Raw genomic sequence first — 55,045 nt, 5'->3', positions numbered from 1 at the left:
CAAGGTTAAGGTTGGCGACAAGGCTTACACCCCGCAGGAAATTTCAGCCATGATCCTGCAATACATCAAGAAGTTCTCAGAAGACTACCTTGGTGAACCAGTTACTGACGCGGTTATCACTGTTCCAGCCTACTTCAACGACGCTCAGCGGCAAGCAACTAAGGACGCCGGCAAGATCGCGGGCCTCAATGTGCAACGGATCATCAACGAACCAACTGCTTCAGCCCTGGCCTACGGCTTGGACAAGGATGAAGACGACGAAACTGTTCTGGTTTACGACCTTGGTGGTGGTACTTTCGACGTTTCCGTCCTGCAATTAGGTGACGGCGTCTTCCAAGTTCTGTCAACTAACGGTGACACTCACCTGGGTGGGGACGACTTTGACAACAAGATCATCGACTGGCTGGTTGACGGCTTCAAGAAAGAAAACGGCGTTGACTTATCCAAGGACAAGATGGCAATGCAACGTTTGAAGGACGCGGCTGAAAAGGCCAAGAAGGACTTGTCAGGCGTATCTTCAACCCATATCTCCCTTCCGTTCATCTCTGCTGGTGAAGCAGGTCCTCTGCACCTTGAAGCAGACCTGACCCGGGCTAAGTTCAACGAACTGACTGACGACTTAGTGCAAAGAACCAAGATCCCATTTGACAACGCCCTGCGTGACGCTGGCCTGTCAGTTGGCGACATCGACAAGGTTATCTTGAACGGTGGTTCAACCCGGATTCCAGCAGTTCAAGAAGCTGTAAAGCAATGGGCCGGCAAGGAACCAGACCACTCAATCAACCCAGACGAAGCCGTTGCTTTGGGTGCCGCAATCCAAGGCGGGGTTATCTCCGGTGACGTTAAGGACATCGTTTTGCTTGACGTTACTCCGCTTTCCCTGGGTATCGAAACCATGGGCGGGGTCTTCACCAAGCTGATCGACAGAAACACCACCATCCCAACTTCCAAGAGCCAAATCTTCTCAACTGCCGCTGACAACCAACCAGCTGTTGACATCCACGTTTTGCAAGGTGAACGGCCAATGGCAGCTGACAACAAGACTTTGGGCCGCTTCGAACTGACTGACATTCCAGCTGCTCCACGTGGCGTGCCGCAAATCCAAGTTACCTTCGACATCGACAAGAACGGTATCGTTAACGTTTCAGCCAAGGACATGGGGACTGGCAAGGAACAAAAGATCACCATCCAGTCAGCTTCCGGCCTGTCAGACGAAGAAATCGAAAGAATGAAGAAGGAAGCTGAAGAACACGCTGACGAAGACGCCAAGAAGAAGGAAGAAGTTGACCTCAGAAACGAAGTTGACAGCTTGATCTTCCAAACCGAAAAGACTTTGAAGGAAGTTGACGGCAAGCTCGCAGACAGCGACGTTCAACCAGTTAAGGATGCCCTGGAAGACCTGAAGAAGGCCCAAAAGGACAACAACCTGGACGAAATGAAGGAAAAGAAGGACGCTTTGAGCAAGGTTGCCCAAGACCTGGCTGTCAAGCTCTACCAGCAAAACGCCCAAAACCAGCAAGGCCAAGGCGGTCAAGCAGGCCCAACTGACGATGGTTCAAATGGCGCAAACGGCGACACGGTTGACGGCGACTTCACCAAGGTAGACCCAGACAAGTAAAGCGACTATAATTAAACAAAAGGAGAAGAACTGCTTGATGTAGTTCTTTTCTTTTGTTAGTAAAAGGAGCAATAATAAACAGATGGCAGCAAACCGTGACTATTATGACGTCTTAGGCGTGAGCCGGGATGCCAGTGACGCAGAAATCAGCAAGGCCTACCGGAAGTTGGCCAAGAAGTATCACCCGGACTTAAACCACGAAGCAGGGGCAGAAGAAAAGTACAAGGAAGTCAACGAAGCTTACGAAGTGCTTCATGACCCGCAAAAGCGGCAGCAGTATGACCAATTTGGCCAGGCTGGCATGAACGGCCAGGGCGGCTTTGGCGGCCAGTACGGGGGCCAGGGCTTTGGCGGAGCTGATTTTGGTGACTTTGGTGACATCTTTAGCAGCTTCTTTGGCGGCGGCGCCCGCCAGCAGGTAGACCCGACCGCTCCGCAGCGGGGGGCTGACCTGGACTACACCATGACGATCGACTTTATGGATGCCATCAAGGGCAAGACCAGTGAAATCAGCTACAGCCGGTCAACTACCTGTGAAGTCTGCAAGGGTTCCGGGGCTGAAAAGGGCACCCACCCGATCACCTGCGACAAGTGCGGGGGCAGCGGCATGATGACCATTACGCAAAGAAGCGTTTTGGGCATGATCCAGCGGCAGACGACCTGTGACAAGTGTGCCGGCAGCGGGGTCATCATCCAGCATCCATGCCAGAATTGCCACGGCAAGGGGGTCAAGACCCAGAAGCAGACCCTGCAGGTTAAGGTGCCAGCCGGCATCGACAACGGCCAGCAGATCCGCCTGGCCGGTCAAGGCGAAGCTGGCAAGAACGGTGGCCCATACGGGGACCTGTATATCGTCTTCCGGGTGCGGCCAAGCAAGGACTTCACCAGACGTGGCCAGACCATCTACACGACCGTGCCGATTTCCTTTGCCCAGGCAACCCTGGGTGACGAAATCAACGTCAAGACAGTTTACGGCGACACGAAACTGAAGATTCCGGCCGGCACCCAGCCAAACCAGAAGTTTACTTTAAAAGAAAAGGGTGTTCCGAGCCTGCGCGGCGGCAGCACTGGTGACCAGGTAACCACGGTTGAGATCGTGATTCCGAAGTCCATCAACGAGGCCCAGCGCAAGGCCCTGCTGGAATTCGTCAAGGCCAGCGGTGGCTCCATTGCCCCGCAGGAAAAAGGCTTCTTTGAACGCTTGAAGGAGAAGTTGAGCTAAAATTTTAAAGCAATCTAAGGAGGCAGTCTGCAAGGACTGCCTTTTTTGATGACTGGGAAAAGACAAATGCTTTGTTTTCGGGTATAATTGTTTAGTATATCCGGAAATGCCTTTATCACAGCGATTATAGACGTTAGAAAAGTGAAATAGCCCGAAAAAAGCCCGAAACAGACAAATTAAAGGTCAGTTTCGAGCTTTTTTACTTGCTCACGTATTCGGTTAACGCTGCCGTCAGTCTGGTGGGTGTAGGTGCCGATGGTCATATCGGCAGAAGAGTGTCCCATGATGAGCTGAACATCGGTAAGACTAGCACCAGACATGAGTGAAGCGAAAGTATGTCTAAAGCCATGGATTGTAATTCTCCGTAGCTGGCTATTCTTTCTGTAGATCCTGTCAATCCAGTGCTGTGGTTCAGTGATGCTGTAATGTGTGCCAATCCTGGTCGAGAAAACAGCATCTACGTCGGGCCGCTTCAACTCTTGAAGCAAATCATACATGGTCTTGTCAATTGGAACTATGCGGTTTGATCTTCTGGTTTTAGGCGTCTGCACTCCGACAGAGGTCAGCGTTTTGTTAACGGAAATGGCTTCTGGCGTCACATCACTCCAATTCAGTGCTAGCGCTTCTGATCGTCTTAGTCCAGTCAGTGCCAGCAGGCGGAAGTAGATATAGTACTTGTGAGATGCCTTGTCTGCGGCCTCCAGGAACTCTTCTAGCTCTTCTCGGCTATAGTAGTTGTCCATGCGCTTATCACGCCTTACAGAAGGAATTGACGCCACTAAAAACGGATTTTTAAGCTTGTCACAAGCACCTAGAGATACACCATAGTCATAGATCCGATTAAAAAGTGAAATTACAGACCTGTAAGCTACGTAATTTTTGGCTATCTCAACGACCCACTGCTGGTACTTGATTGGCTTTATTTTTGAAATGTCGGCATCGCCGAAGTAGGGCAAGATGTGAACTCTAGCCATATTTGTTTGATTTTTAATAGTCGACGGCTTTACCTGCAGCTTGTGTGCCTCCAGCCAGAGCTTGTATACTTCTCCGAACGTCTTCTTCTGGCTGACAGATCCGGTCACTCCAGCGGCTCTAGCCTTGTCATAGCTGACTTTAGCGTCGTTGTAGGATGTAAAGCCGGCTTTTCCAGCAAAGACACGCTTGCCGGTCAGCGGATCCAGGCCAAGATAGGTCTTGTAGCGGTAGTATGTCTTGCCGTCCTTCTTTTTATATGATTCGATGTGCTTGTCACGCTTCGGCATGGTGATCCTCCTATCAAAAAGACGCCACCATTAAGGCAACGCCAATTCTAGTAGTGTATTCTTTTTACGTAGTAGCCTTTTCCAGTTTCAAGAAGGTGCCCGTCCTAAGAACTTTTTAGTTCAAGGGGTGTACGCCTTTTTTATCCAAAGCTATCAGGTCGTCCAAGACTTGTCCAGGTGTCTTGTCTAAGGCTTGTGCAACGGCACTGATAACTTTTACGGTTTGGCCAGAAAGTGGCTTAGTATCTTTAACTGCGTTGGCCAGAGTTGTGTTAGCAATTCCGGTCTTTTTGGCTACTTGATACCGAGTTATTTTGTTTTGATCTAGATACTTCTGCAAGACGTTCATCTAATTTTTTACCTTCCCGTTTTAACTTAAGCTCGATTAACTTCAAAATTCCATAAACGACAGCACTTACTAAAAGAAAATATTTCATTTTGTGTATCCAATGTTGGTATAATAGAGGATGCAAAGGCAAGAAGCCTCTATGCAGAGTCTCCTTTGTCTTTGCTATCTTGCTCTTGCTTTATTTTGATCTTCTTAAGCTCGTTGTCTAAGTGCAGCCCAATTACACTTTCGACTTCTTTAGCAATTTCGGTTGAGATCAAAATGCTAGCAACAAGATAAGACAATAATTTCAACATTGGATTTACCTCCTTTCTAAACCTTACATTTATATATTACCATATGTGGAAATGTATTACAAGAGGTAAATCAAAGAAAAGCACGTTTTTAGGAACTTTACCTAGAAACGTGCTTTTATCTATGCTGCTTTATTAGTTAAAACTTTGGAAATTGTTTTGTTATCTGATCCAAGAATTGGAGTAATAGGAACAGAAGATTGGTTTAGAAATAAGTCATTTATTTCGTCCAAATTGTTTATTTTTTCCTTGTCATTTAAAATCGCATAAAACGTTGCTGTCGAGTCAATAGCATGGCTTAGCTGTGCATCAACCATGTAAAGCTTTGCATTGCTAATCTTGTTGGGTTGGGTTATGGCATTTACCAACTTTTTTGTGCCACCAATAACCGGGATTGAGAAATCAAAAGTGTAGGAATAACCGTTTTTGCCAGTTACTACATAAGGAGCGTCATAAGCCACCTCATTTTTAGTTAATGCATTAAAAAGGTCCTCCTTAAATGTATTAACTACATTAGTGTCATTGAGCAGAATTAAATCATAAATTTTCAATAACCCTTGTACCATTCTTTGTTTTGCAATTGGGAACTTTGAAATGTCACATTTTACAAAAATCTCTTCACTGTCAATAGACAGCCCATATGTCTTGATGGTGTTATAAAGAAGATTGTAGCGATGTGATCCCTTTCGAAAAGTAAACCCATGAGACTCAAGGTAGTCCATTGTCCACCCATCATCTGTGAGTTTGATGGTTTTATCCGAGTAAGTAATGGCATAAAGAACAATTTCGTCAAAGCTATTGTCCAGAAATGGTGTATTGATTCTAACTATTTGAGGGCTCAAATCAACATATGTCTCGTTGTTAGTGAGCCACTTTAAATATGCTTCTTTTAACGTAGTAGCATCCATTTTATGAGCCTCCTTTGTTCTTTATATTAGTATATTCCAAAAAGCTATCAAACGCCTCAACAATGTTGTTTACGTTAGGAAACTTAATTTGCGATAATGGAAATGCAATTTTATCATGTGGCACAATATCTGGGTTATAGATGTGAATGTGGTCTGAATTCCTTGTATCCGGATATCCATCAGGATTGTGATGACCTTGCCCAACATCGACTCTTACTATTTGTTCGTTATTGCTTTTAAGCCGTAAGTGAATGCTGTAGCGCTTCTGCAAATAGTAAGTGCTTGATACAAATACGTGAAGTATATATTCAATACCGTCTGATTCTCCAACTACAATCGAATTTTCTTTGATTCGTTCTAGATTTAAAGAAATCAGCTTATTTCGTATGTCATTGATGCTAAATGGCTTAGATGGGTGTTTTAATGACTCGATAAGGTATTTAACATCGCTTGATGTGAGATTATTAATATCCATAACATATCCTTCCAAGCCCGCAAGCGCGGGCTTTTTTCTATTACTAAAGTGCTGCCATATCTAGATCTTCTTGCCTAGGATTCGATGTGCTTGCCATGCTTCGGCTTGGTGATCCTCCTAGCTACTGTAATTGTTCTTTTGCTAAAAGTAGAGAATCTCTGTATTCATTGGCGTCAGGCACTTCATGGAAATCAAATGTTAACTCTTCATGTTGCTGGAGCACCTTTTTAATCTCATCGATTGTGATGTTGAAATATTCTTTGCGGCGATTTACTTTGTTAACTCTTTGTTTGTCAAAGTAGTTATGCAATTCCGTTTCGAGCTGGTAAGCATTCTCACTGAAGATCAATGCATGAACATCAAACTTGAAGGGGACAGAGGCGCTACCTAGCTCGTTTATTCTATCCATAGGATCTAAGCGGCGAGTAACACCAATTTTGAAGACATTTTCTCCGAAAGCTCCAATGTTGGAAATGATATAGACATAGCCAGCGGTCGGATTATCTGCTTTGTCCTCTAGTTTTTCCTTTTTCTCTTGAATATCTGCTAATTGACTCTTTAAGTGTTCCAATTCAGACTTAAGAGAAGCCAGCTCATCTTCATTGGTCGTGTTCTTGATCTTTTCTTCTACCAGGGCGCTAGCTTGCTTATAGTGAGTTTCTTCCTTCTCGTACTTCTTCCGTTCATTAGCAAGCTCACGGAGAAGCTTCCGTTCTTCTTGCTCTCGTTGTCTTTGCTCACGCAGAATGTCACGCTCTTCTTCTTTTTTCAGTGCATATTCTAAGGCAATTCTGGCTTCATCGATCTTACTATAAAGATATTCGGTTGTTAATCTAACGCCATTGGGTTCGTTGAGCTTGTTTAATTGCTCAAAAGAGCGATTGATTCTCTTTTCAATCGAACTAAAGTTAGATTTAGTTACTTTGCTGATAGCACCTTCACATTCACCATTAAATGTACGGAGCAGTTGCTTGATATTTTTCTTCTGCATGGATCTTCCCTTAGCAGCAGAATTATCCAACAGCATTTTTCTAAAGATTTTTGCAGCAGCTTCGTCCTTGATCATATTCTTCTGATCAGCTCTAACTTCCGCTAACTTCTTCTTATACGTACTGGAATTGGCGAAGTCATATTTCGGCTTGTAAAGGCCATACGATTCAAACATAATCGAATCTTTAACATCGATTAGTTGGTCGCTTAATTCATTAATTTCTTTGTCAAGTTCAGTAGCCTTATTTTCTTTGTTTTCAATAGTTGCGTTGAGATTATCAATGCTGAGATTCAATCTCTTGATAGTTTCTTCTCTCTCATCGATTTCTTTCTGCAGCTCAACTGGTTTCATTTGCTGAACAGATAATTTTAAATCTGATTCTCTTTTTAGTCGTTCATTTTCATCTTCTAATTTTTTGATGGTTTCCTTGAACTCTGTAGCTTTCAAGAAGTCGAAAAGTCCCATATTATGCTATTCCTTTCATCAAATTGATCACCACTCCAAACATCCGGGAAGGGATGCCAAAAGCTGCCATGAAGTTGTAGGCATTGTCATAGTCGACACCTAGCTGCTGGGAGTAGTTCCAGATCAGCTCAGCGGCAAAACGGTCGGCTTCGTGCTCTTGCTTGATCCTGGCAGCGGGAGAGACACAGCCCAGGTCTTGATGAGCCAACACGATATGCCCCAGCTCATGCAGGATAACAAAAGGCAGGTTGGCCTTGTCATTGGCGTTAGGATTAATGATCACTAGGTTATGCTGCACGACAGCACAGGACTGGAAGCTGCGGCGTTGGTATGTGATCTCGATGCCAACTCCATGATCCAGCACAGTGTTGAGCGCAAAATCGATTGCGTCGTTCATACTTATCAGCTCTAATCTTCGTGTCTCTCCAGTATTGCCTTGATGACTTCCATGTCCTCGGCAGACACCTTATGTCCGTTGTAAAGAAGAACTTCTGGATCTTTGGCCAAATCTATTTCATGCTTTTCAGGCGCTTTTCTGCCTAGCAAATAGTCGGCAGAAACATCATATAGGGAAGCGATTTTAGCGATCGTTTCCAAATCCGGTTCCCGGCTTCCATATTCATAGTTAGCATATTTTTGTAAGCTCATGCCTAGCGATTGTGCTACGCGCGTTTTGGTCCAACCTTGGCGTTCTCTTAGATAAGTCAGTCTAGTGCTAATTTCAGACATTTAGAGTCCCTCCTTCTTTAATACTTTTTAAGAACATTTTACGCCGAACTAAACAACATGAAAAGAAATCACAACAAAAAGTTTAGAAAAGGGGTTGACACTAAACAAAATGGATAGTACTATAGAAGCATCAAGTTAAACAAATCGTTTAGCTAATGAAAGGAGAGAAACAATTTGAGCTCAATCCTCAAGCCGGACGCGTTAGAGCTTCTCAATCGAGAAGTGGACAAATCTGGGCTTAAAAACAAATATATTGCCGAGAAATTAGGCATTTCAGAGCAGTATATGAGTCTAATCCGGGGCGGAAAGCGAAAGCTGACCGCAGACAAAGTAATTGCAATCTCGAGAGTTCTCGGGATCGACTACAGAATTTTTTTGAGTTAAAGTTCAACAAAGCGTTGAACTAGGAGGCGAAAATGGAACTTGAAATCAGAGTAGAAAATGACCAGCAACTTGTATCGGCGCGAGACCTGCACAAGGCGCTAAACTTAACTACCCGTTTTAGCAAATGGGTAGATCAAAATTTCAGAGACTTTGGCGAAGGAACAGACTTTACGTCCGTAACTGGAGTTACGGACATGCCAAACGGCGGTACCAAACAAATTCAGGACTATGCTGTCACGATCGACATGGCCAAGGAACTCTGCATGATGTCGAAGACGGCTAAAGGCAAAGAGATTCGGCAATATTTCATTCAAGTTGAAAAGAATTGGAATAGCCCAGAAATGATTATTCAACGGGCGCTGGAAATCTCTAATGCACGGGTTAAAGAGCTGCAAGCACAAAACAAAAACTTGACCTTGCAACTCGAAGAATCGAATAAGAAGGCAAACTACTTAGACATTATTTTGGGGACAACAGACCTGCTGGCGACCACTCAAATTGCGGCAGATTATGGCTATAGCGCAAGAGCGTTCAACCAGCTCCTTAAAGAAGTTGGAATTCAGCACAAAGTAAACGGCCAATGGATTTTGTACAAAGCATACATGGGCAAGGGCTATGTCGGGAGCAAGCCATTCACATTCAAGGATAAAGCAGGTAAAGATCACAGCCGCCTAAACACTTATTGGACGCAAAAGGGGCGGAAATTAATCTACGATGTGCTGAAAGAAAACGACACGCTCCCTTTGATCGAACGAGACGACATCGCATAAGGAGAGCAGAGCGAAGAGCACTTAGCGCCTCTTCAGAGAGGAGGGTAGGCAACCATGAACATCTTTGAAATCAATCAAGCGGCCCTAGAAGCTATGGTGAAACCGCTTGTTGAAAAAATAGTCCGGATGCTTGTTCCTAAAATCGTTGAACAGCGCTACGTGAATACGAAGAACGCTGCCAAGTACCTGGGAGTCAGCTTTCCCACATTCAAGAAGTGGGTGGCTGAGAAAGAAATCAGTCCTGTAGTGATCGGCGGAGCAGTCCGCTGGGACAAACAGGACTTCGATAAAGAAATAGAAAGAGAGAAAAAACAATAAGAAATTGAGAGGAGGGACAACGATGGCAACTTGGGAGGTCCTGTGTTGGATCGTAATTGGGTTCGTTGGTGGTCTGATCTGTGCGGATCCGAGCCGGTATTTCAAGTAAGAAGTCGATCTGAGAGGTGATCAAGATGGAACTGAACCATAAAAAAGAAACTCAGCCTTCTTATGCTGAGTTTCTGAAACGACAAGGGATGATCAAATGCACTAATTGCTTGCAATACACCAGCAAGGGCAATTATTGCGAACAATGTGGGTGCAGGTTAACCGCAGATGATCTGAGAGGAGGTGACCATCATGAGCGCAGAGACGATTAAGCGCCTGGTCAAGGCATCAAATGCCTTCACGACCGGGGCAGAAAAAAAGCCTAGCTCTTCAAAGAAGAACTAGGGAAAGTGGGGATGCATTTAGTTTGCAGATTGGGTGCATCCCCTAGAAAGGATTATACCATGGAGCGCTTGAAAAAAGTCTATCAGTCCCGATATACGGTGATTGACAACTCGGTACTCCAGGATGACCGTTTATCATTTGGAGCACGAGGGCTGTTCATCTACATGTGGTCCATGCCGGATGATTGGCAGTTTTACAAGCGAGTGCTGTACAAGCAGTCGACAGAGGGGCGAAAGAAAGTCGACTCTTATGTCAATGAGCTACAAGCTCTGGGCTACTTGGCACTTAAAAACAAACGCCAAACTCGTGGGAAATTTGGTGGCTATGACTGGGTGCTGCGCGACAGCCTTCCAGACAAAAGTTATCCACAGGATGCCCCCACCGTTGACCCTTTACCGTCAACGGTTGACCGACAACGGTCCACCGACAACGGTCGACCGACAGCGGTAAAGGAGCAACTACAAAGTAACCATCAACAAAATACCCATAAACAAAGTAAGAAATTTATTAATTCCCCTGAAAGGGAACCCAGGCGAAGCCTGGGAACCCCAGAGGGGGGAAAAAAAGAAAATAATTTATTATCTGATCCAAAAATAAAGGCTATCAGATCTCGGAACAGGGAAAACCACGATGCCATCTACATGTCTTATAAGCAGTTTCTCCAAGAGCATCCAGACGGTGGATCAGAGACTGATCAAGCCCAGTGGAAGAAGTCTATCTTCACTGTCTACGGGTGGTATGGCTGGGATGAAGAACGCAAGAGGGCAATCGATCAAGCACTAGCTGAAGGCAAGAGCTGGGAAGAGATTGACAGCCTCAGCATCCCCGGCATGCCAGATCAACAATAAAAAAGCCCACTAGCAGACGCTAGTGAGCCCAAAAAGTAAATTTACAAGGAGATTATACCATGCAAACTATAGAAAACTCAATGGAGAAGATAGCGCAAAAAGTTCAAGTTAATTACACCCCGGCCAAAGTTGATGTGGTCGGACTAGCTAACTTGAAGCAGGCGGTCGACCAAGTATGTAAGGCTTATTCCGGACTGGTGGTCACTGCTGACTCCTATAAGCAGGACAAGAAGACTGCGGCCGAATTAAACAAGCTTAAAAAGGCTTTGAATGACCGCAAAATTGAGATCAAGAAGCAGGCTACCAAAGAAGTTGATCAGTTTGCGGATGAAGTTAAGGCAATGACTAGCGAACTCGATGACGTGGTCTCGCAGATAAGAGCAGGTATCAATGCCTGCGATGAAAAAGCCAAAGCAGAGCGTACTGAGGCAGTTAAACGCAGAATCGCTGATCTGTGCAGTGAAGCACATGTGTCAGCTGATGACATCGAATGGGACCCTTCCTGGGCCAACAAGAGCGCTACCTGGCCCAAGACCGAACGCGAGGTCAAGGCACAAATCGCCGCGCTACAGGTCAAGTATCGCCAGTACGCGGAGTCAGTCAAAGCAGTTACCAACCGTGCTGCTGAGCTTGATCTCCCCGAAAGTCACTGGGTCGAAATGCTTAATTACAGCCCGCTGAGCGATGTTCTTAGCCAAATGGGGCACTACAAAGAAGACCTAGTACAGCAGAAACAGAGAGACGCTGAGAGACGACAGAGAGAATTGGACCAAACAGTTGTCAAAGGCAACAAGCGGGTGGTCAAGGAAACAGGTGAAGTGGTAGCACAGGTCTATCATGTCCGCCTGGAGCTGTGTGGTAGCAAAGAACAACTCGCAAAACTGCTCCAGTCTGCCAAGGACTTGGGACTGGAAATCAAGAGACTGTGAGGGTGGTTGAAATGGAAAACAGTAAAGAAAGTAAAGAAAGCCAAGTAGAGGCGGTTAAGCCTGCGCCGAAGAAGACGCTGCTTGAGTCGCTGATTGAAGTCAAGAGGCGCCTGAAGAACCCGACTCTGAATAAGAAAGTTGACGTTAAAACAAAATATGGCTCTGACTACAGTTACAGCTACACCACACTGGACAATTTGATTGATACGATCCAGCAAGCCATTGGCACAGCCGACTTGTCATGGATCCAAATACCAATTTCGAGTAACGGGCAGGTCGGAGTCCATACTTACCTGATCAGCTCAGATGACAAGATGGACTGTGGCGAATTCCTCTTGCCAGCAGGCAACGGCATCAAGGATAAAGGATCAGCGCTGACCTATGCCAGAAGGTACGCGCTGTCGTCGATTTTTGGCGTCAGCTCGGAGAGCGACAGTGACGGTCGGCAGTCTTCAGAAGTGGATGCTGGCCCAGCAGCCCATAAGCTGAGTCAGTCGGAGTTGGAGAACTACGTTATCACCTTCCGCGGTCAATCGGGATATTTGGTGGACCTATGGGCTGATGCACAAAATGGAGATCAAGACGCTGCCGATTGGTTCCGCACAGAGCTGACAAACGGCGATGCTCAAACGCGGATGGCTATCGAGCAGCTGATTCAGCGGCAGCGGAACTGGGCGAAGTCTGAAGCCAAGAAGCCAAAGCCAAGAAGAGTCGATACGCCACCGTCATCGGAAAGGGGCGATAAAGCATCAAGCCCAACTGATGAGCAGAATGACAATGACATCACAGACCTTTTCAACGAACTTGGAATTAACTAAATAAAGGAGATAAAAAATGGAAAAAACTAGCCATGAGCAGTATGGCTTTTGTGTTTCCAAAGGAAGCTATACATATCGCATAGTCAAGCCAGGGTTTGATCTTAGAATCAATCGCGACTATCTAAAGCAGGCCGATTATGCCGAAGCAAGAAGACTTGAGCTGATTCTGCACGACCTTCGAAAGGAGACAGCAAATGATTAACAACGTTGTACTTGTTGGCCGTTTAACACGTGACCCTGAATTGCGTACTACCGGGAGTGGCATCTCGGTTGCTACGCTCACTTTAGCCGTTGACCGGCAGTTTACTAATGCGTCAGGCCAAAGAAACGCTGATTTCATCAACTGTGTGATTTGGCGCAAGGCTGCGGAGAACTTCTGCAACTTCACCAGCAAGGGCAGCTTGGTAGGCATCCAGGGCTGGATCCAGACCAGAAGCTACGACAACAAAGACGGGCAGAGAGTCTATGTGACGGAAGTCGTTGTTGACAGCTTCTCACTGCTTGAATCGCGCCATGAGCGTGGCCAGCAACCGTCGGCTGGTGCGCTAGACAGCTATCAGCGACCAGCCGCCGAGACAAGCCAGGGGGCGTCGCCAGCTCAGAAAGCTAGCGACCCGTTTGGCGGTGGCTTTGACATCTCAAACAATTTGCCGTTTTAGGAAGCAAAAATGGAGCGAAGAGAGGAAAGAAACATGATTTTTAGAATTAGAAGAAAAGCACTTGAGCTAAACGACGACTCACTAAATATCGCAAAGCGGCTGATGATGGTGGCCACAGCTGAGTACTACGGCACGTACTTGGCGAAATCCGAGTATGGGTCAGCTTTCGACGACTTGATCAGATACCGCCTGGTCACCACAGATGATAGCGACACGTTTGTCCTGACCAAGCGAGGCGTCAAAGTGGCCAATCGCATCAGCACAGAGATTTATCACGCATTGTGTCATGCGTAGGGGGCGACAAAATGACAAAGAAAAGCGAAGAAATGAAGATCTACAGTCTATTCATCACACGTCAGCTGGGTGCTACCGCCCCTCTGCTGGTCAGAATCTCAACAGTTAGCGCCAAGTCGGCTGACGAGGCCAAGGCAGTCGGCGCGGAAATTTGCCGACGCGCTGAAGCAAAGGACAACGGTAGATATGTCTACAAGTGCAAAGTTTTACAGTGAGGGAACAACCATGGATGAATTCGTAACTCAAGATCTGCCGTCAATCAGCGCAGATCCAATTAACTACAAGATGTTTATTAAGATGTTCAACGGCATTTCTGCAGACTACAAGGCTGTCAAGTTTCCAGGGGGCGGCGTGGCCATCAAAGATGATGCAGAGGTAGTCGCTAATTTAGGTAGTCAGTCAATGGGCTGGCAGTTTAACAATGCCGCATTTAACTGGGATGAGCTGAAATTGATGGCCGACCTGGCAGCGACTATGCCGATCTACCGTGACAAGCCAGATGATGATATGGCAGCCTTGCGCCAAGCATTTGCCGAAGCAAGATGGTCCGAAATGAAAGGAGACGAGTAGGCATGGAAAACAAGCAGAACGCTTCAGTCGAAATCACTTTTGCAAATGGTATGCAACGGGAAGTGAAGGAAGAATATTCGGTGGTTCGAGACAGAATTGAATATGCCGAGTTCCGCAACCGTCTCTATAGAGATTGGATAGCTTTGGGGCGACAAGCAGGATATACAGGACCTAGAGCTGAATCTGGAGTTACCTTGACCGATAAAAGCACTGGTAACAAATTTACGTTTTTTATGAACGACGTTAGTGAAATTAATGTGACTACTGATAAGGTATTTGCCGATGAAGAAGACGAAGAAGATGCAGAAAGCACTAAAGTGACTCTGGTTGACGGCAGAGAGATTGAGGTGGAGGAAGACTTCGACACGGTCAATGTTCGCTGGAATGCAGCTTTTAATAAGTCCGATTGTGAGCCGCCAGTGCTTTCGCTGACGGAGAAGGATACAGGAAGTCGTCTGGCGATTCTGGCCCAAAACATTGAGATGCTGGAGGAGCTGTGATGAAGATCAGCTTTGATCTGGCCAGGAAAACAGGCAAGAACATCACGCTGAGAAGAGGAAACATGATGATCAGCGCCAACGACAGGATGCACTTCCAAGTTAAAGGCAAAATAACACAGTTTCTACGGGAGTTAGCATGCTATGAGTGTAAACGTGCCGGGCTAGTCCCAGAAACGCCATACAGCCCGTCTAGGCCTTGCACAGTGGCAGTTACGGTCAGGCCACCAACGGCCAGGAGAAACGATGCTCCTAATTGGTATCCGACAGTCAAGGCATTGATCGACGGTATGACGGATGCTGGTGTTTGGACAGACGATAATAACACAATAATCAAGGCGATGACGTTCATTGCTGGGAAAAAAAGCGGAACAGATCGGTACAGATTCGAATTGGAGGTAAGAGATGTTAGAAACGATAGCGATTTATCTTAGCTGGGGATGCTTGATCCTGTCGATCGGCGGACTGATGATCAAGCCGACATGGATGACGTTCTCCGCCTTCCTGGCCTTTATGGCGTGCGCCTACTGGTCAGTGATGATCGTCAACCAGTATTAGGAGGCGTATGGATGAGTGAGTTAGTGCTGGCAGAGCGATTGCTGGAAGGAGAAGATGATGAGACGACTGACTAAAGGATGCGTAGGCTACCAGATCATCAATCAGATCATAGCTGACTATGGCAGTCTGTCAGCAGCACCAGACGAAGCTTTCACTGTCTTGCATGACTGGCTGGGAGTTGGCTTGGTAGGTGATATCGAAGTCGAGGAGACAGACACGCCAGCAGTGCGCCTGGCCAAAAAGAAATCTGAAGGCCTCAGCATGAAGCTGGACACAATCAACGACTTGACGACGTTGAAGTGGCTTTTTGAGTACGGCTATAGCAATCCAGAGATTAATCGGTGGACAGGAATTGGAAAAGCCATTCTGGTTAATCGTCGTAGAGACCTAGGGATTGAGAGCCGAAAAGAGTTCGCTTATTTGGTTAAGAAGGGCAAGAGAGAGTACTACACCACTTCACCCACAGCGGCCGGAGCGCAATTAGGCATCCCTAACGGCGTCGCAGGTGTTTATGATCTGCTGAAAAAGAAGGGTTACGTGCTGGAAGAGTTACACCAGATCCGCTTTGGTGATCTGCCAGAAGGTGCGATTTATATCACCCACCATGGGATTTTTAAAAAGGGGGAGTCAAATAGTGACTATGAGTCTGCAGACAGCGCTGTTCCCAGAGATAGATGATCAAGAGACTGCTGCAAGAGTCAGAGCGTTTTTTGATCGGGACATACCAAGACTACTCAACCGGGCGGGAAGGCCGATTAGTGATCTGACCAGTCCGAAGTTGGACGCTACTGGGGGTGGCGGAAGTGGATACGGAAACGGCCAGGAGCGGAAACTGATCGACCATTTAGACGCTGTAGAGGTCTACAATGTGGTAGTTGACGCAGTGATTGAGACTGTCAGCTTGATGCGAGATGATGAAGCCTACTATTTCCACCGAACGCTGCTGGTTGACTGTTACATCAAGAGAGTTCATGAGAAGGTCGAAATGGTGAAGCTGGGGATGACAGACACCCCTATCCGACTGCATAAGAGAGCGGCTTGCGTAGAGTTCGCAGAGCTATTTGATAGTGTGAAGCACAAGAGAGGGATAGATGAGAAACTCCTGCCGTCGATGGTGGTGTACAAGTCTGATCCAGAAGCGGTCAGCTAGGCTCTGAACAGCATAACTACAGTATCCACAAGGCCTCCAGGTCGGTATATTATGATATTGTCGCAAGAACGAGGAACGGCGGACTTGCGATGCGTTCATAGTATGTGACTCATGTTATTTTTTCTTTTCTAGTCGGTGTTTTTTTCTAGCTTTTTTTACATCGATGATGCGCACATTAATACTCCTCCATATACTGATATCACCTTTCCAGAGCATGGCAGCATGTAGAGCGACACGGAGTGCAAGACTCCGGCCATGCCTAGCCTGGCTGCGCATTGCCAGGCACATTGAAAAACTCCTTTCGAAATAATCAACAACGTACTCATGGTCATTATTGATCCATTAGCTGAGGTCGGTCTCTTATGACGGTTCGACTCCGTCGCTCAGCATTGCCCTGGCGGAAAACAGGGCATTATGTTGTAGAAAGTTGTTACAAAAGTATTCCACAAACTACGTTTTTAGCATATTGACTATCTATTCAAAATTAACACTGCCTGGTGTAGGTTCAACTCCTGCATCAGGTATAAGCCCTACGTCATGACGTCACGGTTGACCGAGCGAGGGCACTGGGCAAGCAGGTAAGAGCTTGGCTTGTCCGTAGACATCAGCCTAGGTCGGTTCGATTCCTCTCCTAGGCCATAGCTTGCAGGGTGCGGAAAGTCATTATAGATCTCCGTTGACATGTTTATTTTGCGTAAGTGTGACGATTAATTCCTGCTCTGCAAGCACTTCTTACACGCTGGACTGTGACACAGCACCAGCAGGCTCTAGCGATGGAGACACAAGAGCAGCGGTTCGAGCCCGCTGTAGAGCCTTACAGTTAAACAGCAGATACCGACCAGTTAGGTCGGTTTTTCTTTTGCTTTGAAGGGGAGTGAGCGGCATTACTGGCAAGTTAACGCAGAAGCAGAAGCGATTCGTTGATGAGTACTTGATCTCCGGCAATGCGGCTCAGTCCGCAATCAAGGCAGGATACTCCAAGAAAACGGCTAGGAAGATCGGCCAAGAAAACCTAACAAAACCAGACATTAAGGCATATATAGATAAGCGCAATGCCGAGATTGCCTCATCAAAGATAGCATCGGCCAGAGAGGTCATGGAGTTTTACTCACGGGTCCTCAGAGGCGAAGAAACAGAAGAAGTCCCAATCGCTACGGCAGAAGACGTCGTTACTGTGACCAAGAAGCCAGCAATCAAGGACAAGATCGCTGTGTCCAAGGAAATCCTCAAGAGATACCCAGTCAACGATCCAGTAGAAAAGCAGAAGCTCAAGAAGCTGGCAGCAGACGCACGGATCTCTGAAGCTAAAGCCAAGTCTCTGGAAGACAACGGCCAAGACATTGAGCTGCTCCTGGACAAGATGCTGGATACTCTGGCGAAAGAAGATCTGAAGAATGGCGCTGAATGATGTACTGACGCCTAAGCAGGGGAAGGTGCTGCATACCTATTTGACGGTCCCTCACTCTATGATCATCCTCAATGGCGCAGTCAGAGCGGGGAAGACTCGGATTAACAACTTTATCTTCTTGTATGAGCTGAAACGAGTAGCTAAACAGGCTAAGGAAGGCGGAGACAGACACCCAATCTATATCCTGGCTGGTGCAAGTTCTGGGTCAATCTACAACAACGTGATAGCTGAGCTGTCCAGGCAGTTTGGGATTGATCTCAAGCCGGACAAGCACAATCACTACCACCTTTTTGGCGTTGATATCGTACCTGTATACACAAAGTCGATTGCTGGGCTGGCTGGTGCCCGTGGTTTTACTGCCTATGGAGCATACGTTAACGAAGCAACACTGGCCAACGAGGAAGTCTTCAACGAAATCCGCAACAGATGCTCAATGACAGGCAGTCACATCATTGTCGACACCAACCCAGATATTCCAACTCACTGGCTCAAGCGTGAGTTTATCGACAACGCTAACCCAGCAGCAGGGATTATCTCGTTCAACTTTACCATTGACGACAACACTTTTTTGGATCCACAGTACGTGGCCGCTCTCAAGGCATCTACGCCTAAAGGGATGTTCTACGACCGTGCGATTCGTGGTCTCTGGGTCACTGGTGACGGGATCGTCTACAAGGACTTTGACAAAGACAGGATGACTGTCACTCCGGACCAGATTCCAGACGATCTGTCTGTCTATGCCGGGGTCGACTGGGGCTTTGAGCACCTTAACTCGATCGGCGTGTTCGGGGAGGACGCAGACGGCAACGTCTACTTCCTGGAAGAGCACATAGGCAAGGGAAAGTATATCAGCCACTGGGTTGACGTGGCCAAGGACATCCAGAGCAGATATGGTGACATAGTTTTCGCCTGCGACTCAGCCCGGCCGGACAACGTCAACGAGTTTTTGGGCGCTGGCATCAATGCCGTCAACGCAAACAAGCAGGTCTTGCCAGGCATTGAATGCGTCAGCAAGTACATGACGAGCGGAAAGTTCTTCGTCAACGGCTCTGGAGTAGACCACTTCTTCGACGAGATTTACCAGTACATCTGGAACGAGAAGACAGGAGAGCCTGTCAAAGAGCATGACGACGTAATGGACATGATGCGCTATGCAATCTACACGAGACACGCCAAGGGGGGTTATATTCCATGGACTTAAAGACGATGCAGGAGCTGGTCAAGCAGAGTGCTTCCAGCAGAGCAGAGTTCCAGAACCGCTACGACGAAGCACTGCGCTACTACTCAGCCCGAAACGACATCGCCAGCAGAAACAACGGCAGGAGCCAGCTTAATCCAGACGGCAAGGGTGATCCGCTCAGACGAGCAGATAACCGTGTCAGCTCCAACTTCTACCAGCTAATGGTCGACCAGGAAGCAGGTTATTTAGCCACTACTGCTCCGACTATTGACGTTGGCAAGGACAGAGATAACAAGCTGATTGCCCAGGTCCTGGGTGATGATTTCGGGTTGACGCTGAGCAACACAGTCGTTGAGTCATCTAACGCTGGTCGTGCTTGGTGGCATTACTGGGTAGATAGAGACGGCAATTTCCGCTATGCACTCGTTCCAGCAGACCAGATCACGCCATTCTATGCTACGAATTTGGACAACAAGCTGCTGGGTGTTCTGCGGAGCTACAAGGAGCTTGACCCAGACACGGGCAAGTACTACGTAGTGCATGAGTACTGGAACGACCAGGAGGCTCAATTCTTCAAGCAGATTTCTACTAATCCGCTCAAGCTGGTGCCGTATGAGCACATCGCAATGTACGACGCAACAGCAGGCTTTGAGACCGGCCTAACTTCGACTATCAAGCATGGAATGGGCAGAGTTCCGTTTATCGAGTTCCCGAAGAACAAGCAGCGCCTTTCAGAGCTGCACAAGAGCAAGGGGCTGATTGATGCTTACGACGATATCTACAACGGCTTCCTCAATGACCTGGACGATGTTCAGCAGGTAGTGCTAGTGCTTAAGAATTTTGGCGGCACGAAGCTGGACACTTTCATGGAGGATCTCAAGAAGCACAAGGCTATCAAGTTCAATACTGCTGGAGCAGGCGACCAGTCTGGCGTCGATACGTTGCAGATCGACATTCCGACTGAAGCCCGGACAACGGCTCTGCAGACTACGAAGTCAAACATCTTTTTGTACGGCCAAGGGGTGGATCCAGCTAACTTCGAAAGCTCCAACGCTTCTGGCGTGGCTATTAAAATGCTCTACTCACATCTTGAGCTTAAAGCGAGCGTGACAGAAGCCAACTTCCGGCACTCAATCAGCGACTTGACTAGAGCGATCATGCGCTACCTGGGCATCTCAGGCGCTGACAGACGTCCAATCACTCAGACATGGACTAGAACGCGTGTGGAAGACGATCTGAGCCGTGCACAAGTGGTGGCCACTGTGGCCAATTTCACCTCTAAGAAGGCACTTGCTAAGGCTAATCCGATCGTCACTGACTGGCAACAGGAACTCAAGGACGAGGAAGAAGAGAAGCAGGCTGATCCATTCGCTGGAGGGGATGCTGATCCATTCCAGGAAGGCCAGGACAATCAAGAAGACAAAGAAGACGAGGAGTAGTCTAAATGGATACCGCTAGTTACTGGGCTAAGCGTGAGCTGCAGCTAAAGAAGAGGCAGATCAAGAATACCAGCAACTACGAGTACGCTCTTGAAAGCAGGCTGAAGGATCTCCAGCGTGAGATCAACAAGGAAGTCAAGTACTGGATGACCAAGTACGCTGACAACAACGAGATCAGCCAGCAGGAAGCGGAAAGAATTCTAAACGGCATCGACACCAAGCACTTCGAACTAACCCTAGAAGAGTTTGAGCGCAAGGCCAAGCAGGGCGGCAATGGCAAGCTGCTGAACAGCGAGTACTACAAAAGCAGAGTAGCCAGAGCGGAGCAGATCAAGAAGCAGTTAGAGCATCTAGGTGGTCAGTTCGCTGGCACTGAGTCAGACCAGCTTAGACGAGCGCTAGAAGCCCAGTACGCTGACACATACTACCATGAGACCTGGCTTAATCAGCAGGCCTACGGTGACCTCAGTATCGACTTCAACCACTTCGACGAAGATCAGCTTAGGGCAGTTGCCGGAAAGCCATGGCAAGGTTCTGATTTCTCCGAGCGTGTCTGGGGAGAGTATCGCAGAGAGCTACCTAGTCAACTGTCCGATGCTATTCTGCGTGGTATCTTGCTAGGCGAGTCCTATGCCAAGGTGTCCAAACGCATGGAAGACCGGATGGCAGACGTTAAAAAGAGCTCTGTTCATCGTCTGGTGTCCACAGAGATGGGCCACATTGCTGAGCAGGCAACTTATGACTTCTACAAAGACGAGGGGCTGGAAGAATACGAATATCTTGCTACTCTGGAGGCCAGGACCTGCAGTATCTGCGGCGGCCTTGATGGCAAACACTTCAAGGTGAGTGAAGCTAAACCAGGCGTCAACTACCCTCTGATTCATCCGTATTGCCGGTGCACCACAATACCTTACAGACCGGATCTACCACCTTTAGAGACACGCTGGGAGCGTGATCCAAAGACAGGCAAGGGCAGAATTGTCAACTACCAGACCTATGACCAGTGGGCAGGAAAGACGGGCGCTCCGAAGGCGTTCAATCCAACTAAAGTATCTACCTTCGCCAAGAAGTCAAGCACTGGTATTTCTACTGGATTTACGTCTAGTGGCTTTGTTTCATACGATGATAAGCAGCGCCAAATTGCTGAAAATGATACTGAAATTCGGGCACTAAAGCGGCATCCTTTTGAAGAAATTCTAGAGCAATCTTTTCCAAATGCTTCAGATCAAGCCAGAGAAAATATCAAAAAGCAGGTTCAAACAATTGCCGATATGACTAAACGTCCATCGGTTCAAGTTAGAGCTAGAGTTCCAATTGAGAAACTAAGAGATATTATCGAAGATGGATTAAAAAACCAGTTTGAGACTGGGACTAGCAAAGGGATGTTCAATCGTGAAGGAAGGATTAAGCTCGCAAAGCACATATACTCGTTGACTGATGAAGAAATAAAGTCGATGAAGCCAGAAGACTATGAAAAGTACGGCTATCTTTGGGACTCCGAGGACGAAGAGCCAAAATACACTGCTGTGAAGAAATATGGTAGTGCTACAGTAGTGTTTAAAGATGCTGTAAAAGAGCGGACAACATATTTTAGTACTGATAGTATGGGAACTGGCGAGAATTCCTGGGACAATAGCTGGAGAGCCGCTAAAGTGGGTGAGCTAAATCCATCATATATAAGAAAGATTGGTCACATGAAGGGAGAAAATGGCAAATCACTGCAAGAAAGAAACTTAGAAAAAGATCCGAGCCTTGCTATTGATACTCATAAGTATTCAAATATAAATAAGGTAACGAATACGCAGACTGATTATACTGAAGCACAGATACATGGCAATCTTTCCAAAGATGATATTGCTTATGTTAGAATTAAAGAGTCGGAGGCAACTAACAATTTGACGGAATTCCTTAGTGAACAAGGCGTCAAGTATGAGGTGATTAAGGATGAAGAACCAGGTAACAGTCCTGTGTGAAGACCATACTGATGAGTGCCCTATGATTGTATGGACATACAACTACTTTTTGTTCAAAGGACTTCGAGACTTATCAGCAATGCAAGATGTTGGCAGCATGATGCGCTGGGCCTATGAGTCCGATCGCTGGCATGTAGATTTTGGCAATCTAACCGATAGATTTACTGATGAGGAGCTGGCCAAGATGAAAGATATGTCAGAAAAATATATTAATGAGGAATTGTTGCCAGAATCTTATCCGTGGAAGAGCAACGGTCCAAGATCCGTCTATCAAGCGGCTTTGAAAGAAGTTAACAAAATATTGAACAGGCAAGTATTTTCTGACGAAATGATCAACATTTAAATTTGGAGTCTATCAATATGGCAAAAGATGACTTCTTCGTTATTGTATTCATGGTGCTCACTAAGGTCTATCAAGCAAATAAGCAGGGCCAACCCGTCACACAAGAAGACCTTGATTTGTGGGGCACTGAGTATAACGAAGGCTACTGGAATCACATTATTTTAGATATGCTAGACCAGGGATGGATTACTGGCGTCATATCAGTAAACCTACTCTCTGGGAAGAAATATAAGGCTAGTGAGGTCTACATTACACCAGCAGGTGTCGAGTATCTGGAAACTAATTCTATGATGCACAAGGCAAAAGAAGTATTGAAGAGCCTGCCAGAATGGGCTACTTTGATCAAGTCATTATTCTAAGCGATTAGCGAAAGCTGACCGCTTTTTGTTTGCCCTCAGCATGGCGTAAAAAGGCTCTGTAATCCTGTCGAGGTCGCACCTCGTAATATCAAGCGTTAGGAGACTGTAAACAATGAAGAGAGATCAACTAAAAGACTTGCAGCTGACCGATGAGCAAATCGAACAGATCATGAAGCTGAACGGCCATGACATTGAGAAGGCCAAGGGGAGCTTTGAAACCTTGCAGGCTGAGAACGAAGCCTTGAAGAAACAGACCGCTGACTATGAAGCATCCCTCAAGAGCTTCAAGAAGTCTGCCAAGGATAACGAAGAACTGACAGCCCAGATTGAAGAGCTGCAGAACCAAAGCAAGAAGCAGAAAGATGAGTTTGAAGCCACTGTGCACGGGCTGAAGCTTAACTCTGCTGTCAAGGATGCTCTGGCTAGTGCTCACGTTCGCAACGCCAAAGCGGTCAAGGGACTGCTGGACATGGACAAGGTCGACTTTGACAAGGAAGGCAATCTGACTGGTCTCGATGACCAATTAGCTGCTATCCGTGAAAGTGACGGCTACCTGTTTGACGAAGGCAACCGGCCTGGTTATGATCCAGCAAATGGCCAACCAGCTAAAGCAGACCCAGTGCAAGCCATGGTTGATGTGTTTAAAGGAGTGACTAATTAATAATGCCTACTGTAAACTACGCAGACGCTTATCAAAAGTCAATTGAAGAAGCGTACTACCCTACTGCACTGTACAGTGCTGACTTGTGGAACTCACCAAGCAATGGCCTGTACAGCTTTGATGGTGCCAAGCATATCAAGGTGCCAAAGCTGACTATTGAACATGGTCGGAAAGACCGTGCCCGCCGTACGATCACTACGCCACAAGCTAACTACTCCAACGACTGGATTAGCTACGAATTGACGCAAGAACGTTACTGGGACACGCTGGTAGACCCACTGGACATTGACGAAAGTAACTATGTTGTCTCTATTGCCAACATCACCAAGCAGTTCAACTTGGACCAGAAGATGCCAGAAATGGACAGATACATGTTCTCCAAGCTGTACAAGGACAAGGTAAAGCTTGACTCAGCTTACAAGGCTAACTCTGACGCAATTGACGAAAAGAACGCCTTGAAGCTGTTTGACGAAATGATGGCCAAGATGGACGACAAGCGGGTCGCAATGCAGAACCGTGTCCTCTACGTAACGCCAAAGATGAACTCAATCTTGAAGCGTGCGGACGCTGTTAACCGGACTGTTGTCTTGAGCAACTCAAAGAGCCTGGACCGCTCAGTCTACAGCTTGGATGATGTGACTATCAAGGTCGTTCCTGCTGACTTGATGCAAACTGACTTTGACTTCCAAGACGGTTCAAAGGTTAAATCTGGCGCCAAGCAAATCGACATGATGCTGATCAACAACGGCGTGCAAATTGCACCGCAAAAGTACAGCTTTGTCGGGTTTGACGCACCATCTGCCGCAACCGCTGGGAACTATCTGTACTACGAAGATGCCTACTACGATGTTCTGCTGATCAAATCACGCACTGCCGGGATTGACTTCCACATCTCAGACGTTGCCTCAGCCGAACCGGCATCCACCCCTGGTAAGTAATAGATCGGAGGCTTGATCATGGAGCATCCCCGCAAAGAGGCCTTGTTGACCAAGGTTAAGGCCCTGTATCCGCTCAAGGAAGGCCAGGAAGAGCTTGCTAGCTTTGCCCTGGACAAGGTGACTGACAGCGTCAGCGCCTACTGCAACATCCCTGCTGCGGATCTCCCTGCTGAGCTGGATAACGGGATTATCGGCATGACTGTCCAAGAGATTGATTCCTGCCTGTGGTCAGCCAATGGGGCTGATTCTGGTGTCCAATCGATCACAGAAGGCGATGTTTCCGTTTCTTTCAAGTCACAAGCTGAGCTTTACCAAGCATTGCAAGATAGCAATCCGATCACGGAAAACTATCTCAATCTGCTGAACAGCTATCGGGTGTTGAGCTATGACTGACTTTGCGAAAGCTATCCGGGCGATGAAGTCGCTTTGGACTGACAAGGTAACCATTACGGCCACACAAGCCGTCAAAGTCGGCCACATCACGAGTAATCAGCCCGTGACGCTGGTTAAAGATGAGCCAGCCAAGGTGATCTTAAAGAGCCAATCGGCCAGCCAGGAAGGCTTCTACGGCACTGACAGCTATGACGCTGAGTTGCTGATTAGAACCGGGCTGGAGATTCCAGCAGGCGCTGTGATCACTGTGACAGATCAGAACGGTGTGGTTACCAAATACAAGCGGTCTTCAAAGGGGTACAGCGGCTATGCGACACACCAAGAGATAGCCATGATCAGAGAGGAGAAAGCATAATGGGCGCAAGTTTCAAAATTGATGATGCTAACTTCCAGGCCTGGGCAGACAGAGTCAAAAAGAAGGCTACTGCCTCCAAGGTCAGGCCATTCATTGAGAAGAGTTTAGAAAATGTCGGTGAGCAAGCCTTGAGACAGCTCAAGACAAACACTCCAGTCGACACTGGCAACCTTCGCCGTGGGTGGGTGTCGGAAGGCAGCAGCTATGGTGCTGGTGGCTGGCAGGTTAAGCTGGCTAATCATGTTGAGTACGCCTACTTCGTAGAAAACGGCCACAGAACCCGGGGCGGAAACGGCTGGGTTCCAGGCCAGTTCTTCATGAAGAGCAGCACTGAAACGATTCAGCGCCAGCTCCCGCAGCTCATCGATCCAGCTCTCTATGTTTTCCGGTCAATGTTCGAATGATTAACGAAATTGCAGATAAGCTCGCCTCAATCTTTGGCGAAGACACGGTAATTTACGCAGAAAATCAACCAGACGGCTTCCAGGAGCCGTCTTTTTATGTCCACAAGGTGCTGACCAGCGCTGTCCATGAGCTAGCTGGCTACCAGGCTAAGACTGACAGCTACCAGATTATCTTTTTTGCTGGGAATGACAATCCGAATCAAAAGATGATTGACGTAGAAGAGCAGCTAGTGGCCGAATTTGACTACGTTGGCCATTATCTGGCTGTCAACCGTAGCTTCACGCCTAACGCAACTGAGCGGACGCTTGATTTTCAGTTTGATTTAAAAGGCCGTGTCTACAACCTAGAAGAAGGCGAAAAGATGAAGAGGTTAACTGTTAATGAAACCAGAAGATAAGACTGCTGTGAAGCCAGCAGTAGCTCCTGTGAATGCCGTTTCCCCGGCTAAGGAGCCAACTTACGCAAAGGCCGGGTTGACTGGCTCTGGCCTGTTTGACCGCACTGAGCGTGACATTTTGGAAATTGCCTTAGAAGACGGCAAGGCCTACACGGTAGCCCAAGCTAAGGCAGAAATCAAGAAGTTCAAGGAGGGAATGTAATGGCAGGTACTTTTACTGCTCAAAACAAAGTAAGACCAGGCGCTTACGTCAACGTCGTTGGCGATGGTGTCGTTTCAGAAGTGTCTAATGTCGGCACTTTGCTGCTTTTCAGCGACCAACAGCTTGACTGGGGTGCTACTGGTGCAATTACTCTGACTGCATCAAGCGACTTCAAGAAGCTCTTGGGCACTGGCTTGACTGACCCAAAGCTTGCAGCACTCAACGAAGCTTTGAAGGATGCGGAAACTGTTAAGTTTGTCAACTTGAACGGTGGTGATAAGGCCAAGGCTACTGCCGATCCGTTCGAAGTGACCGCCAAGTATCCTGGTGCTCGTGGGAATGACATCACCTTCAGCATCGAAGCTGATCCAAGTGACAACAGCAAGGCTACTGTCAAGACTATCTTGGGTACTGAAGTAGTAGCTGAAGACTCAATCACTTGGTCTGGGTTGGCAGAATACACTGGCAACGATTACGTTGACGTTAAGCCTAAAGCTGAGTTATCTACATCAAACTTCACTACTGTTTCCGTGAAGCTGACTGGCGGTAAGACTACCTTGGCAGACCTGGCATCAGCTATGACCGATGCGCTGAACAACGAAGAGTTCGCTGTAGCTACTACTGGTGGGATTAATGCTGAATCTAACGCCCACGTTCTGCTGGCCCAAGGCATCAAGCGCCTGCGTGAAAACGAAGGCTTGAAGGTGCGTGGCGTAGTGCCGTTTAACTCACCTGCCAACTACGAAGGCATCTCACAGGTCGCTAATGGCTATGTTCTGGGCGATGGTACTGTTATCAGCGCAACTTTGGCCGCTGCTCGCTTTGCTGGGATGAGCGCCAACGCTGACGAAGTAACCAGCTTGACCTATGCTAACGTCAATGACGCTGTTGCAGCATCCCCTAAGCTGGATGACGAAGCCACCAAGAAGGCTTTAACCGCAGGGAAGATCGTCTTCACGACTCGTCGTGGCGGGAGCGTTGTGATTGAACAAGACATCAACTCACTGACTAGCTTCTCTTCCAAGAAGCCTAATTCATGGGCTAAAAACCGTGTTGTCCGTGTCATGGATACTGTGGCTCAATACTGCGAAGACACCTTCGAAAACTCATTCATCGGCACTCAAACCAACAACGCTGCTGGTCGTGACCTGTTTAAGGCTAACATCGCCAGCTACTTGGCCGTCGAAGAATCAGAAGGTGCTATTGAAACCTTTGACCCAGCAACTGACATCACTGTAGCCCAAGGCACAGACAAGGACAGCGTAGTAGTAGGCTTGACCATTACTCCAACGGATTCAATGGAAAAGCTCTACATGACCATTACTGTTAAGTAGGAGGCATTAGATGGTATTACAAGCAGGCGACGTAATTAACTCCAAGGATGCAACGGTGACCGCCACTATCGATGGTCGTGTCATTCCTTTGATTGAATGCACCGATTTTGAAGCAAAAATTGAAAAGAACAAAGAAGATGTTCAAGTTTTGGGCACTCACTGGAAGCATCACAAGGTGACTAGCATCGAAGGCACTGGTACTCTTGAAGGCTACTTGATCAGCTCAATGTGGCTGAAATATGCTCTGCCATACATCAACGGCGGGGCTGAGCTGTACTTTAACATCACCGTTGATATCGAGGACAAGTCATCACGAACCGGCAAGCAGACTATCCAGCTTACGGACGTGTCCCTTGACGATATTCCGATTGCCAATATCTCAGCAGATGACTCCGTTCTCGACTGGTCATCAGACTTGACCTTCGAAGGCGTACAACTCATCAACGAATTCAACGATATCCACTAGAAATAAGGAGAATTAAGCATGGTAGAAGCAACTAGCATTTCAGACTTTCTGGCAGAAAACGTAGCGCCAGCTCAAGAAACTAAAGAAATTAAGTTTAAGCGGTTTAAATCAGCCTTCAAGGTTAAGTCACTGACGGGTGAAGACGTGAATCGCTTACGTAGAGAATCCACTAAGCGGGTCCTCAATCGGAAGACTCATCAGTACGAAAACGAAACTGACCAAAATGAATTTATTTCTAAGGTCGTTGCTGAAAGCGTAGTTGTTCCAGACCTGCTTAACGAAAAGCTACAGCGCTCCTATGGGGTTATCGGTGACCCGGAAAAGCTGCTTGGTGCGATGCTTTCAGCAGGCGAATACAGCGTTCTGGCTAACGAAGTGACCGAGCTGTCTCACCTTGACGGCGATATGAACGCCTTGGTGGATGAAGCAAAAAACTAATCAAGTCTGCTGCGGGTGACTGGGCTGTCTATCACTACGTGCTGAACGAGTACCATTGGACACCAAAGCAGTGGGCCAAGATGAACCGAGCAGAGCAAGCAATAGTCGTGGCTAGTATCGAAGTCCGCCAAGCGGACGAAAAGAAGCAGCAGAAAGAAGCAGAAAGGAAGGCTAGGTCTAAGAGACACCACTAATGGGGCGATCAAAGGCTTAGCCCTTTTTTCTTTATTTCAAAAGAAAGGAGGTAAAAAGTGGCATTTGACGGAACAATCTCGACAACGATCAAAATCAACGACGCCTTTAGTCAAGCACTAGACAAGCTGAGTGACGGCCTGGGTAAGTCGCAGGGGGCTTTTAATAAGCTAAAGGGCGCTTTATCTGGGGACGCATTCGGAAGCCAGGAAAAGCAAGCAAAAGGCTTCTTCAGCTCAATCGCCGGCGGAGCTATGGTCGGCAACTTAATGGCTGCTGGTCTTGGCCAAGTCAAGAACATGGCCAGCGAAGTTGTTGGCAGTTTGGATGAAACCAGTACCGCCTGGAGCACCTTCGAAGGAAATATGAAGTTCCTGGGGCAGTCAAACAAACAGATTGCTGCCACAGAGTCCCAGCTGCAAAATTATGCATCCAAGACCATCTACTCCGCCAGCGACATGGCCAGCACCTATGCCCAGATGAAGGCCGTCGGTGTCAAGAACACGACTGCTCTGGTTAAAGGCTTCGGTGGTCTGGCGGCTGCTGCTGACAATCCAGCCCAGGCGATGAAGTCGCTGAGTCAACAGGCAACTCAAATGGCTGCCAAGCCTAAAGTCCAGTGGGAAGACTTCAAGATCATGCTTGAACAGTCACCGGCTGGTATGTCGGCCGTAGCCAAAGCTATGGGGATGTCTACTAAGGAGCTTGTATCAAGCGTCCAGGACGGCAAGATCAAGACTCAGCAGTTCTTCGATGCTATGACCAAGGCTGGGAATAACAAATACTTCACTGGCATGGCCACGCAGTTCAAGACCATGGGCGATGCTGTTGACGGACTGATGGACACCCTGACTTATAACCTCCGGAAACCATGGGCAGCCGTCTCTAAATTTGGGATCAACGCTATTAACGGGCTGAGTGATGCTCTTGGCAGCATCGACTACAGCAAACTGGCCAGTGGGATCACCAGTGCTCTGAACAAAGCACAGACGTTTATCGAGAAATTTGTTGACACGGCTAAGACGAATCTTGGCAAGGTATTTGACAACTTCAAGTCAAGCGGTGCCTTAGATGCGATTAATTCGATGTTTGACACCATCGGCAAGTCGATTACCAAGTTCAGCAAAAACAGCAGTAAGGCGGCTGGTGGCGGAGATTTCTTTGAAAAGCTCGGCTGGGTTTCTGGCCAGGCGGTAGTTCAAGTAGCCAATGCCATAGCTAGCGTGGCTACTGCGATCAGCAAGATCAAGCCGGAAACACTCCAGAACCTTGCCAAAGCCTTCGTAGCGCTGAAATTCGGCATCAAAGGGATTGGCCTGGCAGTAGTAGTCAAGGCCCTGCAGAAGTTGGCGGACATTCCAGCAGACACACTGAATAACTTGATCAATGCGATCACAGGCCTTGCGGTCGCTTTCGCACTCTTCAAGGGTCTGATGGGCGTGGTTAAGACGATCTCAGCAATCAAAGAGGCGTTCAGTGGCTTCACTCTGCCCGGTACAAACGAAGTGGGTGCAGGTTCGGCTATTGCTGCCAACGCCAAGGCCTACATGCAGTTAGGCGTGGCTCTGATGCTGGTCGGCGCAGCAGTTATGCTTACCGCTGCCGGCTTCTACATCCTGGCAGCAGCGTGCATCAACCTTGCTTCTTCTGGCGGTGGGGCAATTGCAATCTTCTTCATCCTGCTGGCGGTCATCATTGGCCTGGGCGTAGCTCTGGCAGTGTTTGCCCCAGCTCTTGCAGCTAGTGCAGTAGGGTTGTTGCTGTTCGGTGCAGCTCTTGCCTTGATTGGCTTGAGTGTGCTGTTGGTTGGTGCAGGCTTGCTCATTATGTCATTGGCATTAGCCAACATCCAGACCTATGGCGTTGGCGCTGGATTGGCAATGATGGTCTTAGCGATCGGGATTGCCTTGCTTGGCGCAGCTTCAATTGTCGGCGCTGTAGGCCTGCTCTTGCTTGGTGTGGCTGTCCTGGTCGTAGCTGTCGCTTTGGCAGCTCTTGGCATCGGGGCCATTGTAGCGGCGGCAGGCATCCTATTGCTTGCGGCGGCTGTTGCTATGCTGGGCGTGGCCATGCTAATCGTTTCAGCGGCTATCACAGGAATTGTGACTTCCATGATTGCTATGATCTCAGCTATTACAGCGGCAGTCGTGACTGTAGGGGCAAGCATTATTGCTGTGGTCTCCTCAATCGCTGCGGCGATCATTGCCGTAGTCTCATCTATCGGCAGCACTATTGGCGGTTTGATTGCAACTGCGGGAGCTACGATCACAGAAGTGATTACTGGGATCGCCAACGGCATCAAGACGGTGTTCCAGGGCGTCGGTGACACGATCACTCAGATCATCAACAGCATCAGCACTGGGATCAGCAAGGTCTTCAACTCAATTGCCAACGTCATCAACTCTGTTGGTAACTCAATTCATAATGCGGGCCTTGGCATGCAGGAAATTGCGGCAGGTTTGAGAGCGATTGCCTCAGTTGGCATTGCCAAAACAGTAGCTCTGCTGGCATCTCTTGCAGGTGGCCTTGGTAAGGTAGCGGCGCAAGGGTCAGGTCTGTCTAACGCTGGCCGTGGGATGTCAACTCTTGCGACTGGCGCAATCATGGCGGCCAGTGCTATCGCTAGACTGAAGGCAGTCGGCTCAAACATCAAGATCGTGGCTCCTAAAGCCAACTTTGCGGCTACTGTCTCATCAGTCAGAGCAGGGATGCAGGCAGCGGCTAGCGCTGCTAATGCTGGTCGTGGGGCTATCGTAGCGGCAGTTCGTAACTCAATAGCTGCAGCTGTCTCTGCTGGTAGAAGTGCGGCGGCTTCAATGCACTCTGTCGGTGTCATGATCGGTGCTGGTCTGGCTAATGGGATGAGAAGCCAAGTTGGCGCTGTGGCGGCGGCTGCTGATGCTCTTGTAGCCCAGGCTGATAGAGCGGCTAGAGCCAAGGCCAAGATTCACTCACCATCACGGCTTTTCGCAGAGATCGGTGACTTCATCGGACAAGGTCTTGCTAAGGGTATCGATGGCACTCAAAGCTTGATCGCTCACTCCAGCGAAGGCTTGATTGACTCAGCCTATGCGGCGGTTAACGCAAGCACTGGTGAAGGCTTTGGCGATGCACTAGCCAGCGGATTCATGACGGCCTACGGGGCAATTATGCAGGTTGTAGAGGCTTTAGGTGGTCTTGATGGTGCGAAGGCTTCAATTGGTGTTCAAAGCTCTCAGACGGCCACTGTGCAGGCTGTGGCTGACCAATCAGCTATTGCCACTCAAGTACCTACTAATCTGACTCAGCAAGCGATCGCCAATGTATCGCCAGCACCAGTGCAAGTGTCTTCTGTAGCACCTAATGTGAACGTATCTCCCGCAACTGTACAAGCTCCAGCGATTAATGTTGTGCCAGTAGTTGCGCAGGCAGTGAGTCAAGCACCTAATGTGAATGTTCTTCCAACGCAGGCTCAAGTGCCAGAGATTAGTAGTGCTCCAGTTGCTGTCCAACCAGCTCCCGTTAACATTGCGCCACAGACGACACAAGCGCCTAACATCACCGTTTTGCCGTCTGTGGCGGAAACTCCGGCAGTAAAAGTTGCTACTGGGCCAGTACAACCTACCGTAATTAATCAGCCACAACCTGCCGTCAGTGTGCTTCCAACACCAGTACAAGCACCTAATGTCAGTGTTGCTCCAGCAATGGCACAAGCACCTGTCGTTAACGTTGCACCAACACCAGCACAAGCGCCTAATATCAACGTTGCTCCAGCAATGGCGCAAGTGCCTGCTGTTAACGTTGTGCCTACTCCAGTACAAGCACCTAATGTCAGTGTTGCTCCAGCAATGGCGCAGTCTCCGGCGGTTAATGTGATGCCAGCTCCGGTTCAGCCAACTGTAATCAATCAGTCGGCCCAGCCTCTGGTTAGCCAGCCTGCTGTTAATGTGAGCCAGCCAGCAATCGTCAACAACCTGCAGACTCCGGCAGTCCAGGCTAGTCCAGTGCCAGTGCAAATCATGCAATCACCAGCTAGCCAGGCCGCACCAGTCCAGGTAGTGCAGCCGATCAGTCAACCTGTCATCACGCAGGAACAGCCGGCGCAGGCAATGCCAACAATCAGCGCTGGATTAATGCCAATTCCGTCACTAGCTAGCCTGCTGACACCGGTTCAGCCGCTGGACTATCCAAAACAGCCGGTCTACAACGTGGACAGCGGCAGTGTAACGTCAAGCACGATCAGCAGTACTACTGTAAGCAACCAGACGACCAACACGACCGCTCCAACGTCCAGTTACGTGATCAACGTCCAGTCTGGTGCAATCCAGGTGGACGGTGCTAAGGATCCACAGAAGAGCGCTGAGCAGATTCTGGCAGAGATCGAAGAGATATTAGGACGGCAAGCGGCTAAAGCACTGTAGGAGACATAAATGGTAGCAAAGAAGACTACGAAGAAGCCTGCCAAGAAGTCGACTAAAAAGAAGACAACTAAGAAGGCGGCTAAAAAGACAACCAAGAAGAAAAGCACGGCCAGAAAGCCAAAAAAGTCTACTAAGAAGAAGGCTACGGTCAAGAAGAAAAGACCCCAAAAAGGCAAAACCAGAAAAAATCGGATCAGATCCAAAAAGTTTGGTGTCTACATCACTGACCAGAAAAGCGGGAAAACAGTCCAGATCCCAGTCAACCCAGAATCGCTGTCCTTCACCAGGGAGAGCGACGACACGAGTCAGAAGATTATAAAGCTGGGTGAAGTCAACCAGCTTGGTCTGCGAAAACTGACCAGCATCCAGATCGATTCTTTCCTGCCCAAGCGTAAGGCGCCTTACACCGTTGGCAAATGGCATAAGCCTCAGTACTACATCGACTTCTTCAACAGCCTGCAGAAGGGCAAGAAGAAGGTCAGAGTGACTGTGACCAGCACGAAGATCACCTTCTTGATGACCGTCTCCAGCTTCAAACACGGCTTTGAAAAGGGCTATGCTGACGATCCAACTTACACAATCATCTTCAAGCAGTACGTGCCTTTTTCTTATTCGAAGATCAAGAAACGCAAGAAGCCGAAGGGTAAGAGTGTAACGAAGAAGTCCAAAAAGAAGCGCAGCTCTAAAGCTGGCAAGATCACCAGGGGGACTAACGTAATCGTCACTGGGACTGCTTACCACAAATCCACTGGCGGCGGGAAGGCTAAGAGCTTGAAGAAGGCAAAGCGGAAAATAACGCTGGTCTCTGCGGGCAAGAAGTACCCGTATCACATCAAAGAAGGCTGGGTAACCAAGAAGAGCGTAAAGAAGGCATAGCATGAGCATCAAGTTAGAGTACTGGACCAGAGACAAGAAGACTGGTTACGACCTCAGCAAAAACGTCAATAACGTGAAGTGGACGACCGACCTCAACTACTCAGCTGGAGAATTGACTTTCGACCTTGTCTTTGCCGGCAAGCCAAAAAAGCCCGCTTTAGGCGGGATCATTAAGTACTGGTATAACGGCAAGAAGGTGTTCTACGGCTATGTCTTTGACGTTAAAGTGTCAGCAGATCGCACTGTGTCCGTCACGGCCTATGACAAGCTCTACTATCTCAAGAGCCAGGACTCAATTGTCTGGCCAACGATGACGCTTGGGTCACGCTTCACTGAAGTCTGCAAGCGGGCCGGGGTGACACACAAGATCGTAAACAAGCCGACGCATAAGGTCAAAGCGGAGATCTGTGAAGGCAAGACATACTTCGACATGATCAAGAGTGCTGTTAACAAGACTAAGAGCAGTACGGGCAGTTACTACTTCGTGACTACTAACTGGTCTACGGTAGAGCTGCGGAAAGCTCCCTACAAGAAGCTGAACTTGATCTTGGGTGACAAGTCCGGGATGATCAGCGGCAGTCTGCAGGAGAGCATTACAGACGCCTATAACGTTGTTAAGGTTTACACCAAACACACTAAGGGCAAGAAGACCTCTACAGCGAAATCTGGCTATTCTACGACCAGCTATCAGAAGTCAAGCAACAACGCTAAAACCTGCTGGAACTTCTTCGCTTCCAAGGGTCTGAGCGGTATCGCAATTGCTGGTATTTGCGGCAACATCGCCCAGGAATCGCAATACAGCCCAACAGCAACTAGCGGTAACGATGACATTGGGATCATCCAATGGACCGGCTCAGCCAAGACAGCGCTGATTAGCTGGTGTAACAGTCACGGGCTGAAGTACACCAGTTTATCTGCCCAGCTTGACTATCTCTGGAACGCCAGCTCGTCGGCCAGAACGTCTCACGGGATCAAAAACAACGCCACTCTTATGAGCGGGCTGCGGAATGCTAAATCAATTGAAGCAGCGGTCGATATTTTCGAGCAGCAGGTTGAAGGCGCCGGGATTCCAGCAATGGGAAATCGGTACCGCGATGCTCACCAGATCTACAACGAGATGAACGGCGCCAGTGTCAAGGGTGGCAAATCTAGCAAAACCAGCTCAAAGAGCAGCACTGCTACCACATCAACGCCCAAGAACACATCCTTCACCTTCACAACTGCCAAGGGGAGCACTATCGCCCGCTGGGGCTTGCTTCAGAAGGTGGTCCAGAAGAAGGACAAGGCTAACTCTGCCCAAGCCAAAGCACAGGCCAAGGCAGAGCTGAAGAGCTCAAACCAGATCACCAAGACGCTGACTATTGACTGCATCGGCAACCTTAATTTTGTTGCTGGTAACTCTGTCAACCTTAAAGTTGGCTATCTCAGCCAGAATAAGAGTAACGTTCCGATAACGAAGGCGGTCCATACGTGGTCTGGCTCAAGTTACACATGCAGTTTGACATTGAAAGCGGGGAAAAAATGGCTGGAGAATGGCTCTTAGAGCAATTAAGCCGGCGTGGCGGATCAGACTCCGATTACTGTGATGTCGTTACTGGGACTGTAGTCAGCGTTAGTCCGCTGAGAGTACAGCTATCTAACGAAATGGTGATTGGGCAGGAGTTTATCACGCTTGGCAAGAACATCGGACAACAGACAATTATCGGCACTGCCACTTTTGGCGACAAGACCGGGGAGATCTCAATCGATTTTGACAATAGCTTGCGGGAAGGCGACTCTGTGACGCTGATCCGGGCTGACGGTGGTCAGGAATTTTATTTGTTTGAAAGGGGGTAGCCTATGGACGATGAATTGACTAACAGCGACTACGATGACGATCTGGAAGACACTACTGACGGCGCTGAAGATGAAGACGACCAGGTAGATGATCCAGAAGATGACGATGAAGATGCTGAAACTTCACTTACTTTCAAAGTGGATAACGGCAGAATCGGCGGGAAAATTGACGGCCAGGAAGCCATGATCCAGGCTATCTCGAAGATTATGGAAACAGAACGGTCGGTCTATCCGATTTATAGCGAAGACTACGGGAACGACCTGGACGAGTTGATCGGCAAGAACTTTGACTTCGTCGAAACAGAGATCGAACGAGTTCTGGAAGAAGCTCTCGAAGAAGATGAGCGGGTAACCGGAGTTAGTGTTGATTCAATTGAAGAGACTGATTCAACTTCGCTGCTGGTGACGGCGACAGTGAGCACGATCTACGGCGAATTAGAAGTAACACAGGAGGTGGACGGATCAGATGGCGACAACTATTAGCGAATTGATTAACCAATTAGAAGGCCAGGACTACGACTACTATCTGGAGATGATGCTGGACAGCGTGCCAGAGGACATCGACACCAGAGAAGGCAGCGTAATCTATGATGCTTTAGCTCCAGCAGCCACTGTGCTGGCTGAGCAAGCGCTCAACATGGCCGAAATTGTGAGAGAAACTTATATCTCTACAGCAGACGGCCAGTTCCTGGACTACCGGGCGGCAGAACACGGCACGGCCAGAATCAAGGCCACCAAAGCACAGGTTAGAGCGACTGCTACAGACGAAACCGGTGCAGCACTGACGACTGTGAGAGTCGGCGACCAGTTCAGTTCTATCGGAGCTGAGCCGATCACCTACACTGTGCAAAGCGTTGAAGATGATCATAGCTTTATCATGGTCAGCGATACAGCAGGGACCAGCGCCAACTCATATACTGGCCAGATCTTGCCAATCACGCCTAACGATGCTTTGAGCTACGCCAAGATCACGGCCGTGACGGTGCCAGCAAGAGACGATGAAGATGACGAGACTCTCAGAAGTCGCCTCCTTCAGACAACTCCGTGGCTCGCCTACGGCGGTAACGTGGCGGACTACCAGGCTATGATCGCTGATATAGTAGAGGTTGGAGCAGTGCAGATCTACCCAACCTGGAATGGTGGCGGTACGGTCAAGCTGGTGATTTTGGGGGCTGATATGAAGGTTCCGTCTGCTGAGCTTATCAGCGATGTCACCAAGCAGATTGATCCGTCTCAAGGGCAGGGATATGGTCTAGCGCCAATCGACCACAGAGTCACTGTAGTAGCGCCTATGCCAGTGACCGTGAACATCTCTGCCACTATCGAAGTAGACACTGCTGGGGGTTATACCAAGTCAGCAGTCCAGTCAACGATTGAGAGCGCAATTGATCAGTACTTTTCCCAGCTCGTCAAAAGCTGGGGTACTCCTGATGCGGCCACCGGGCGCAGCTACAAGTTGACCGTCATGCGGTCTCAGATCTTGGCCAAAATTCTGGGCGTGGCTGGGGTAACCAACTCCAGTCTGCCGACACTCAACGGCAAGGAAGAGGACATAGCGCTGGTCTTCAACAGCCAGACTAGCCAGCTTCCTGTAAGAGGGGCGGTGACGCTGAATGGATAGTGAAGAGCTGCTTGAGTATATGCCGGAGTTTTACGACGGCGTGTATGAAATGGAAGAGCTACTCAGAGCGCAAGGGCAAGCACTGGCTGCTAACGACAAAACACAAGAGCAGATTATGGACAATCAGTTTGTTGTTACTGCTGATGAAACTGGGGTCAAGGCTTTCGAAGAGCAGTTAGGCATTGTGGCCAAACCAGCCGCAACGCTTGATGAGCGCAAGCAGCAGATCATCGTAGAAAGCGCACCACCTCAGCCGCTAACCAAGAACTATCTGCACTCCAGCTCGACAAACCTTTTCGGGATGCAAGTAGACTTTGATATCGACACATCTCAGCAGACGGTCACAGTTTACGCTACTGCTACTGGCAGCATTACAGCAGTCCAGGCCGAAAACCTGCGAAACTGGCTTTACCACATCCTGCCTGTCAATATGTTGCTGAATGTCCGGATCAGTTTTGCGACTCAAAATAGCGATTTGCAGGCTTTCGCTAGCGTGGCTACCAGCTTCAAGTCAAGCCTGGTGTCTGCTGCTGAAACATCTCAGATTTAGGAATTAGGAGGTATAAATGGCAAGTTACGGAAACACCGTGCTGACCGGTGCTGGTATCGATCTGGTCAAGCGTGTGATTGCTAAAACAGCTACTTTCGAAATCACTAGAGTAGCGACATCTAGCGATAGCAGGCTGACTAATGCGACTATCAGCGCTATTGAAGCTATGACTGCCTTGCCTAGCGTCAACCAGACGGGCACGGTCACAGCTTTCGACACATCAAATGACAAGCAGGTAGGGCTTAAATGCGAGTTCACCAACCAAGGGCTGACTAACCAGTACAGCATCTGCGGCGTTGGCATCTACGCCAAGGAAGCAGGCAAGAGTGAGATCCTCTTCGCTGTAGCACCAGCCAAAGAGCCGGAAACCATGCCTGCTAAGCCTAACGACCAATCAGCGCTGTTTTCTTTTAGCTTGAACATGTACGTAGTCGTTGGCCAAGCCAGCGCTATGTCAATCACAGCAACGACAGAAGGCGTGGTCAAGTCGATCAACGGCACGATTAAGCCGGACGCAAACGGCAATGTCTCTTTGTCCTATTACTCACAGGCAGAAATTGACCAGAAGATCAGCTCACTCAGTAGTGCCATCGACAGCTTAAACAGCTCAAAAACCAACAACACGGACTTCAGCGCTCTGAAGAATCGTGTAGCTGCTAATGAAGCAGGCAAGGCAGATAAATCCAGTGTCTATGACAAAGGGACTGCTGATAATCGCTATCTGCAGAGAGACGCAAGCAGTACGCTTAAATCCGGAGCGCTCTTACGCTGGGATGACTCTGGTCATGCCAATGACGGCAATAATGTCCCATACATGGCAGGCGGCCTGCACTGGGATGGTAAGACTGACAGGGCTGAAATCAGAGCAGAGGAAACTGGCACAGATAATCTTGATCTGGTCTTCGACCTTGGCGATGATGGCTCGAACAACGTCGACTTCCGCTGGAACAACGTCAGCAAGGCCAAGATCAACTCGTCTGGGAAGTTCACGGGCCATGTCGACTGGGCCAATGTAGACGGCAAAGACACGTACAGCAGGGCAGAGATCGACAGCAAAGTGTCCAACATCCAGATTGGTGGGCGAAATCTTCTTAGAAATACAAGAACATTGGACTCTGACGTATGGCTTTTTCGTGAAGCCTGGCCGAAAGCTAGCTACTCCTACCAAGGATGCCAAGTTCGGGGCAGTGATGTGACAGTGTGGAATGGTTTTTCACAATACATTGAAGTTAGTGGTGGGGAAACCTATGTTTTCTCGATCGATGTTAAGTCTGCCGATGGAGGTAGCTATAGCGATGCTGGATTCTATGTTTCGCTAAATCCCGACGACGGCTACACTAAGGCGCAGGCATCGGGCGATAATGAGATATTTACCTATGATGCAGACTGGAAACGGCTGTCTTTTGTAACACACATAACATCTAATGGCTATATTAAGCCACGGATCGAACGTGTGACTGCAGCGAGAGGAAAAATTGTTTTTGCTCGACCGAAGCTGGAAAAAGGCAACCTGGCAACCGACTGGTCTCCAGCCCCAGAAGACCTGGAAGAGGGGATTGCGTCCACGACGGCCACAGCTAACGAAGCCAAGGCGAAAGCTGAAGCCAATGCGAACAGCATCCAGATGCTGAGTGATAACATTAACAGCTCCGGTTACACTTCAATCACACGTACGGTAGGCGTAAATCTTGATTCATTCATTGAACTTGGTTCATTCTATTTCCCTAGCTCTGCAAACTGTGTCAATTGTCCGATTAACGAAAACCAGAAAGACGATATGTGTGTGGAAAATCGGAAAGTTGGGGGAACAATAATCCAGAAGTGCTATTTCGTGAAAACATACAGCACTGTGTATATTCGCACCACATCCACTAACGGATCTATTTGGAATTTATGGGCCCAAATTAACGGAGTGTACCAAATGGACTTTTAGAAAGCTAGGTACAATCCGTTAATTTGGCGACGGCTAAGGAGGCCAATTATGACAGAAGAAACTCAATCAATCGAAGTAACTAAAACGCAAGCAGAGATGATCACTGACCTGCTCAGCAATTTCACCTACGCCTACCGCTCTGACGTAGACGTAGACTGTCAGCGTGAGCTGGTAGAGAAGGATAAGGTGGGAAAATATCCTTACCCTCCAGACACACCAGGCTCTGATCTGAAGCAACCTACTTATGACTGGATCAATGCCACGTGGGTGGAAAAAGCAGCTGATACGATCAAAGAGCTTTCAGCACAAGTAGATGGGCTGCAGGCAAGCAAGGAAGTCTTAAACCAGCAAAATACCGCTCTGCTGAAGATGGTGTCATCAATCAACGCCAACTTTGGTAGCATGTCTGCTACTATCAACCAACTTGCCCAACAACTGGCAGCTAAGAACGCTGAAGAAGTCAAATAAGGAGGCAGAACATGGCAGCAAATTACTATATCTTAGATCCAGACTGGCTGGCACCTACGTACAAGATGGAATACGACTGGGGCTGGATTGACAAGGCGACCGTCCAATCATACGTAAAGCTTGGCTACATCACAGGCAAGGGCTACAAGCTCATCACAGGCGAAGACTATGAAGAATCTTAGAAGCGGATCACCTCTCCATCTCATCGTAGGCCTTGATCTGATCGCCACGGGACTGATTTTGATGAATAACGACAGATACTTTTTCTGGCCGCCTCATCCAGAGATCATCACGGCTATCCTCAACGACGATGTAGTCGGAGCAATCGGCACGCTGACAGGAATTGGTTTGATCTGGTGGGCCTACTCCAAGGTAAAATCAGTCAAGGCAGATCACTGGCTGATTACCATTGCCACAGGCTACTACACGATCCTCAGCATGACAGAGTTTTCTCATGCGCTGTTTTCGCCAGCAGGTGAGCCACACATGTTCATGAGTGGGATCGGAGAGCTGGTCATGGCTCTGGTGACACTTTACATGGCCAAGCAGAGCCCAAGTGGAGAAGAAGGCGACAGAATCAAGAAAGGGTGAGACATACGAACTGGCAAGATTTAGCTACGAAGGTCTTACCCTTGGTGGTCAGTGTCATCACTGCTTACTATTCGTACAAGCTCAACAAGGCCAAGTCAGACAGGGAGACTGCTAAAGACCAGTTTGACCGTCTGAACGAAGAAGTTGAGAAGATGAAGCGTGAGCGTGATGAGTACTATGAGAAGACTAAGAAGCAGGATCAGCAGATTTTGAAGCTAAAGAAGGATCTGCTGATGCAGCAGAGTGAAGCAAGACAAAGGGAGGCAAAGAATGACGGTTAAAGACTGGATCTATTTGGCCATGACGATCGGCGGCTACTTGGTGGCCGTGATCGCTGGGCTTTACGCAAAAAACAAGACAAAAATCAACAAGTCAACTGCAGCAGGCAAGGCTATGGACGTTGTTGGTCAGCTCGCTACCTATGCAGTCCACGAGGCTGATCGGGTCGACATGAGCAATGATAGTAAACGCCAATATGCCGTTGAAGTGGTCACTCAAGGCTTGAGCTGGCTTGGCGTAAAGGGGGTAACCCCGATTATTGTCAAGGGGGCTGTTGAAGATGCTGTCAACGCCATGCACCTCGCCAACTCACAGCAGGCAGTAGCAGAAACTAAGGAGGTTACTAATGGTAAGTAAGACTTACGGCGTCGATGTGGCAAGTTACCAGCCGACAGACTTATCCGGCTATCACAAGGCAGGCGCTAGCTTTAGTGTGGTCAAGCTCACGCAGGGGACTGGCTACTTTAACCCGAAGGACACGGCTCAGATCAAGTCCAGCCGGTCTTTGGGCATGGAAACTCACGCCTACCACTATGCTGAGTTTGGCAGCTCTGTCAGCCGGGCTAAAGAAGAAGCTAAGTTCTTCCTGGCTAGAGCAAGCAAGCAGAACATCAGCAAAAAGCGCTACCTCTTCTTGGACTGGGAAGCAGGGTCCGGAAACGTAGTGACCGGAGCGAAATCTGCCAACACGGCGGCGATCATCGCCTTTATGGACGCCTGCAAAAAAGCAGGCTACAAAGTCGGTCTGTATTCTGGTGCGGCTCTGATGCGCTCAGCTATCGACACTGCACAGATCGTCAAGCGCTATGGGACTTGTCTCTGGGTAGCTTCCTACCCTACGATGTCGGCGGTCTCATCAGCAGACTTCGGCTACTTTCCATCAATGGACGGCGTGCTCATCTGGCAGTTTACGTCAAACTGGCACGGCCTGGGCGTAGACGGCAATGTAGCCTTTTTCAAGGCCGAAAAGTCGGCCGCCAAGAAGACTGCTGAGCCAGCCAAGAAGGAGACAGCTAAGGCTACCGCTAAGGACTTTGATCACGTAGTCAAGGTCAAGGATCTGGGTGCTGGGAAGGCGTCCTGGAAGGTGCGCCTGCTCTCCAAGAGCGGCCACTATACTGACTCATACGTGCCGCAAGGATCTTCCTGGAAGACGGCCAAGGTCATGACGATCAAGGGCAAGAAGTGCTATCTGATTGGTAAAGACCTGTGGATTCCAGACGAGTTTGTGACAATCACGAAATAGTAATAAGCCTAGTTCCTTCAAGGGGAGCTAGGCTTATTTTTTATATTTTCACAAAGAAAAGTGTTGGCATATCTACGATATGGCGTATAATAGTAATTGTAAGGAAAGGAGTAAAGCCATCCGGAATAGAAAGGAGGACTTACGGATATGGCTAAAGATCCAAAAGAAAAAGACGAAGTCATCGCCAAATATGCAATGATTTCAGCTTGGGCACTTCCGGTTACCGAGCTGATCAAGCAGATTGGCAGAGTGATCCTCGCCTTGATCAAATAGTAATGCAAAGTGGCAGACTTAGATCTGTCGCTTTGTCATATCCGTATTTTAGCAAAGATGTCAGAAAAAGAAAAGCAAAAATGCGTTATCTACGCTTCATACTCAGTAATAGCGACCGTATTGATTAAGTTGATTTTTGAGGTACTACTAGAATGGTAAAAGTTACAGAAGCTCAACGAAGAGCAAGCAAGAAGTGGGATGAAAAAAACAGAGCACGTAAATCATACATCACCAGGAGATCATCAGCAAAGAGCTTCATCTTGAACCTGGCGACGGAAGAGGACCTGGACGCTATACTGTCCTACGTGGAAGAGCGTCGGCGTCTGCTGGAAGAGTTGCCCGAAAAAAGCCCGAAAAGAAGTTGAACTTGGCTTAATCCTGTTTAACTTAAAGTATGATAGAATGTAGTGTCTACAAGCAGTTTAAAAGTATTAAATCAACTTTCCACTTCGGGTATAATTGTTTAGTACTTTAGTAAGGATGCGAGAAAATATATGGACTTAGAAAAATTAAAAGACTACCAAAAGCACATCCGCAATTTTTCAATCGTGGCCCACGTTGACCACGGCAAATCAACGATTGCCGACCGGATTCTGGAACTGACGGACACGGTTTCCAAGCGGCAGCTGAAAAATCAAATGCTGGATGACATGCCCCTTGAACGGCAGCGGGGGATCACCATCAAGATGAACTCGGTGCAGGTCAAGTACCACGCCAATGACGGGGAAGACTACATTTTCCACTTGATCGACACCCCCGGCCACGTCGACTTCTCCTATGAAGTTTCCCGGTCCCTGGCCGCCTGTGAAGGGGCTGTCCTGGTCGTTGACGCCTCCCAGGGTGTCCAAGCCCAGACCCTGTCCAATACTTACCTGGCTTTGGAAAACGACCTGGAAATCCTGCCTGTTTTAAACAAGATCGACCTGCCAAGCGCTGACCCGGACATGGCCAAGAGCGAAATTGGCGACATGCTGGGCTTAGACGCCAGCGACGCCGTGGAAGTTTCCGGCAAGACCGGGGCAGGGATTCCGGAACTTTTGGAAAGAATCGTGACCGACATCCCAGCGCCGACCGGGGACTTGACCAAGCCCCTCAAGGCCTTGATCTTTGACTCCAAGTATGATGACTACCGGGGGGTGGTCATGTCAGTCAGAATTGAAGAAGGCACGGTTAAGCCAGGCGACGAAATCATGATCATGAACACCGGCAAAAAGTATGAAGTAACCGAAGTCGGCGTTTCCAGCCCCCACCCGGTTAAAGAAGACATCTTGATTGCCGGGGACGTTGGCTATATTACTGCCAATATCAAGTCTGTCCGGGAAACCCGGGTCGGGGATACCATCACCAGCGCTGAAAACCCGACGGCAGAAGCTTTGCCAGGCTACCGGCAGATTCCGCCAATGGTCTACTCTGGTATGTATCCAACCGACAACCGGGACTATGACGACTTGAAGGAAGCCCTGCAGAAATTACAGCTTAACGATGCGTCCCTGGAATTTGAACCGGAAACTTCCCAGGCCCTGGGCTTTGGTTTCCGCTGCGGCTTTTTGGGCCTTTTGCACATGGACGTCGTGCAAGAGCGCTTGGAGCAGGAATTTGACCTGGACCTCATCATGACCGCGCCGTCAGTTGACTACCACGCCATCATGCCGACTGGGGAGGTCAAGCTGATCGACAACCCGGCTGACCTGCCGGATGCCGGTGAATACAAGGAATTGCAAGAGCCTTACGTTAAGGCGGAAATCATGGTGCCAAATGACTTCGTCGGCGCAGTAATGCAGCTGTGTGAAGGCAAGCGGGGCGAGTTCCAAACCATGGATTACCTGGACAAGTACCGGGTCAACGTGATCTACGAAATGCCCCTGGCGGAAATCATCTACGACTTCTTTGACCAGCTCAAGTCTTCAACCAAGGGCTATGCTTCTTTGGACTATGAAATCATCGGCTACAAGGCCACCAACCTGGTCAAGATCGACATTCTCCTGAACAAGGAACCGATCGATGCCTTGAGCTTCATCGCCCACCGCGAAGAAGCCCGGGACCGGGCCGTCCAGATGTGCAGCCTGTTGAAGAAGCTGATCCCGCGGCAAAACTTCCAAGTTGACATCCAAGGAGCAATTGGGTCCAAGATCATTTCCCGGGCTACGATCAAGCCTTACCGAAAAGACGTTACCTGGAAGATCCACACCGGTGACCCGGACCGGCGGGCCAAGCTTCTGGAGAAGCAGAAGCGGGGCAAGAAGCGGATGAAGTCAGTTGGCCGGGTGGAAGTCCCGCAGGACGCATTTATGGCAGTATTACGGATGAATGACGATGACATCAAAGGCAAGTAAAAATACAAAAGACCACCCAGTCCGCCGGATTATTCTGCGCCTAGTTGCCGTAATCCTCTTTTTGCTGGGCCTGGCTTTGGTCTTTAACCAGCAGATCAGCGCGTTTTTGGTCAAGCAGAACCAGACCGCGGCTTTAAAGGGCCTGACCCGGGACCAGGTCGTGCAGAACCAGAAAAAGAAGGGGATGTATGACTTCAAGAAGGTCAAGTCAATTGACTTTGCCCAGACCACCCGCAGCCGGGTCAAGAACACCGCTGGCGCAATTGGGGCAATTTCCATCCCCAGCGTCAAGCTCTACCTGCCAGTTATGCAGGGCCTCTCAGACGCGGCTCTGTCAACAGGGGGCGGCACCATGCGGGCTGACCAGAAGATGGGGAAGGGGAACTACCCTTTGGCCGGCCACTACATGACTGACCAGGGGGCCCTTTTTTCACCCCTTGAACGGGTCAAGCTGGGCAGCATGGTCTACTTGACTGATTTAAAGAAGGTCTATGCATACAAGATCTACTACAAGAAGGTGGTTGACCCCAGCGCCGTCTGGCTGGTTGCCAACACCAAGAAGAAGATCGTGACCTTGATCACCTGTGCCGATGGCGGGGTAAACCGCTGGTCTTTAAGAGGGAAACTGACCGCGGTCAAGCCAGCAAGCAAGCAGAATTTGGAGATGTTTAAACTTCGATGAAATGGCAAGAAAGAACAGCTGCTCCTTTGGCCAGTAGCCTGGTTGAGAAATTTCAACTTAGCCCATTAACGGCTAAGTTGTTTTCTTTGCGGGGAATTGACAGCGAGGAAAAAATCGACTACTGGCTCCACGCCAGTGAAAATGACCTGGCAGATCCCTCTTTGATGCATGACATGGACAAGGCAGTCGACCGAATCAACCAGGCCCTGGACGAGGGTGAAAAGATCACTATTTACGGGGACTATGATGCTGACGGGATCACCGCCACGGCCATCATGACGGAAATGCTGACCATCATGGGGGCTGATGTCCATTACTTCATTCCTGACCGCTTCAAGGACGGCTATGGGCCAAGTTTAGACCGCTACAAGGATATTGTGGCAGACGGGACGAAATTGATCATTACCGTTGACAATGGGGTAACCGGGATTGAAGAAGTGGCATATGCACAGTCTCACGGCGTGGACGTGATCGTTACCGACCACCACACCTTCAAGGAGGAAAAGCCCGACGCTTATGCCCTGGTGCACTGTAACTACCCAGGCCAGGCTTATCCTTTTGACGACTATTGCGGGGCCGGGGTAGCTTATACTATTGCCCGGGCAGTCTTAGAAGACACGGCCAGCGAATTTTTGGAACTGGCCATGATCGGGACCATTGGGGACATGGTCAAAGTTTCCGGTGAAGGGCACATTATCGTCAAGCGGGGCTTGGAGATGCTGAATGAAAGCTCCCGGCCGGGCCTGGTGGCTCTTATCCGCAATGCCGGCCTTACCCCGGGGATGATTGATGAAGAAGACGTCGGCTTTAGCATCGCTCCCCGTTTAAACGCCTGCGGCCGCCTGGCTGATGCCAGCCTGGCCGTAAGGCTGCTTTTGGCGGAAAGCCCGGGCGAGGCCCAGGAATTAGCCGATCAGATTGAAAAGCTGAACAATGAGCGAAAAGACCTGACTCAAGCGACCATGCGGGCGGCTGAGGCTCAAATTAAGCGCCGGGGCTACCAGAAAGAAGCGACATTGACCCTGTATGACCCGGCCTGGCATGAAGGGGTCATGGGCTTAGTCGCCAATAAGATCGTGGAAAAATACCACAAGCCGACCTTGATGCTGACGAAAAACGAGGCCGGCCTGGTCAAGGGGTCCGGCCGGTCCAGCCAGGGCTTCAACTTGTTCAATGCCTTGAAACCTTTTGAAGGCAAGTCCATCACCCAGTTTGGCGGCCACGACTTTGCCTGCGGCCTGTCGACGACTGAGGAAAATCTGAACCAGCTCAGGCGCGACTTTAACCAAAGCTTTAAGGCAGGGGAGAAGGGTCCGGAAAAGGTCCAGGAATATGATGGCACGATCAGTCCATTAGATGTTGATTTGACCAGCGTTTATGACCTGGCCCAGGCCGGGCCTTTTGGCACGGACAACCCCCAGCCGGTCTTTTTGCTGGACAAGCCGCAGATTTCTAACTTCCGCCCGATGCGGAAGGGCTGCAGCTTCATGGTGGGCCCGGTCAGGGCGGTGGATTTTGACCACGGCTTAAACCAAACTGTCCTGCCTTATTTGCAGCAGATGTTGGTTAAGCTTGCTTCTAACACTTTTAAAGGCAGGACCAATGTCCAGTTCCGGATTGTTGACCTGCATTACGGCCAGTCCTTGTACGCGCCAGCCGCCCGGATTGTGGACTTCCGCGGGCAGGAGAATTTGCTGGGTTTTGCGGACAAGTATCTCTTATTTGATGAGAAAAATCTCAGCCAGGCCATGAATCATTTTGGCATTACTAAAGAGCAGATTTCCCTGGCTAAGGACAATGAAGACCTCAGCCAGCAGGTCGTGTCAGTTCTTGACGTGCCGGCCAATGAGGCCCAGCTGAACTTTGTCCTGGCCAAGCCTTACCGCCAGCTCTACCTGCGCTTTCAGTTGGACCAGCTGCCAGGGGAGGCCCTGCCCAGCCGGGGCAACTTCGGCCTGGTCTGGCAGTACTTTTTAGCCCACCCGGGACTAAAACCGAATGATTACATGCAGGCTGCCGGCCAGCTGGGGATGGATCCGGACAGTATCATGTTTATTTTGAGGGTGTTTTTTACCCTTGATTTTGTTAAAATGGAAGAGGACAGATTGCTCCCTAAGCCGAGTCCGACAAAGAAGTCTTTGGACGATTCAGCCTATTACCGGTCAGTGAAAGCAGAATATGCCTTCGTTAACAAATTACGAACAATCTCTTCGAATGAATTAATTCGCTATGCCAGTGGTCTAGCAAATGGAGGATTACAAAATGTCAATTGATTTTAAGAAGTACATTGCCAGCGTCAAGGACTTCCCGAATGAAGGAATCATCTTCCGGGACATCACCCCGATCCTGCAAGACGGTGAAGCCTTCGCGGCAGCTACTCACGAAATTGCTGAATACGCCAAGAGCCGGCAAGCTGACGTGATCGTCGGGCCGGAAGCCCGGGGCTTCTTGGTCGGGACTCCGGTAGCAATCGAACTGGGTATCGGCTTCGTGCCAGCCCGTAAGCCCCACAAGCTGCCACGGGAAGTAGAAGCTGCGGCTTACGACCTGGAATACGGGTCAAACGTCCTGGAAATGCACAAGGACGCGATCAAGCCTGGCCAAAGAGTAGTCATCTGCGACGACTTGATGGCAACGGCCGGCACCCTGCACGCCACTAAGGAATTGATTGAACGCCTGGGCGGGAAAGTTGTCGGGGCAGCCTTTTACATTGAACTGACCGACCTTAAGGGCAGAGAAAAGTTCCCGGACGTGGACATCTTCTCCCTGGTTCAATATACCGGCGCTTAATTTTAAGAGCAAGACAGAAAAAACGGCTTTACCGGAAGGTAGAAGCCGTTTTTGTTTGTATTAAAAATAAAGAGTAAAACTATTGCAGCCGGTCCAGGTGGTCCAGGTGCTCAGTCATCGCGTCGATGATCTGCACGATGTCCTGGTCGTTGATTGAATAGTAGACAAAAGTGCCTGCTTTGCGTTTCTGCACGAAATCGTATTTTTTCAAAATACCGAGCTGCTTGGAAATTACCGGCTGAGAGACGCCCAGGTGGCCGACGATTGCCGAAACCGGGCTTTCGCCGTGTTTTCTCAGGTAAAAGAGAATATGGATTCGCAGGCTGTTGCCCAAGACCTTGAAAAGGCGGGCCGCCTGGTCGATCAGTTCTTCATCTGTCATGCGGTTCTCCTTTCCAGTTTTCCCCCCTTGATTATATATCATTTTTGTTATATAGTGTAGGCAAGAGTAAATATACCAAAAACGATATATAAAAGATTACGCAGGTAAAAATCATGAAAGACCAAGCATCAAAAAGGTATTTGTGGGTGACTGTCTTCAATGTCATCATTACGGCCGCGGAAATTGCCGGCGGAATTATCTCCGGTTCCCTGGCCCTCTTGTCAGATGCTTTGCATAACTTGAGTGACATTGTTTCCATCGTGGTTGCCTTTGCCGCTAATTTGATCGCCAAAAGAAGCAAGGACCAGCACAAGACCTTTGGCTACAAGCGGGCCGAAACCCTGGCTGCCTACACCAACGGCCTCTTCTTGCTGGCCATTAGCATCTATCTCTTTATTTCAGCCATTAAGCGTTTCAGCAAGCCTGAACCGATTGAAGGGGGCGTCATGTTCATCGTCTCCTTGATTGGCCTGGCCGGCAACTTGATCTCCATGCTGATCCTGGGCAAGGGGAGCAAGGAGAACTTGAATGCCCGGGCCCTCTTTTTGAATATGATGTCGGACACCTTGTCCAGCGTGGCTGTCGTAGTGGGGTCACTCTTGATTTACTACCAAAACTGGACCCTGGTGGACCCGGTCTTAACTATGGCCGCGGCAATTTTCCTCTTGAAAGAGGCTTTTGAAGTTACCAGGGACTCAGCTAACGTCTTGATGGAAACTAACCCCGACTTGGACCTGGAAGCCATTGAAGCGGCTGTTTTGGCCTTTAAGGAGATAAGACAGCTCCACCACCTGCATGTCTGGCGCTACAGTGATGACACCATCATGCTGGACGCCCACATTGTGGTTGACTCCGGTTTAACCGCCAAGCGGATTGAAGAGCTTGATGAAGAGATTGCTGTTTGTCTGAAGGAAAAGTTTGCCATCAACCACGTCACCCTGCAGGCAGAATGCAGCCGGGGCCTGGATGAGGACCTTTTGTCAACCAACAAGGAAAATTAAGAAAAGATTAGCTAACTTTAAAAAAGAGAAAATTAGGGTCAAAAGGCTTGTCTGCGCAAGGCTTAGGCCTTATAAGAATTAAAGTTAGCAAAAAATAGCAAGAAGATGAAAATAATTTTAAAAAGGCCTTGCTAACTTTCAGAAAGAGTATTATAGTTACAACTATAAAAACTAGTGATTGAATTTTTAGGAGGTAATATCATGGCTAAAAAAGATCTCGATTGGGCAAATATCGGCTTTGGCTATCATCAAACCGACAAGCGCTACGTGGACTATTTCCACGATGGCGCCTGGGAAGGCGGCAAGCTGACCGACGACCCTAATGTTGTATTGAATGAATGTGCTGAAACCCTGCAATACGCCCAGCAAGTTTTTGAAGGGATGAAGGCCTACACCTGGAAGGACGGCTCTGTCGTTGTCTTCAGGCCAGACCAAAACGCGGAACGGATGTACAACTCCGCTAAGCGGATCGAAATGCAGCCTTATCCAAAGGACAAGTTCGTTGAAGCAATTGACCAAGTAGTCAAGGGCAATGTTGACTGGGTACCACCATACGGTTCAGGTGCGACTCTTTACCTGCGTCCATACGAAATTGGTACCACCCCAATCATCGGCGTTGCTCCGGCAACTGACTACATGTTCAGAATCTTTGCAACTCCAGTTGGCCCATACTACAAGGGCGGGGCTACTCCAGTTGCCGTTCAGGTTGCCCAATATGACCGGGCCGCACCTCGCGGGACTGGCCACGTTAAGGCCGCTTTGAACTATGCCATGAGTTTGAAGGCGACTGTCACTGCCCACCAGGCAGGTTTTGCTGAAAACATGTACCTGGACCCAGCTACCCAAACTTACATTGAAGAAACGGGTGGCTCAAACATTATCTTCATCGACCAAAACAACCACTTGGTCGTTCCTAAGTCAAATTCAATTTTGCCATCAATCACTAGACGCTCCATCGTATACTTGGCTGAACACTACCTCAACTTGACGGTTGAAGAAAGACAAGTCCGCTTCGACGAAGTTCCATCCTTCAAGGAATGTGCTTTGGTCGGCACGGCTGCCGTATTGTCACCAGTTGGCCGCATCGTCAATGGCGACCAGGTCATCGACCTGCCATCAGGCATGGACAAGCCAGGCAAGTTCATGGAAGAACTTTACAACACTTTGACTGGCATCCAAAATGGGGAAGTCGAAGCCCCAGAAGGCTGGATCCACCACGTGATGTAAAAATCATAATCGAGAATAAGATAAAAAATAGTAGTTTTCGCAACTGCTATTTTTTCGTGCTTTGGCCAGGGCCGGAAACTGTTATAATAAAAGCTAGTCAAACTAGCGAGGTGTATGATGAACAAATTTTGGAACCACATTGATCAGAAGTATTTTAAGATTGCCCTTTACTGTCTGGGCACGGTCTTTGCCGGTCTCTTCATCCTGCTTTTAGCCTATGAGTCAACTGGCTTCTGGGTCCGGGTAGGCAAGATTCTGGCGGCAATTGCCCAGCCTTTGACTTACGGTTTGGTTTTAACCTATCTTTTGATGCCTTTGACCAACTTCTTTGACCGGAAGTTTTCCAAGGGCAGCAGCCGGGGGGCAGTGGCGACAGCCAGCCGGTCAGCCGCCGTGGCCTTGACCCTGCTCTTGCTCTTGCTGGTTATTTTACTGGCCGCGACAGCAGTTTTCGTGACCTTCTCCAAGCAGCTGAGCCATTTCAGCTTGGACAGCTTAGAAAGCCTCTATGACCAACTGAAAGCCCAGTACAGCAGCTTTATCAACGAAATCTTAGCCTACCTGCAAAAGCAGGGCTGGTCGACCAGCGGCCTGGTCTCTTATCTGCAAAAGGGGGTCGGCCGGGTAACTGGCTTTTTGAGCGACTTCTTCTTCGGGGTGATTTTTGCCATCTACTTCCTCTACGATGGTCAGCGAATCGCGGCCTACTGGAAGGGAAACCTGGGCACCCTCTTAAACAGAAAGGTGATCAACGGAATCAAGCTCTTCTTAGCAGACGCTGACCGGGCCTTCTCCGGCTACATCAGAGGGCAAATTATCGATGCTTTTATCGTTGGCCTTTTAGTCAGCCTGGCCATGCTGATTGCCAAGGTCCCATATGGCCTTTTGATCGGTTTGGTAACCGGGCTGGGGAACCTGATCCCATACTTTGGTCCGATTTTAGGCTATGGGATGGTTATCTTAGCCTGCACCCTCAGCCAGAATATGACAGCTTTGATCGTGGGGATGATTATTCTCCTCTTGATCCAGGCGATTGATGGCAATATTCTTAATCCTAAGCTTTTGTCTTCAGCCATTCACATCCACCCCCTGTACGTTATCGCCTGCGTGATTGCCGGCGGGGCCATGGGTGGCTTTGTGGGGATGCTGATTGCCGTCCCGATGGGGGCCTTGCTGAAAACGGAATTCGAGCGCTTGATTGCCTACCGGCAAAAGCAGCTGGAAAAGAGCAAAGAGGCAAGTGAAGAGTAAGCAGCAAGCAGTAAATAGATCTGAGAACAAAGTAAAAGGACTCGCAAAAGCGGGTCCTTTTTGTCAGATTAAACAGTAATAAGTATAAAGCATTTAGTAGATGATTGAGTTTGCCTTACTGGCCATTAGCCAGCTGAACCTTTTTCAAGCCAGCAGCCTGGCGGACCAGGTCGCTGATTCTTTGCCGCTCTGCCAGACTGATGTGCTGGTAGGAGACCCCGTCCTGGTTAAAGCCGGTCCCGTGGGTGTAGTCGGTTTCCAGCTGGTCGCCGCTTGCCCGGTAGGACTTGGCCATCTGGGTCAAGTCGCTGAAAGTCAAATCAGTTCTGACCTGGCTGGAAACAGAGTTGAGGAAGGCTGGCTTTAAGAGGCTCTGGACGTCAGCCCCGCTCTTAATAATCGCGGTCAAGACCTGTCTTTGCCGCTTTTGCCGGCCGTAGTCGCCTTCAGGGTCGTCATAACGCATCCGGCAGTATTCCAGAGCCTTGTCCCCGTTCATATGGGTCGTCACGCCCTTTTTATAGCTATAGCCCTCGTAGTCAAAGCTCAAAAGAGGAGTAATATCAACCCCGCCCAGCTGGTCGATGATCGACTTCATCCCGCCCATGTTGATCAAGGCATAAGTATTGACTGGAATCTTGAAATACCGGTCTAAGGTCTGGCTGAGCAGCTTGACTCCGCCGTAAGTATAGGCGGCATTGATCTTAGAAGGGGAGTATTGAGGATATTGCGGGAAGTTGACCTGGAAGTCCCGCTCGATGCTGACGATGGTCGACTTCTTGGTCTGGGGATTAAGGACTAAAACCATGATGGAGTCGGTCCGTCCCTTGTAGTCCCGGCCCAGGGCCCCGGTGTCAGTCCCCATCAAGAGGACGACTAAGGGCTTGTTTTTCTTTAATACTTCTTCCTTGTTCCCATTTTCAGCGGCTTTTAAGCCGCTTTTTTGATAGGACCGGCTGACGGCTCTTTCAACATTGAAGTAGCTGTAGGCCAGCATGCCGGATAAGATGACTAGCAACAGAATTGCCAGACTCATGATGATTCTAAAAATTCGCTTGCGCATTAAATTCTTCTTTCCCTATAAAGCTAATTGGCCAAAAATAGCCAAACACACATTTATTTGTTACTTGTTCTTCATGACCGGCTGGTAGACCAGGTCGATCAATACGGCAGCCAGGAAGGCCACGGCCAAAGAAGTCAAGAGCTCCTTAATCCCGATGGCCGGCATGGCGATGCCCAAAAGTGCTAAAAGGCAGGTCAAAAGGATATCGGCGATCTGGACACTGGCTACCGGCTTAGATGGGGCAGACTGCCAGAAGAAGCGCTTGGTCCGGGTGATCAAGACGATCATCATGGCGCTCATAACTAAGAAGACGTAGACCATGGTGCCAACTTGATCATGATTTACTCCGGCCCTTGTTAAGGCAGAGACAAAGACAAAACCGATGATTGTCCAGGCTCCGGCCAAGGAGAAGGCAATTTTAGCCAGCTTGCCCATGTCCCAGTTCTCTGGCTTGTAAGTGATGTGAGTCTTGTCGGTCCCGATCATCATGGTGACCATGTTGTTCATGATCGTGTAGATGACCATGGCATTTAAGGCCATCGGCAGGTAGCCAAAAATAAGATAAGAGAAGGTCAAGAGCATGGTCAGTTCAGCAGTTCTAGCCAGTTTGGTCAAAGACCAGGTGGTCATCCGCTGGTAAACCCGGTGGCCGGCATCCAGGATCTTGACGATAGGGCTCAGGCCCTCATCCAAAAGGACCATCTTGCTGCTCTTTTTGGCCACGTCAGCAGCATTTGATACAGCGATGCCGACTTCGGCCTGCTTGAGGGCAGGGGAGTCGTTAACCCCGTCCCCGGTCATGCCGACGATATAGCCAGCCTTTTGGAAGTACTTGACCATGTCCAGCTTGTCTTCTGGCAAAACGTCGGCGATCCCGGCCAGGTCTTCTGCCTTTACCCCCTCTTTAAAGTCGCTAATCGAGATGACCTTGCCAGTCAAGCCGACTTCTTTAGCCACGCTGGCCGCGGTTTTCTGGTTGTCCCCGGTCAGCATGATCGGCTTGATTCCCCGCTTGACCAGTTCACCCAGAGCGGCTTTTGAATCAGTTCTGACCTTGTCTTTAGTGATAAAAATTCCCGCCAAACGGTCGTCGAGCAAAATCCCGACTGACCGGCCCAGGGTGAGGTCGACAGCCGCCATTTTTTCAGAAACAGCCGGGTCAATCTTGCTGAGCTGCTTGACTGAACCTAGCTTGACGTTATGGCCGTCTGCTTGCCCTTCAGAATAGCCCTGGCTGGAAGTGAAGGGGGTAAAGGCTTC

67 protein-coding genes (2 of these 67 only partly in view) are annotated in these 55,045 nt (G+C 48.9%); 56 read left to right on the top strand and 11 right to left on the bottom strand.

What is annotated here, in order from left to right:
* Both dnaK and dnaJ read left to right on the top strand, forming a co-directional pair.
* A protein-coding gene (gene dnaK, locus ACLUXO_RS01990; RefSeq protein WP_412136127.1) for a molecular chaperone DnaK crosses the window boundary here: on the top strand, positions 1–1,618 show its 3' portion. The gene continues 227 nt to the left of window position 1, outside the view; 1,618 of the gene's 1,845 nt are visible here — the last part of the coding sequence; its start codon lies beyond the left edge, outside the window; its stop codon occupies positions 1,616–1,618.
* An 82-nt stretch (positions 1,619–1,700) separates the two neighbouring features.
* Positions 1,701–2,840 carry a molecular chaperone DnaJ gene (gene dnaJ / locus ACLUXO_RS01985; protein ID WP_300615957.1) on the top strand — a complete coding sequence of 380 codons (1,140 nt, stop codon included), beginning with the start codon at positions 1,701–1,703 and terminating at the stop codon, positions 2,838–2,840.
* A gap of 176 nt (positions 2,841–3,016) precedes the next feature.
* Here dnaJ and ACLUXO_RS01980 read toward each other — a convergent pair whose 3' ends face one another.
* The 8 genes from ACLUXO_RS01980 to ACLUXO_RS01945 form a co-directional block, all read right to left on the bottom strand.
* The gene (locus ACLUXO_RS01980; RefSeq protein WP_412136126.1) at positions 3,017–4,102 is read right to left on the bottom strand and encodes a tyrosine-type recombinase/integrase; all 1,086 of its coding nucleotides are present in this window, start codon (positions 4,100–4,102) and stop codon (positions 3,017–3,019) included.
* A 115-nt stretch (positions 4,103–4,217) separates the two neighbouring features.
* Positions 4,218–4,451, bottom strand: a complete 234-nt coding sequence (locus tag ACLUXO_RS01975) for a helix-turn-helix domain-containing protein (RefSeq protein WP_412136125.1) — start codon at positions 4,449–4,451, stop codon at positions 4,218–4,220.
* Positions 4,452–4,588: 137 nt separating this feature from the next.
* Positions 4,589–4,747 carry a hypothetical protein gene (locus ACLUXO_RS01970; RefSeq protein WP_412136124.1) on the bottom strand — a complete coding sequence of 53 codons (159 nt, stop codon included), beginning with the start codon at positions 4,745–4,747 and terminating at the stop codon, positions 4,589–4,591.
* A gap of 119 nt (positions 4,748–4,866) precedes the next feature.
* Positions 4,867–5,652 (bottom strand): DUF1828 domain-containing protein, encoded by a 786-nt coding sequence (locus ACLUXO_RS01965; RefSeq protein WP_412136123.1) that lies wholly within the window; start codon positions 5,650–5,652, stop codon positions 4,867–4,869.
* A gap of 1 nt (position 5,653) precedes the next feature.
* Complete coding sequence (locus ACLUXO_RS01960) at positions 5,654–6,127, bottom strand: DUF6978 family protein (RefSeq protein WP_412136122.1); 474 nt, start codon at positions 6,125–6,127, stop codon at positions 5,654–5,656.
* 121 nt (positions 6,128–6,248) lie between these two features.
* Positions 6,249–7,583 (bottom strand): DUF4041 domain-containing protein, encoded by a 1,335-nt coding sequence (locus ACLUXO_RS01955; RefSeq protein WP_412136121.1) that lies wholly within the window; start codon positions 7,581–7,583, stop codon positions 6,249–6,251.
* Between the two features lies 1 nt (position 7,584).
* A complete protein-coding gene (locus ACLUXO_RS01950; RefSeq protein WP_412136120.1) occupies positions 7,585–7,866 on the bottom strand; it encodes an ImmA/IrrE family metallo-endopeptidase in 282 nt (93 codons plus the stop codon).
* Between the two features lie 125 nt (positions 7,867–7,991).
* Positions 7,992–8,312: a helix-turn-helix domain-containing protein gene (locus tag ACLUXO_RS01945; protein ID WP_412136119.1), complete on the bottom strand. Its 321-nt coding sequence runs from the start codon at positions 8,310–8,312 to the stop codon at positions 7,992–7,994.
* 222 nt (positions 8,313–8,534) lie between these two features.
* On the opposite strand from ACLUXO_RS01945, the gene ACLUXO_RS01940 reads away from it, so the two are divergent.
* From ACLUXO_RS01940 to ACLUXO_RS01690, 51 genes are all read left to right on the top strand, one after another.
* Complete coding sequence (locus tag ACLUXO_RS01940; RefSeq protein WP_412136210.1) at positions 8,535–8,696, top strand: helix-turn-helix domain-containing protein; 162 nt, start codon at positions 8,535–8,537, stop codon at positions 8,694–8,696.
* A gap of 32 nt (positions 8,697–8,728) precedes the next feature.
* A complete protein-coding gene (locus ACLUXO_RS01935) occupies positions 8,729–9,466 on the top strand; it encodes a phage antirepressor KilAC domain-containing protein (protein ID WP_412136118.1) in 738 nt (245 codons plus the stop codon).
* A 54-nt stretch (positions 9,467–9,520) separates the two neighbouring features.
* The gene (locus ACLUXO_RS01930; protein ID WP_412136117.1) at positions 9,521–9,784 is read left to right on the top strand and encodes an excisionase family DNA-binding protein; all 264 of its coding nucleotides are present in this window, start codon (positions 9,521–9,523) and stop codon (positions 9,782–9,784) included.
* Positions 9,785–10,236: 452 nt separating this feature from the next.
* On the top strand, positions 10,237–11,025 hold the full coding sequence (locus ACLUXO_RS01925; protein WP_412136116.1) for a hypothetical protein: 789 nt from the start codon (positions 10,237–10,239) through the stop codon (positions 11,023–11,025).
* Between the two features lie 59 nt (positions 11,026–11,084).
* Complete coding sequence (locus ACLUXO_RS01920; RefSeq protein WP_412136115.1) at positions 11,085–11,954, top strand: DUF1351 domain-containing protein; 870 nt, start codon at positions 11,085–11,087, stop codon at positions 11,952–11,954.
* Positions 11,955–11,965: 11 nt separating this feature from the next.
* A complete protein-coding gene (locus ACLUXO_RS01915) occupies positions 11,966–12,772 on the top strand; it encodes an ERF family protein (protein WP_412136114.1) in 807 nt (268 codons plus the stop codon).
* Positions 12,773–12,788: 16 nt separating this feature from the next.
* Positions 12,789–12,974, top strand: coding sequence for a hypothetical protein (locus tag ACLUXO_RS01910; RefSeq protein ID WP_412136113.1), 186 nt, complete (start codon positions 12,789–12,791; stop codon positions 12,972–12,974).
* Complete coding sequence (ssb, locus tag ACLUXO_RS01905; RefSeq protein ID WP_412136112.1) at positions 12,967–13,431, top strand: single-stranded DNA-binding protein; 465 nt, start codon at positions 12,967–12,969, stop codon at positions 13,429–13,431. Before ACLUXO_RS01910 ends, ssb begins: the two co-directional genes overlap by 8 nt.
* Before the next feature lie 33 nt (positions 13,432–13,464).
* The gene (locus ACLUXO_RS01900) at positions 13,465–13,725 is read left to right on the top strand and encodes a hypothetical protein (RefSeq protein WP_412136111.1); all 261 of its coding nucleotides are present in this window, start codon (positions 13,465–13,467) and stop codon (positions 13,723–13,725) included.
* An 11-nt stretch (positions 13,726–13,736) separates the two neighbouring features.
* Positions 13,737–13,940 carry a hypothetical protein gene (locus tag ACLUXO_RS01895; protein ID WP_412136110.1) on the top strand — a complete coding sequence of 68 codons (204 nt, stop codon included), beginning with the start codon at positions 13,737–13,739 and terminating at the stop codon, positions 13,938–13,940.
* On the top strand, positions 13,912–14,295 hold the full coding sequence (locus tag ACLUXO_RS01890; RefSeq protein ID WP_412136109.1) for a hypothetical protein: 384 nt from the start codon (positions 13,912–13,914) through the stop codon (positions 14,293–14,295). The genes ACLUXO_RS01895 and ACLUXO_RS01890 overlap by 29 nt, the downstream gene beginning before the upstream one ends.
* 2 nt (positions 14,296–14,297) lie before the next feature.
* Positions 14,298–14,795 carry a hypothetical protein gene (locus tag ACLUXO_RS01885; protein ID WP_412136108.1) on the top strand — a complete coding sequence of 166 codons (498 nt, stop codon included), beginning with the start codon at positions 14,298–14,300 and terminating at the stop codon, positions 14,793–14,795.
* Positions 14,795–15,226 carry a RusA family crossover junction endodeoxyribonuclease gene (locus tag ACLUXO_RS01880; protein ID WP_412136107.1) on the top strand — a complete coding sequence of 144 codons (432 nt, stop codon included), beginning with the start codon at positions 14,795–14,797 and terminating at the stop codon, positions 15,224–15,226. Before ACLUXO_RS01885 ends, ACLUXO_RS01880 begins: the two co-directional genes overlap by 1 nt.
* Positions 15,198–15,350: a hypothetical protein gene (locus tag ACLUXO_RS01875; protein ID WP_412136106.1), complete on the top strand. Its 153-nt coding sequence runs from the start codon at positions 15,198–15,200 to the stop codon at positions 15,348–15,350. The genes ACLUXO_RS01880 and ACLUXO_RS01875 overlap by 29 nt, the downstream gene beginning before the upstream one ends.
* Positions 15,351–15,407: 57 nt before the next feature.
* Complete coding sequence (locus tag ACLUXO_RS01870) at positions 15,408–16,028, top strand: hypothetical protein (protein ID WP_412136105.1); 621 nt, start codon at positions 15,408–15,410, stop codon at positions 16,026–16,028.
* Positions 15,991–16,500, top strand: coding sequence for an ArpU family phage packaging/lysis transcriptional regulator (locus ACLUXO_RS01865; RefSeq protein ID WP_412136104.1), 510 nt, complete (start codon positions 15,991–15,993; stop codon positions 16,498–16,500). Before ACLUXO_RS01870 ends, ACLUXO_RS01865 begins: the two co-directional genes overlap by 38 nt.
* Positions 16,501–17,374: 874 nt before the next feature.
* A complete protein-coding gene (locus tag ACLUXO_RS01860) occupies positions 17,375–17,908 on the top strand; it encodes a terminase small subunit (RefSeq protein ID WP_412136103.1) in 534 nt (177 codons plus the stop codon).
* Positions 17,895–19,109, top strand: coding sequence for a PBSX family phage terminase large subunit (locus ACLUXO_RS01855; RefSeq protein WP_412136102.1), 1,215 nt, complete (start codon positions 17,895–17,897; stop codon positions 19,107–19,109). Before ACLUXO_RS01860 ends, ACLUXO_RS01855 begins: the two co-directional genes overlap by 14 nt.
* The gene (locus tag ACLUXO_RS01850) at positions 19,100–20,527 is read left to right on the top strand and encodes a phage portal protein (protein ID WP_412136101.1); all 1,428 of its coding nucleotides are present in this window, start codon (positions 19,100–19,102) and stop codon (positions 20,525–20,527) included. Before ACLUXO_RS01855 ends, ACLUXO_RS01850 begins: the two co-directional genes overlap by 10 nt.
* 5 nt (positions 20,528–20,532) lie before the next feature.
* The gene (locus ACLUXO_RS01845) at positions 20,533–22,500 is read left to right on the top strand and encodes a minor capsid protein (protein WP_412136100.1); all 1,968 of its coding nucleotides are present in this window, start codon (positions 20,533–20,535) and stop codon (positions 22,498–22,500) included.
* On the top strand, positions 22,472–22,843 hold the full coding sequence (locus tag ACLUXO_RS01840) for a hypothetical protein (protein ID WP_412136099.1): 372 nt from the start codon (positions 22,472–22,474) through the stop codon (positions 22,841–22,843). The genes ACLUXO_RS01845 and ACLUXO_RS01840 overlap by 29 nt, the downstream gene beginning before the upstream one ends.
* Before the next feature lie 17 nt (positions 22,844–22,860).
* Positions 22,861–23,202: a YjcQ family protein gene (locus tag ACLUXO_RS01835; RefSeq protein WP_412136098.1), complete on the top strand. Its 342-nt coding sequence runs from the start codon at positions 22,861–22,863 to the stop codon at positions 23,200–23,202.
* 112 nt (positions 23,203–23,314) lie between these two features.
* Entirely contained in the window at positions 23,315–23,863 is a 549-nt protein-coding gene (locus ACLUXO_RS01830; RefSeq protein ID WP_412136097.1) for a phage scaffolding protein, read from the top strand.
* A 2-nt stretch (positions 23,864–23,865) separates the two neighbouring features.
* The gene (locus ACLUXO_RS01825) at positions 23,866–24,801 is read left to right on the top strand and encodes a capsid protein (protein ID WP_412136096.1); all 936 of its coding nucleotides are present in this window, start codon (positions 23,866–23,868) and stop codon (positions 24,799–24,801) included.
* A gap of 18 nt (positions 24,802–24,819) precedes the next feature.
* Complete coding sequence (locus ACLUXO_RS01820; protein WP_412136095.1) at positions 24,820–25,194, top strand: head-tail connector protein; 375 nt, start codon at positions 24,820–24,822, stop codon at positions 25,192–25,194.
* Positions 25,187–25,549, top strand: coding sequence for a hypothetical protein (locus ACLUXO_RS01815; RefSeq protein ID WP_412136093.1), 363 nt, complete (start codon positions 25,187–25,189; stop codon positions 25,547–25,549). The genes ACLUXO_RS01820 and ACLUXO_RS01815 overlap by 8 nt, the downstream gene beginning before the upstream one ends.
* Positions 25,549–25,953, top strand: coding sequence for an HK97 gp10 family phage protein (locus tag ACLUXO_RS01810; RefSeq protein WP_412136091.1), 405 nt, complete (start codon positions 25,549–25,551; stop codon positions 25,951–25,953). Before ACLUXO_RS01815 ends, ACLUXO_RS01810 begins: the two co-directional genes overlap by 1 nt.
* On the top strand, positions 25,950–26,351 hold the full coding sequence (locus ACLUXO_RS01805) for a phage tail terminator family protein (RefSeq protein WP_412136089.1): 402 nt from the start codon (positions 25,950–25,952) through the stop codon (positions 26,349–26,351). The genes ACLUXO_RS01810 and ACLUXO_RS01805 overlap by 4 nt, the downstream gene beginning before the upstream one ends.
* Positions 26,335–26,553 (top strand): hypothetical protein, encoded by a 219-nt coding sequence (locus ACLUXO_RS01800; protein WP_412136088.1) that lies wholly within the window; start codon positions 26,335–26,337, stop codon positions 26,551–26,553. Before ACLUXO_RS01805 ends, ACLUXO_RS01800 begins: the two co-directional genes overlap by 17 nt.
* A complete protein-coding gene (locus ACLUXO_RS01795; RefSeq protein ID WP_412136087.1) occupies positions 26,553–27,887 on the top strand; it encodes a phage tail sheath family protein in 1,335 nt (444 codons plus the stop codon). Before ACLUXO_RS01800 ends, ACLUXO_RS01795 begins: the two co-directional genes overlap by 1 nt.
* A 10-nt stretch (positions 27,888–27,897) precedes the next feature.
* The gene (locus ACLUXO_RS01790; RefSeq protein WP_412136086.1) at positions 27,898–28,353 is read left to right on the top strand and encodes a phage tail tube protein; all 456 of its coding nucleotides are present in this window, start codon (positions 27,898–27,900) and stop codon (positions 28,351–28,353) included.
* Positions 28,354–28,371: 18 nt separating this feature from the next.
* Positions 28,372–28,791, top strand: coding sequence for a phage tail assembly chaperone (locus ACLUXO_RS01785; RefSeq protein ID WP_412136085.1), 420 nt, complete (start codon positions 28,372–28,374; stop codon positions 28,789–28,791).
* Positions 28,792–29,042: 251 nt separating this feature from the next.
* Positions 29,043–33,383 (top strand): tape measure protein, encoded by a 4,341-nt coding sequence (locus ACLUXO_RS01780; RefSeq protein ID WP_412136084.1) that lies wholly within the window; start codon positions 29,043–29,045, stop codon positions 33,381–33,383.
* Between the two features lie 9 nt (positions 33,384–33,392).
* Entirely contained in the window at positions 33,393–34,259 is an 867-nt protein-coding gene (locus ACLUXO_RS01775; protein WP_412136083.1) for a hypothetical protein, read from the top strand.
* 1 nt (position 34,260) lies between these two features.
* Positions 34,261–35,802 (top strand): phage tail tip lysozyme, encoded by a 1,542-nt coding sequence (locus ACLUXO_RS01770; RefSeq protein WP_412136082.1) that lies wholly within the window; start codon positions 34,261–34,263, stop codon positions 35,800–35,802.
* Positions 35,781–36,095, top strand: a complete 315-nt coding sequence (locus tag ACLUXO_RS01765; protein WP_412136081.1) for a DUF2577 family protein — start codon at positions 35,781–35,783, stop codon at positions 36,093–36,095. Before ACLUXO_RS01770 ends, ACLUXO_RS01765 begins: the two co-directional genes overlap by 22 nt.
* Before the next feature lie 3 nt (positions 36,096–36,098).
* Positions 36,099–36,578: a DUF2634 domain-containing protein gene (locus tag ACLUXO_RS01760; protein WP_412136080.1), complete on the top strand. Its 480-nt coding sequence runs from the start codon at positions 36,099–36,101 to the stop codon at positions 36,576–36,578.
* Positions 36,562–37,716 (top strand): baseplate J/gp47 family protein, encoded by a 1,155-nt coding sequence (locus ACLUXO_RS01755; RefSeq protein ID WP_412136079.1) that lies wholly within the window; start codon positions 36,562–36,564, stop codon positions 37,714–37,716. The genes ACLUXO_RS01760 and ACLUXO_RS01755 overlap by 17 nt, the downstream gene beginning before the upstream one ends.
* Entirely contained in the window at positions 37,709–38,266 is a 558-nt protein-coding gene (locus ACLUXO_RS01750; protein WP_412136078.1) for a putative phage tail protein, read from the top strand. Before ACLUXO_RS01755 ends, ACLUXO_RS01750 begins: the two co-directional genes overlap by 8 nt.
* A gap of 16 nt (positions 38,267–38,282) precedes the next feature.
* The gene (locus ACLUXO_RS01745) at positions 38,283–40,199 is read left to right on the top strand and encodes a hypothetical protein (RefSeq protein WP_412136077.1); all 1,917 of its coding nucleotides are present in this window, start codon (positions 38,283–38,285) and stop codon (positions 40,197–40,199) included.
* A 48-nt stretch (positions 40,200–40,247) separates the two neighbouring features.
* Positions 40,248–40,667 carry a hypothetical protein gene (locus tag ACLUXO_RS01740; protein WP_412136076.1) on the top strand — a complete coding sequence of 140 codons (420 nt, stop codon included), beginning with the start codon at positions 40,248–40,250 and terminating at the stop codon, positions 40,665–40,667.
* Positions 40,668–40,678: 11 nt separating this feature from the next.
* Entirely contained in the window at positions 40,679–40,849 is a 171-nt protein-coding gene (locus tag ACLUXO_RS01735; protein ID WP_412136075.1) for an XkdX family protein, read from the top strand.
* A complete protein-coding gene (locus ACLUXO_RS01730; RefSeq protein ID WP_412136074.1) occupies positions 40,836–41,258 on the top strand; it encodes a hypothetical protein in 423 nt (140 codons plus the stop codon). The genes ACLUXO_RS01735 and ACLUXO_RS01730 overlap by 14 nt, the downstream gene beginning before the upstream one ends.
* Positions 41,255–41,539 carry a hypothetical protein gene (locus ACLUXO_RS01725; protein WP_412136073.1) on the top strand — a complete coding sequence of 95 codons (285 nt, stop codon included), beginning with the start codon at positions 41,255–41,257 and terminating at the stop codon, positions 41,537–41,539. Before ACLUXO_RS01730 ends, ACLUXO_RS01725 begins: the two co-directional genes overlap by 4 nt.
* Positions 41,529–41,894 (top strand): phage holin, encoded by a 366-nt coding sequence (locus ACLUXO_RS01720; RefSeq protein ID WP_412136072.1) that lies wholly within the window; start codon positions 41,529–41,531, stop codon positions 41,892–41,894. Before ACLUXO_RS01725 ends, ACLUXO_RS01720 begins: the two co-directional genes overlap by 11 nt.
* Positions 41,884–42,783 (top strand): GH25 family lysozyme, encoded by a 900-nt coding sequence (locus ACLUXO_RS01715; protein ID WP_412136071.1) that lies wholly within the window; start codon positions 41,884–41,886, stop codon positions 42,781–42,783. Before ACLUXO_RS01720 ends, ACLUXO_RS01715 begins: the two co-directional genes overlap by 11 nt.
* 147 nt (positions 42,784–42,930) lie before the next feature.
* Positions 42,931–43,056 (top strand): hypothetical protein, encoded by a 126-nt coding sequence (locus tag ACLUXO_RS01710; RefSeq protein ID WP_412136070.1) that lies wholly within the window; start codon positions 42,931–42,933, stop codon positions 43,054–43,056.
* 494 nt (positions 43,057–43,550) lie between these two features.
* Positions 43,551–45,389 carry a translation elongation factor 4 gene (gene lepA, locus ACLUXO_RS01705; RefSeq protein WP_300615955.1) on the top strand — a complete coding sequence of 613 codons (1,839 nt, stop codon included), beginning with the start codon at positions 43,551–43,553 and terminating at the stop codon, positions 45,387–45,389.
* Complete coding sequence (locus tag ACLUXO_RS01700) at positions 45,370–46,071, top strand: class A sortase (RefSeq protein ID WP_412136069.1); 702 nt, start codon at positions 45,370–45,372, stop codon at positions 46,069–46,071. The genes lepA and ACLUXO_RS01700 overlap by 20 nt, the downstream gene beginning before the upstream one ends.
* A complete protein-coding gene (gene recJ / locus ACLUXO_RS01695; protein WP_412136068.1) occupies positions 46,068–48,344 on the top strand; it encodes a single-stranded-DNA-specific exonuclease RecJ in 2,277 nt (758 codons plus the stop codon). The genes ACLUXO_RS01700 and recJ overlap by 4 nt, the downstream gene beginning before the upstream one ends.
* On the top strand, positions 48,334–48,861 hold the full coding sequence (locus ACLUXO_RS01690; protein ID WP_013439788.1) for an adenine phosphoribosyltransferase: 528 nt from the start codon (positions 48,334–48,336) through the stop codon (positions 48,859–48,861). Before recJ ends, ACLUXO_RS01690 begins: the two co-directional genes overlap by 11 nt.
* A gap of 79 nt (positions 48,862–48,940) precedes the next feature.
* Here ACLUXO_RS01690 and ACLUXO_RS01685 read toward each other — a convergent pair whose 3' ends face one another.
* Entirely contained in the window at positions 48,941–49,243 is a 303-nt protein-coding gene (locus ACLUXO_RS01685) for an ArsR/SmtB family transcription factor (RefSeq protein ID WP_342095095.1), read from the bottom strand.
* Between the two features lie 113 nt (positions 49,244–49,356).
* Here ACLUXO_RS01685 and ACLUXO_RS01680 point away from each other — a divergent pair, with 113 nt between their 5' ends.
* The 3 genes from ACLUXO_RS01680 (at position 49,357) to ACLUXO_RS01670 (ending at position 52,722) form a co-directional block, all read left to right on the top strand.
* Positions 49,357–50,244 (top strand): cation diffusion facilitator family transporter, encoded by an 888-nt coding sequence (locus ACLUXO_RS01680; RefSeq protein WP_412136067.1) that lies wholly within the window; start codon positions 49,357–49,359, stop codon positions 50,242–50,244.
* 201 nt (positions 50,245–50,445) lie between these two features.
* Positions 50,446–51,471, top strand: a complete 1,026-nt coding sequence (locus ACLUXO_RS01675; protein WP_412136066.1) for a branched-chain amino acid aminotransferase — start codon at positions 50,446–50,448, stop codon at positions 51,469–51,471.
* A 117-nt stretch (positions 51,472–51,588) separates the two neighbouring features.
* Positions 51,589–52,722 carry an AI-2E family transporter gene (locus ACLUXO_RS01670; RefSeq protein ID WP_412136065.1) on the top strand — a complete coding sequence of 378 codons (1,134 nt, stop codon included), beginning with the start codon at positions 51,589–51,591 and terminating at the stop codon, positions 52,720–52,722.
* Between the two features lie 115 nt (positions 52,723–52,837).
* On the opposite strand, the gene ACLUXO_RS01665 is transcribed toward ACLUXO_RS01670, so the two are convergent.
* Complete coding sequence (locus tag ACLUXO_RS01665) at positions 52,838–53,785, bottom strand: LCP family protein (protein ID WP_412136064.1); 948 nt, start codon at positions 53,783–53,785, stop codon at positions 52,838–52,840.
* Between the two features lie 60 nt (positions 53,786–53,845).
* Positions 53,846–55,045, bottom strand: partial view of an HAD-IC family P-type ATPase gene (locus ACLUXO_RS01660; protein ID WP_412136063.1) — the 3' portion only. The gene runs 1,059 nt beyond the window's last position; 1,200 of the gene's 2,259 nt are visible here — the last part of the coding sequence; the start codon falls outside the window, past its right edge; the stop codon is at positions 53,846–53,848.

Source organism: Lactobacillus delbrueckii subsp. bulgaricus, assembly GCF_046938665.1.
In the GTDB taxonomy this organism is placed as follows: Bacteria; Bacillota; Bacilli; order Lactobacillales; family Lactobacillaceae; genus Lactobacillus; species Lactobacillus delbrueckii_C.
This window is presented reverse-complemented; position numbering and strand designations above follow the sequence as displayed.

Excerpts from the sequence above, each read along its gene's own strand:
- dnaJ (WP_300615957.1), top strand. The coding sequence starts at position 1,701 with ATGGCAGCAAACCGTGACTATTATGACGTCTTAGGCGTGAGCCGGGAT.
- ACLUXO_RS01980 (WP_412136126.1), bottom strand. The coding sequence starts at position 4,102 with ATGCCGAAGCGTGACAAGCACATCGAATCATATAAAAAGAAGGACGGC.
- ACLUXO_RS01975 (WP_412136125.1), bottom strand. The coding sequence starts at position 4,451 with ATGAACGTCTTGCAGAAGTATCTAGATCAAAACAAAATAACTCGGTAT.
- ACLUXO_RS01970 (WP_412136124.1), bottom strand. The coding sequence starts at position 4,747 with ATGTTGAAATTATTGTCTTATCTTGTTGCTAGCATTTTGATCTCAACC.
- ACLUXO_RS01965 (WP_412136123.1), bottom strand. The coding sequence starts at position 5,652 with ATGGATGCTACTACGTTAAAAGAAGCATATTTAAAGTGGCTCACTAAC.
- ACLUXO_RS01960 (WP_412136122.1), bottom strand. The coding sequence starts at position 6,127 with ATGGATATTAATAATCTCACATCAAGCGATGTTAAATACCTTATCGAG.
- ACLUXO_RS01955 (WP_412136121.1), bottom strand. The coding sequence starts at position 7,583 with ATGGGACTTTTCGACTTCTTGAAAGCTACAGAGTTCAAGGAAACCATC.
- ACLUXO_RS01945 (WP_412136119.1), bottom strand. The coding sequence starts at position 8,312 with ATGTCTGAAATTAGCACTAGACTGACTTATCTAAGAGAACGCCAAGGT.
- ACLUXO_RS01935 (WP_412136118.1), top strand. The coding sequence starts at position 8,729 with ATGGAACTTGAAATCAGAGTAGAAAATGACCAGCAACTTGTATCGGCG.
- ACLUXO_RS01930 (WP_412136117.1), top strand. The coding sequence starts at position 9,521 with ATGAACATCTTTGAAATCAATCAAGCGGCCCTAGAAGCTATGGTGAAA.
- ACLUXO_RS01925 (WP_412136116.1), top strand. The coding sequence starts at position 10,237 with ATGGAGCGCTTGAAAAAAGTCTATCAGTCCCGATATACGGTGATTGAC.
- ACLUXO_RS01920 (WP_412136115.1), top strand. The coding sequence starts at position 11,085 with ATGCAAACTATAGAAAACTCAATGGAGAAGATAGCGCAAAAAGTTCAA.
- ACLUXO_RS01915 (WP_412136114.1), top strand. The coding sequence starts at position 11,966 with ATGGAAAACAGTAAAGAAAGTAAAGAAAGCCAAGTAGAGGCGGTTAAG.
- ACLUXO_RS01910 (WP_412136113.1), top strand. The coding sequence starts at position 12,789 with ATGGAAAAAACTAGCCATGAGCAGTATGGCTTTTGTGTTTCCAAAGGA.
- ssb (WP_412136112.1), top strand. The coding sequence starts at position 12,967 with ATGATTAACAACGTTGTACTTGTTGGCCGTTTAACACGTGACCCTGAA.
- ACLUXO_RS01900 (WP_412136111.1), top strand. The coding sequence starts at position 13,465 with ATGATTTTTAGAATTAGAAGAAAAGCACTTGAGCTAAACGACGACTCA.
- ACLUXO_RS01895 (WP_412136110.1), top strand. The coding sequence starts at position 13,737 with ATGACAAAGAAAAGCGAAGAAATGAAGATCTACAGTCTATTCATCACA.
- ACLUXO_RS01890 (WP_412136109.1), top strand. The coding sequence starts at position 13,912 with ATGTCTACAAGTGCAAAGTTTTACAGTGAGGGAACAACCATGGATGAA.
- ACLUXO_RS01885 (WP_412136108.1), top strand. The coding sequence starts at position 14,298 with ATGGAAAACAAGCAGAACGCTTCAGTCGAAATCACTTTTGCAAATGGT.
- ACLUXO_RS01880 (WP_412136107.1), top strand. The coding sequence starts at position 14,795 with ATGAAGATCAGCTTTGATCTGGCCAGGAAAACAGGCAAGAACATCACG.
- ACLUXO_RS01875 (WP_412136106.1), top strand. The coding sequence starts at position 15,198 with ATGTTAGAAACGATAGCGATTTATCTTAGCTGGGGATGCTTGATCCTG.
- ACLUXO_RS01870 (WP_412136105.1), top strand. The coding sequence starts at position 15,408 with ATGAGACGACTGACTAAAGGATGCGTAGGCTACCAGATCATCAATCAG.
- ACLUXO_RS01865 (WP_412136104.1), top strand. The coding sequence starts at position 15,991 with ATGAGTCTGCAGACAGCGCTGTTCCCAGAGATAGATGATCAAGAGACT.
- ACLUXO_RS01855 (WP_412136102.1), top strand. The coding sequence starts at position 17,895 with ATGGCGCTGAATGATGTACTGACGCCTAAGCAGGGGAAGGTGCTGCAT.
- ACLUXO_RS01850 (WP_412136101.1), top strand. The coding sequence starts at position 19,100 with ATGGACTTAAAGACGATGCAGGAGCTGGTCAAGCAGAGTGCTTCCAGC.
- ACLUXO_RS01845 (WP_412136100.1), top strand. The coding sequence starts at position 20,533 with ATGGATACCGCTAGTTACTGGGCTAAGCGTGAGCTGCAGCTAAAGAAG.
- ACLUXO_RS01840 (WP_412136099.1), top strand. The coding sequence starts at position 22,472 with ATGAAGAACCAGGTAACAGTCCTGTGTGAAGACCATACTGATGAGTGC.
- ACLUXO_RS01835 (WP_412136098.1), top strand. The coding sequence starts at position 22,861 with ATGGCAAAAGATGACTTCTTCGTTATTGTATTCATGGTGCTCACTAAG.
- ACLUXO_RS01830 (WP_412136097.1), top strand. The coding sequence starts at position 23,315 with ATGAAGAGAGATCAACTAAAAGACTTGCAGCTGACCGATGAGCAAATC.
- ACLUXO_RS01825 (WP_412136096.1), top strand. The coding sequence starts at position 23,866 with ATGCCTACTGTAAACTACGCAGACGCTTATCAAAAGTCAATTGAAGAA.
- ACLUXO_RS01820 (WP_412136095.1), top strand. The coding sequence starts at position 24,820 with ATGGAGCATCCCCGCAAAGAGGCCTTGTTGACCAAGGTTAAGGCCCTG.
- ACLUXO_RS01815 (WP_412136093.1), top strand. The coding sequence starts at position 25,187 with ATGACTGACTTTGCGAAAGCTATCCGGGCGATGAAGTCGCTTTGGACT.
- ACLUXO_RS01810 (WP_412136091.1), top strand. The coding sequence starts at position 25,549 with ATGGGCGCAAGTTTCAAAATTGATGATGCTAACTTCCAGGCCTGGGCA.
- ACLUXO_RS01805 (WP_412136089.1), top strand. The coding sequence starts at position 25,950 with ATGATTAACGAAATTGCAGATAAGCTCGCCTCAATCTTTGGCGAAGAC.
- ACLUXO_RS01800 (WP_412136088.1), top strand. The coding sequence starts at position 26,335 with ATGAAACCAGAAGATAAGACTGCTGTGAAGCCAGCAGTAGCTCCTGTG.
- ACLUXO_RS01795 (WP_412136087.1), top strand. The coding sequence starts at position 26,553 with ATGGCAGGTACTTTTACTGCTCAAAACAAAGTAAGACCAGGCGCTTAC.
- ACLUXO_RS01790 (WP_412136086.1), top strand. The coding sequence starts at position 27,898 with ATGGTATTACAAGCAGGCGACGTAATTAACTCCAAGGATGCAACGGTG.
- ACLUXO_RS01785 (WP_412136085.1), top strand. The coding sequence starts at position 28,372 with ATGGTAGAAGCAACTAGCATTTCAGACTTTCTGGCAGAAAACGTAGCG.
- ACLUXO_RS01775 (WP_412136083.1), top strand. The coding sequence starts at position 33,393 with ATGGTAGCAAAGAAGACTACGAAGAAGCCTGCCAAGAAGTCGACTAAA.
- ACLUXO_RS01770 (WP_412136082.1), top strand. The coding sequence starts at position 34,261 with ATGAGCATCAAGTTAGAGTACTGGACCAGAGACAAGAAGACTGGTTAC.
- ACLUXO_RS01765 (WP_412136081.1), top strand. The coding sequence starts at position 35,781 with ATGGCTGGAGAATGGCTCTTAGAGCAATTAAGCCGGCGTGGCGGATCA.
- ACLUXO_RS01760 (WP_412136080.1), top strand. The coding sequence starts at position 36,099 with ATGGACGATGAATTGACTAACAGCGACTACGATGACGATCTGGAAGAC.
- ACLUXO_RS01755 (WP_412136079.1), top strand. The coding sequence starts at position 36,562 with ATGGCGACAACTATTAGCGAATTGATTAACCAATTAGAAGGCCAGGAC.
- ACLUXO_RS01750 (WP_412136078.1), top strand. The coding sequence starts at position 37,709 with ATGGATAGTGAAGAGCTGCTTGAGTATATGCCGGAGTTTTACGACGGC.
- ACLUXO_RS01745 (WP_412136077.1), top strand. The coding sequence starts at position 38,283 with ATGGCAAGTTACGGAAACACCGTGCTGACCGGTGCTGGTATCGATCTG.
- ACLUXO_RS01740 (WP_412136076.1), top strand. The coding sequence starts at position 40,248 with ATGACAGAAGAAACTCAATCAATCGAAGTAACTAAAACGCAAGCAGAG.
- ACLUXO_RS01735 (WP_412136075.1), top strand. The coding sequence starts at position 40,679 with ATGGCAGCAAATTACTATATCTTAGATCCAGACTGGCTGGCACCTACG.
- ACLUXO_RS01730 (WP_412136074.1), top strand. The coding sequence starts at position 40,836 with ATGAAGAATCTTAGAAGCGGATCACCTCTCCATCTCATCGTAGGCCTT.
- ACLUXO_RS01720 (WP_412136072.1), top strand. The coding sequence starts at position 41,529 with ATGACGGTTAAAGACTGGATCTATTTGGCCATGACGATCGGCGGCTAC.
- ACLUXO_RS01715 (WP_412136071.1), top strand. The coding sequence starts at position 41,884 with ATGGTAAGTAAGACTTACGGCGTCGATGTGGCAAGTTACCAGCCGACA.
- ACLUXO_RS01710 (WP_412136070.1), top strand. The coding sequence starts at position 42,931 with ATGGCTAAAGATCCAAAAGAAAAAGACGAAGTCATCGCCAAATATGCA.
- lepA (WP_300615955.1), top strand. The coding sequence starts at position 43,551 with ATGGACTTAGAAAAATTAAAAGACTACCAAAAGCACATCCGCAATTTT.
- ACLUXO_RS01700 (WP_412136069.1), top strand. The coding sequence starts at position 45,370 with ATGACATCAAAGGCAAGTAAAAATACAAAAGACCACCCAGTCCGCCGG.
- recJ (WP_412136068.1), top strand. The coding sequence starts at position 46,068 with ATGAAATGGCAAGAAAGAACAGCTGCTCCTTTGGCCAGTAGCCTGGTT.
- ACLUXO_RS01690 (WP_013439788.1), top strand. The coding sequence starts at position 48,334 with ATGTCAATTGATTTTAAGAAGTACATTGCCAGCGTCAAGGACTTCCCG.
- ACLUXO_RS01685 (WP_342095095.1), bottom strand. The coding sequence starts at position 49,243 with ATGACAGATGAAGAACTGATCGACCAGGCGGCCCGCCTTTTCAAGGTC.
- ACLUXO_RS01680 (WP_412136067.1), top strand. The coding sequence starts at position 49,357 with ATGAAAGACCAAGCATCAAAAAGGTATTTGTGGGTGACTGTCTTCAAT.
- ACLUXO_RS01675 (WP_412136066.1), top strand. The coding sequence starts at position 50,446 with ATGGCTAAAAAAGATCTCGATTGGGCAAATATCGGCTTTGGCTATCAT.
- ACLUXO_RS01670 (WP_412136065.1), top strand. The coding sequence starts at position 51,589 with ATGAACAAATTTTGGAACCACATTGATCAGAAGTATTTTAAGATTGCC.
- ACLUXO_RS01665 (WP_412136064.1), bottom strand. The coding sequence starts at position 53,785 with ATGCGCAAGCGAATTTTTAGAATCATCATGAGTCTGGCAATTCTGTTG.